The sequence below is a fragment of the Streptomyces sp. NPDC031049 genome (genome assembly GCF_055571015.1).
Window position 1 is genome coordinate 1 of the sequence record NZ_JBVIGC010000026.1, and the last position, 54,225, is coordinate 54,225.

The following is a 54,225-nucleotide window of genomic DNA, read 5'->3' on the forward strand; positions in this document are numbered from 1 at the left end:
AGGGCGCGCTCGCGTTCGACGAGGAGGGGCATCGGGTCGGAGGCGGTGACCAGCTCGCGCAGCGGGTGCCGGGCCAGGACCGCGTCCACCTCGGGCGTCAACGCCGCCGCCAGCCGGGTGGCCACCGGCAGGTCGTCGTCCCGCAACGTCTCGGCCGCCGCCAGCACCACGGCGCGGCCGGCGCCCCGGGGCACGCCGGCCGCCGCGCGCGCGAACAGCTCGGCGCCCTCCTCCAGGACCAGGCCGGTGTCGATGCCGGCCGGGACCTTGATGCGGGCGTGGTGGCGCCAGGTCGCGACGGGATCGCTCCACGCCTCCACGTGGTAGGTCCAGCGGCCCGGGGCGCCGGGGGTCACCTCGGCTCCCCAGCGGTCGGTGCCCGGGGCCAGTTCCCGCATGGGCGTCCACGGACCGGGACGGCCCTCGGGGTCCGTCAGGACGACGTTGGCGGCCACCGCGTCGTGTCCCTCCCGGAACACGGTGGCGGTGACCTCGAACGTCTCTCCGGCAACCGCCTTCGCCGGGCGCCTGCCGCACTCCACCGCCGGGTGGACGTCCCGCACCGGGATACGCCCGATCTCCGCGGTCGTAGTCATCGGTTCTCACCTCCGCCGTGCTCGAAAGCCGGGCTCCGCGAGCCCGGCCGGGTGGTCAAGCCGCACCGGAGGGGCTCTTCCGCACGGCCGGGGGGCGCCGGTCCACCGCCGGCGGGCCCCGCCTTGCCGCCCGGGCCTTCCTCGGCCGCTCGTTCTGCTCCCGCACATAGCTGACCAGGCTCGTCCGCAGATACCGTTCGGCGGCGTCCACGGCCTCCCGCGCGCAGCGCTTCCCCATCAGCACGCAGAGGGTGTAGCCCGAGTCCTCGAACGTGGCCCGCACCGCCCGGTCGGCGGGCGAGGCCAGCATCAGGCGCTCCCAGGAGCGGTAACGACGCAGCTGCCGGGCGACTTCGGTTTTCGCGGGTAGCAGCATGACGACGTCCCCTTCCGGGACTCGATGCGGTCGATCGAGTTCTTCACACATGGTGCACGCGCGGACACACAGCGTCCTGTTGGATCTTCAACTACTTCTCCCGTGCCTCAGGAGCCCCTCGTGTTGCACGAATGGACTACTGCTCCCACTCTGGAGTGACTCAGAAGCGATGCATGCTCACGCTCCGCGAACGGGGCCCGGCCCGCCTGGGCCGAGGGGAGCGAGAGCTTCGCGTGAGGAGCCAACAGCGATGAAGACCGCAGTGCCCTGCTACTACCACCTCGACGTGGAAGTCAGCCCGGAACGGGTCGGGCAGGTCAGGCGCATCCTGGCCGCTCACCTGAGGTTCTGGGACCTGGAGAACCTCGTGGACCCCGTGTGCGGCGGCGCCGAGATGCTGCTGCGGGCGATCGACGAGCACGCGAGCGACAAGAACACCTCCATCGAGATGTGGTGGAACGGCCAGCACCTCATCACCGCCGTGGGCGGCAAGGACCACGCGCTGCGCCCCCACCACGACCTGCGCGGCTGCCTCCAGCACCTGGCGGCGACCAGCGACGGCTGGGGCTGCTGCGCCACCGAGACGGGGGCCAAGGTGATCTGGTTCTCGCAGCGCGCCCGCGCCGGCGAACGCATCCCGCTGGTGCCGACGGCACCGGAGCCCATCACCCAGGAGGGCCTGGAAGTGCCCCGCGAGGTCATGCCGGTGGCCCGTCTCGCCGGTGAGGGCAGCACCACCAACGGCGTCCTGGAGGAGGCCCGGTGACCGCCGCGAGGCCGAACTGGAAGGGGGTGCCCGTCTGGAGCGGGCACCCCTACCCGCTGGGGGCCGCGTACGACGGGCAGGGCACCAACTTCGCCCTGTTCAGCGAGGTCGCCGAACGCGTCGACCTGATCCTCGTCGACGACGACGGCACCCACAGCGGCATCCCGCTGCCCGAGGTCGACGGCTTCGTCTGGCACTGCTACCTGCCCGGCGTCGGCCCCGGACAGCGCTACGGCTACCGGGTGCACGGCCCCTGGGCCCCGGCCGTGGGCCACCGGTGCAACCCGGCGAAACTGCTGCTCGACCCGTACGCCCGGGCGGTGGACGGCCAGGTCGACAACCACCCCTCGCTGCTGGAGCGGACCCCGGGCCGGCCCGACCCGGCCGACAGCGCCGGGCACACCATGCTCGGCGTGGTCACCGACCCGTTCTTCGACTGGGGCGACGACCGTCCGCCCCGGCGGCAGTACGCGGACACCGTCATCTACGAGGCCCACGTACGGGGCATGACCCGCACGCACCCCGACGTGCCACCCGAACTGCGGGGCACCTACGCGGGGCTGGCCCACCCGGCGGTCGTCGGCCACCTCACCTCCCTCGGCGTGACCGCCGTGGAGCTGATGCCCGTGCACCAGTTCGTGCACGACGGAGTGCTCCAGGACCGCGGCCTGTCCAACTACTGGGGCTACAACACCATCGGCTTCTTCGCGCCCCACAACGGCTACGCCGCCCACGGCACCCGCGGGCAGCAGGTCACCGAGTTCAAGTCGATGGTCAAGACCCTGCACGAGGCCGGCCTGGAGGTCATCCTCGACGTCGTCTACAACCACACCGCCGAGGGCAACGAGAAGGGCCCCACCCTCTCCTTCCGCGGCATCGACAACGCCTCGTACTACCGCCTGGTGGACGGCGACTGGCAGCACTACTACGACACCACCGGCACCGGCAACAGCCTGCTGATGCGGCACCCGTACGTGCTCCAGCTGATCATGGACTCACTGCGGTACTGGGTGACCGAGATGCACGTCGACGGCTTCCGCTTCGACCTGGCGGCCACCCTGGCCCGCCAGTTCCACGAGGTGGACCGGCTGTCGGCGTTCTTCGACCTCATCCAGCAGGACCCGGTGATCAGCCGCGTCAAGCTGATCGCGGAACCCTGGGACGTCGGCGAGGGCGGCTACCAGGTCGGCAACTTCCCGCCGCTGTGGTCGGAGTGGAACGGCAAGTACCGGGACGCCGTGCGCGACTTCTGGCGCGGCGAGGAGCACACGCTGGGCGAGTTCGCCTCCCGGCTGACCGGCTCCTCCGACCTGTACCAGCACAGCCGGCGCCGGCCGCGCGCCAGCGTCAACTTCGTCACCGCCCACGACGGGTTCACCCTGCGCGACCTCGTCTCCTACAACGACAAGCACAACGAGGCCAACGGCGAGGACAACCGGGACGGCGAGAGCCACAACCGGTCCTGGAACTGCGGCGCCGAGGGCGAGACCAAGGACCGCGCGGTGCTCAGGCTGCGCGCCCGCCAGCACCGCAACTTCCTGGCCACCCTCCTGCTCTCCCAGGGCATCCCGATGCTCTGCCACGGCGACGAACTGGGCCGCACCCAGCGCGGCAACAACAACGCCTACTGCCAGGACAACGAGATCTCCTGGATCGACTGGCGGCTCACCGGCGAACAGCGCTCCCTGCTGGACTTCACCCGGCAGCTCATCGGGCTGCGCGCCGCCCACCCCGTGCTGCGCCGGCGACGCTACTTCCGCGGGGAGACGGCCACCCACGCCGACCAGCCGCTGCCCGACCTGGTCTGGCTGCGGCCGGACGCGCGGGAGATGACCGACGACGACTGGCAGCGCTCCGACGCCCGCGCCGTCGGCGTCTTCCTCAACGGCGACGCCATCGCCGAACCCGACCCGTGCGGCCGGCCGGTCGTCGACGACTCGTTCCTGCTGCTGCTCAACAGCCACTGGGAGGCCGCCGACTTCCGGCTGCCCCCCGCCGCCTACGGCGAGCGCTGGACCACCCTGATCGACACCGCCGGCCCGGAGGACGCCACGGACGAGGCCGAGCACAAGGCCGGCACGGTGCGCACCGTCGAGCCACGCAGCCTGGTGGTGCTGTCCCGGCCGTCCCGTACCGGCCGGCCGGCGACATGAGGTCAGCGCGGGCGGCGCGCGGTCACCGTGAACTGCGCGCCGTCCCGGTCGCGGAGCACGGCCTCGTCGCCGCCCTTGGTCAGCACGCTGCCGCCGTGCGTCTCCGCGGCCCGCGCGCAGGCCTCGACGTCGTCGGCGTAGAAGTGGACCTGCCAGTGCGGGCGGATGGTGGGGTCCGGAGCCGATTCCAGGGCGCCCGACTCGATCCGCGCGACCACGTCGCCCCGGCTGCGCAGGACGACCTCCTCACCCTCGTAGTCGACCTCGCAGCAGCCGGGGCGGCCGGAGGCCCAGTCGAGGACCTGGCCGTAGAAGATGGCGGCGTCGAAGGCGTCGCGGGTGTGGAGTCTGATGAACGCGGGCTGGGCGTGCCGCCAGGTCTCCCAGTCGGTGAACAGCTCGCCCTCCCAGACCCCGAAGGTCGCCCCGTCCCGGTCGGCCAGCAGCGCCGCCCGTCCCGGCGGCAGCGAGATCGGCCCGACCGCCGCCGTGCCGCCGCGCTCCTGCACCCGGCCGGCGGCCTCGTCCGCGCTGATCACCGCGAAGTACGGCGTCCACGCCACGGCCATCTGCCACATCGAGGCCACCGCGGCGATCCCGGCGACCGGCGCGCCGTCCGCCAGGGCGATGCGGAAGCGGTCGCCCAGCCGGGCGGGCCGCCACCGCCAGCCGAGCACGGCCGAGTAGAACTCCTCGGTGGCCGTGAGGTCACGGCTGGTCAGACTCACCCAGCAGGGAGCCCCGTAGACGGAGTGGGTGGAGAGGACGTTCTTCGTCTTCGCACCGGTGGGGGAGGTCATGTCGTGGTTCATCACTGTCGCGTCCTGGTCTCGTCCACCGGCAGCCACCGGTTCCCCACCAGTGTCCGGCCGGGAGGGCTGGGGGCGCCTGCCGAGTACCCCGACGGCACCAGCGAAACGACGGCACAACGGCCCGTACGGCCCAGTGGACGGTGCGGTGGCAGGAGGCGAGGGAAGTGACGACCATGGATGCGACGGGGCGACACCCGCACGGCACAGGCAGTGGCGGCGCACCGCACCCGGAGGTGACCATGCCCGACGGGGGCTCGAACGAGATCTTCGCGTTGCAGGAACAGGTCCGGCAGCTGAAGGAGGCCGTGGTCTCCCACGCCGTCGTCGACCAGGCCATCGGCATGATCGTCGCACTCGGCCGGGTCGGACCCGACCAGGGGTGGGCCGTCCTCAAGGAGATCTCCCAGCACACCAACGTCAAGCTGCGCAACGTGGCGGAGCTGATCGTCGTCTGGGGCCGTACCGGAGTGCTGCCCAGGGAGATCCGCACGGAGCTGGAGGACGCCCTCGACCGCCACGGCCCCGCACAGGTCCCCGGGGCGCCACCGGACCGGCGCCGCCGCTAGGGGCACCGAGCCGCGGCGCCGCCGGGGACACCGATCACGAGCGCCGCCGACACCGTCGGGGCGTCAGCCGGTCTCCGCGAGGATCTCCTCGCGGAGCCGGGCGAAGCAGCCGCTGAGCAGGCGCGAGACGTGCATCTGCGAGATGCCCAGCTGCTGGGCGATCCGGCTCTGCGTCATGCCCCGGAAGAAGCGCAGGTAGAGAATGGTGCGCTCGCGCTCGGGCAGCGCCTGGAGGCAGGGCCGCACGGCCACCCGGTCCACCACCGTGTCGAAGGCCGGGTCCGGCCCGCCGAGCGCGTCCCCGAGGGCGTAGCCGTCGGTGCCGGGCATCTCGGCCTCCAGGGAGAGGGCGGAGAAGCACTCCAGCGCCTCCATGCCGGTACGGACCTCGACGGACGTGAGGTGGGCGTGCTCGGCGATCTCGTCGACCGTGGGGGCGCGCCCCGGGGTGGTCTGCGCCAGCTCCTTGGCGGCGCGCCGCACCCGGTTGCGCAGGTCCTGGATCCGGCGCGGTACGTGCAGGGTCCACATGTGGTCGCGGAAGTGCCGCTTGATCTCCCCGGTCACGGTCGGTACGGCGTAGGCCTCGAAGGCGTGACCGCGCGCGGGGTCGTAGTGGTCGACGGCCTTGACCAGTCCGAGGGCCGCCACCTGGTACAGGTCCTCCAGGTTCTCGCCGCGCCCCCGGAAGCGGACCGCGATCCGCTCCGCCATGGGCAGCCAGGCCTGGATCAGCTCGTCCCGCAGCGCCTTGCGCTCCGGGCCCTGCGGAAGTCCGGCGAGCCGCCGGAAGGCCGCGGCCGTGTCGGGGGCGTCGTCATGCGGGTGCTGTCTGGTTCCGCCGGCGATACTCGTCATGCGCACCTCCCTCTGCAGGGGTGCCGGATGGCGTGCCCGTGATCCGAAGCACTTCCCTGCCCTTTCCCGGCCCCGCCGTTTTCAAAACAAATACCCATATAGCCGGTTAAATCCGCCCAGATGGCAGACCGGTGTCGCCCAGGCTGTCCGGAGCCGGACGGTCACGGTGGGGAACGTGATGTGCGGCACGCCGTGGGCGGCACCGCCGCGGCCCCCGGAGGGATTCCTGCTGCGCATCGCTTGATCGCCGATCAAACCGGGTGAAGCCGCTGGCCACAGCGCATTCCGCTCATTTGACAGTGCACTGAGCACACAGATAGGAAGCAGCTCTCAGAGGTCGAGAGGTGCAGTGTGTACGAGCCGAACGTGGTCGGGGACTGGCAGGAGTACGACGAACACACCGGTCTGCGGGTCCGCGTCCACAGCGTCGAGCCGGCCGAGCCGCCGCGCGGGCGCGACGACGCCGCCGAGGGGCTCACGTACTTCAGCGTCCGGATCACCGTCGAGAACCGCGGCGAGCGCCGCGCCTGCGTCCACCTGGAGGACGGGCAGATCGACGTGCGGATCGGCCCCGACGGCGAGGCCGCCTTCCTCGACTGGCGCAACTCCCAGTTCGTCGAGGGCTTCGACGTCTACCCGCTGCGGCGCGCCACGGCCGTCGTCTACGCGGCCGGCCCCGAGGGGAGCCTGGGCCAGGTGGACGTCCAGGTGCAGCTGCGCGTCGACGACGAGTGGACCGGCCGGCGGCTGTGGACCGGCGGCATCGGACTGCACGAGCAGTCCCCCGGGATGAGCGCCGGCGGCGGGCGGGACGGCGGGCTGGCCCACCAGGTGAGCACGTTCCTGCGGGACCAGGCGGGCGAGGGCACCGCCTGATCCCGCGTCGTCCCCCGCCGGCTCAGGCGTAGGGGTCGAACGGGAGGCCGGCGGGCTCGGCGGACGCCAGGTGGGAGGCGAAACTCCCGTCCTTGAGGCCGAAATGGGCGCTGCCGAAGTCATGGGCGCTCAGCTTCTCCCGCAGCCCTGCCGGGTAGCCGTCCCAGCCGACCAGCGTCGGATACTGCCAGCTGCCCCGGTGGTTCTCCGGCGGCTCGTCGCCCGCGCCGGCCAGGCGGAAGCAGTGGGTGCCGATGCCGTCCTTGTGGTAGACGACCTTCGGGTGGGTGCCCTCGAAGCGGACCGCCGAGCGCGGGTGCACGGCGAACGAGCCGTGCTCGGAGGTCGAGACGTACTCGACGGTGCCGTCGCGCACCCACACCACCACGTGCTCCCAGTCGTGCCGGTGGCCGCCGAGGCTGCTGCCCGGCAGGGCCTGGTCCTTCTCGAAGTACAGGCCGTACAGATAGGCGCACCAGCCGTTGTTGCACTTGGCGCGCGAGTAGGCGTTGGTGTTCTCCAGGTCGGACGCGTCCCGGCAGTTGCCGTTGAGCGCGCCGGTCGGCTTCAGACCGCCGTTGACCGTGCCGTCGGCGCCGATGGCCGGCGTGGGGTAGCAGCCGTCGGTGTCGTAGTCGAAGGCGGGCTGGTACGCCCGCTCCTGGGCGCCGGCGTTGCCGGGCAGGGCCGGCGGCGGTGCGGCGTAGGCGGCGGTCGCCGTGGCGACGACGATGGCCAGGGCACCGGCCGGCACGGCGAGCAGTCTCCGGCGGCGGCTTCGGGACGTACGTGCGGTCACTGCGTCTCCTCGCATACGGGCGCAGCCCAACGGCTGTGGGGGGCAGGGGAGTTCAGCTTGACCGCCGGTGCCCTCCGGGCCAAGGGGGCGTGGGTGTCCGCGTGGTGAAGGACGGCCCAATACTCGAGGACGCCGCCGGGTCCCGCCCCTTCCGGCCGGGGCCTGCCGCCCGGCGCGCGGAGTGCCGTTGCCGGGCCCGTTCCTGACCGACCGTCACACGAGGTCGTCCGGGATGTCCGCCGCCGACTCCTCGGGCGCCAGGTCCGGGCGCAGCCGCAGCCAGGAGGGCTGGCGCAGCATGCCCTCGCGGGTACGGGTGCTGAAGCGGACCTCGCCGACCAGGCGCGGCACCACCCAGCGCGCCCCCGGCACGGACGGCACGGGGTCGAAGGGGCAGACGTCGGTCGCGGCGGCCCGCAGCAGCGCCGCCAGCTCGGTGCGCTCGGCCGCGCTCCAGCCGGTGCCCACGCCGCCGACGTAGCGCAGCCGGCCAGCGGCGCGCTGCCCGACCAGGACCGCGCCCGGCAGACCGGTCAGCCGCCCCTTGCCGGGCAGCCAGCCGCCGACGACGACGTCCTCGCTGCGCATGTTGCGGATCTTGATCCAGGAACGGGACCGCACCCCCGGCTCGTAGACCGAGTCCAGCCGCTTGCACACCAGGCCCTCCAGGCCGTGCTCGCGGGTGGCCCGCAGCGCCTGCTCGCCGTGGCCGACCAGTGCGGCCGGGGTCGACCAGGAGGGCCCGTGCAGACCGAGGTCCTCCAGGTGGCCGCGCCGGCGGGTGTAGACGAGGGGCACCAGGGAGCGGCCGGACAGGTGCAGGGCGTCGAAGAGCACGAGATGGACGGGGACCCTCGCCGCCCGGCGCGCCGCCATGGCGGGGTCGTGGGCCAGGCCCATCCGGGACTGGAGCAGCTGGAAGTCGGCGCGTCCCTCGGTGTCCAGCGCCAGGATCTCCCCGTCCAGCACGGCCGGCGTGGAGCCGAGCGCGGTGGCCAGCGGGTGCAGTTCCGGGTAGGCGGCCGTGATGTCCTGGCCGGAGCGGGCCCGCAGCCGCACCGTGCCGTCGCCGGGCAGGTAGACGACCACGCGCTGCCCGTCCTGCTTGGTCTCGTACGCCCACCGCGCGTCCTGCGCGGCCGGCGGCAGGGAGCCGGGCGTGGCGAGCATCGGAGGGATCAGCGGCAGCTCCACGCAGGAGGTTTCGACGGCTGCGCACGCTCTCACGCGCCGTGCGTGGCAGGTTCGCCTGAACGGCACGGGGGGGAGGAGGGCGCCGCGCGCGGTGCGGGCCCTTGTTTGACTCACGCAAAGAGCGAGTAAAGTGGCCGCATGTCCACGCCACAGCCGCCCGGGGACGCCGCGTCTCCCGAAGTGACCGAGATCGAGCGCGCGCTCAACCGCATCACGTACCTGAGTACGCGGCACCGGCAGCACGACCGGCTGATGGCCCGGGCGGGCGTGCCGCTGGACCGCGCGGCCGTGGTGCTGCTGCGCCAGGTGGCCGACTGCCACCCGGTCCGCCCGGGCGAGCTGGCCGCACGGCTGGGCGTGGAGGCCTCGCACGTCACGCGCACGGTGCAGCAACTCCAGCGGTCGGGGTACGTCACCCGGGTCCCGGACCCCGACGACCGCCGCGCCCGGCGCATCGAGCCGACCGAGGCCGGCCGGCGCGCCGTCGAGCGGGTACGGGCGGCGAGCGCCCGCGGCATGGAGTCGGCCCTGGCCGACTGGTCGCCCGAGGAGCTGAGGCAGCTCGCCACCCTGTTCCACCGCATGGTCGACGACTTCTTCAGCCACGCGACCGACGAGAACACCGCCCGCCCGCCGGCCGCGTCGGTCTGAGGAAAGGGCCGGTCGGGACCCGGCCGCGGTTGATAGCGGGCCGCAAACGGATAATCCTGGACGAATGGAGCAGGCCTCGGCTGCGGCGATCGTGGACGCCCAGGGCATGGTGACGGGGTGGAGCGCGGGCGCCCGGCAGCTGACCGGCTACCCGGCCGAGGAAGCGGTGGGACGCCCCGCGCGGAACCTGCTGGCCGAGGACGTGCCGCCCGGCGCCCTGACGGCGCTGTCCGGCATCGCCCTGATCCGCCGCCGGGACGGCACCGTCGCCCCCCTCGCCCTGCGGGCCTGCCGGCTGCTCGCCGCCGACGGCACACCCGGCGCGTACGTCGTGACCGCCGAACTCCCCGACACCGGCCTGAGGCCGCTCACGGGCGAGGTCTTCCGGCAGGCCTCGGTGGCGATGTCGGTCTTCGACCTCCGGCAGCACTACCTGGGGGTCAACACCACCGCCTGCCGCATGATGGGCAGGTCCGAGGAGGAACTGCTCGGGCGGTACCTGCCGGACGCGCTGCCCGGCGCGCACGCCGACGGGCCGGGCATCGCACGCCGGCTGCGGACGGTGGCCGAGACCGGCCGCCCCGTCAGCCACGAGCACGTCACCGGCGGCCCCGGTGCCGCGGCCCGCGAGGAGGCCTGGACGATCGAGATGTGGCCGGTGTTCGACGCCGCCGGAGCGGTGTCCGCGGTCGCCGTCGCGGCGTTCGACAGCACCGAGCAGCACTGGGCGCGGCAGCGGCTGGCCGTCCTCAACGAGGCCGCCGCCGCCATCGGCACCACCCTGGACGTGCCGCGCACCGCCGAGGAACTGGTCGAACTGCTCGTGCCGCGGTTCGCCGACTTCGCCAGCGTCGACCTGCTCGACTGGGTGCTCGGCGCCGAGGAGCCCCTCACGGTGCCCGTCGACGCCGTCGAACTGCGCCGCGTGGCCCACGGCTCGTCCAGCGCCGGGGACCCGCGCCCCGCCGTGCACCTCGGCCAGAGCGAGCGCTACCCGCCGTACGCGGCGCCCGCGCGGGCCCTGCGGGAGGGCCGGGCGGTGCTCAGTGCCCCCGGTGACGCGGACTTCGACCGGTGGATGCGGGAACGCAACGCCGAGGCACCGCACAACCGGGCCTTCCGCGCACGGGTCCGCTCCGTCCTGGCCGTTCCGCTGCGCGCCCGCGGCACCACCCTCGGCGTCGCGCTGCTCGCCAGCGCCGCCCCCCAGGACCCGTACGACGCCGACGACCTCGTCCTGGCCGAGGAACTGGCCAGCCGGGCCGCCGTCTGCATCGACAACGCCCGCCGCTTCGCCCGCGAGCGCACCACCGCGCTGGCCCTCCAGCACAGCCTGCTGCCCACGGGCCTGCCCGGACAGGCCGCGGTCGAGGTCGCCCACCGGTACCTGCCCTCCGGGTCGGCGGCCGGCATCGGCGGCGACTGGTTCGACGTGATCCCGCTGTCCGGCAGCCGGGTCGCCCTCGTCGTCGGGGACGTCGTCGGGCACGGCATTCCGTCCTCGGCGACCATGGGCCGGCTGTGCACGGCCGTGCGCACCCTCGCCGACGTGGACCTGCCCCCCGACGAACTGCTCACCCACCTGGACGACCTGGTCACCCACCTGGCGGCCGCGGAGAACGGCGAGGAGGTCGCCGAACTCGGCGCCACCTGCCTGTACGCGGTCTACGACCCCGTCACCCGCGCCCTGACCATGGCCGCCGCCGGGCACCCCGCGCCCGCCCTCGTCCTGCCCGACGGCACCGCGCGGCTGGTCCCGATGAGCGCCGGCCCGCCGCTGGGGGTGGGCGGGCTGCCGTTCGAGGCGACGGAGCTCACGCTGCCCGAGGGCTCCGTCGTCGCCCTCTACACCGACGGCCTCGTCGAGGACCGCGACCGCGACATCGACCACGCCACCCGCGAACTGTGCCGTGCGCTGAGCGCACCGGCGAGCTCCCTCGACGCCCTGTGCGACGGGGTGCTCAAGGCCGTGATGCCGGAGGAACCCGGCGACGACGTGGCCCTGCTGCTGGCCCGCACCCGGGCGCTGGGCGACGGCCAGGTCGCCACCTGGGACGTGCCGCCGGACCCCGCCCAGGTGGCCGCCACCCGCCAGTCCGCCACCGAGCAGCTGATGGCGTGGGGGCTGGCCGAGGCCGCGTTCGTCACCGAACTGGTCGTCAGCGAACTCGTCACCAACGCCATCCGCTACGGCGAACCGCCCATCCAGTTGCGCCTGATCCGCGACCGCAGCCTCATCTGCGAGGTCTCCGACGGCAGCTCCACCTCACCGCACCTGCGCCGGGCCCACGCCTTCGACGAGGGCGGGCGCGGACTGATGCTGGTCGCCCAGCTCACCCAGCGCTGGGGCAGCCGGCAGACCGGCGGTGGCAAGACCATCTGGGCCGAACAGACCCTGCCCCCGCAGTGACGCCCCTCACTCCTTGCTGCCGGCCGACGCCACCTGCGCCAGCGTGCGTCCGGTCCGCGCCGAACGCGCCCGGTGCGGGTCCGGGGTGCCGTGCCCGGTCCCGGCGCCGCCGGCCTTCACCAGCAGCCACGCCTCCTCGCCGTCGCTGCCGCCGTCGCGGAACCGGGTCAGGGCGTACTCGCCGCGCAGCTTCGCCCCGCGCAGCCGGAACGTGGCGTGCCCGCGCTCCAGCGACTCGGCGAAGTCCACCGCCCGGCCCCGCCGGTCGTGGCTGAGCGGCTCATAGGTGCCCTGGTCCCAGACGATCACCGTGCCGCCGCCGTACTCGCCCGCCGGGATCACGCCCTCGAACTGCTCGTACTCCAGCGGGTGGTCCTCGGTGGGCAGGGCCAGCCGCTTGTCGGCGGGGTCGCCGGACGGCCCCTTCGGCACCGACCAGGACTTCAGCACGTCGTCCACCTGCAACCGGAAGTCGAAGTGCAGGGTGCTCGCGTCGTGGATCTGCACCACGAACCGGGGCGCCTCGTCCGGCCCGGGCCGCTCCGGGCGCCCCCGGGGCTCACCGGTGCGGTCGAAGTGCCGCTTGCCGCGGTACTCCCGCAGCCCGTTCCGCTCAGCCACCGTGGGCTCCTTCCGCGACGTTCCCCCGTCGTGCGTGCCGACCGGCCCCGGGTACCCCGGTCAGAACTCCTCGTGCACCTCCGGGTCCCCGCCGAGCCGCTTCGGGTCGCGGTCGGCGACGGCCCGCATCTGGGCGTCGTCCAGCGTGAAGCCGAAGACGTCGAGGTTGGCGCGCTGACGCCCGGGGGCGGCGGACTTCGGGATCGGCACCGCGCCCAGCTGGGTGTGCCAGCGCAGCACCACCTGGGCGGGCGTCACCCCGTGCGCCTCGGCGACGGACGCCACGGCCGGGTCGTCCAGCAGATCGCTGCCGCGGCCCAGCGGGCTCCAGCTCTCGGTGCGCACGCCCTTGCGCTCGTGGAAGGCGCGCAGTTCCTCCTGCGGGAGCAGCGGGTGCAGTTCGATCTGGTTGACGGAGGGCAGCACGCCGGTCTCCTGCTCCAGCCGCTCGATCTGCGCGGCCGTGAAGTTGGAGACGCCGATCGACCGTACGAGGCCCTCCTCGCGCAGCTTGATCATGGCCTTCCAGGAGCCCACGTACTTGTCGACCCGGGGCAGCGGCCAGTGGATCAGGTACAGGTCGACATGGTCCAGGCCGAGCCGGGACCGGGAGTCCTCGAACGAGGCGAGGGTCTCCTCGTAGCCGTGGTGCCGGCCGGGCAGCTTCGTCGTGACCACGATCTCCTCCCGCGGCACGCCGCTGCCGGCCACCCCGCGGCCGACGCCGGTCTCGTTGCGGTAGTTCGCCGCCGTGTCGATGAGCCGGTAACCCGCCTCCAGGGCGCTGCGGACCGCCTGCTCGGCGGCGGTGTCGTCCAGGGGCCACGTCCCCAGCCCCAGGGCCGGGAGCGTCGTGCCGTCGTTGAGCGTGTGCGCCGGGATGCCTGCCACTTCGGGACCTTTCCCTCGACCGATCCGACCGCGTACGGCCGGGTACGGCGCTGTGCCGTCCCTCCAGCGTCAGGGACGGGGCGAGCAGTGATCAAGCGGAGGCCCTGTCGCCACCGCCGTCCGACGCTGCCACGATCTGTGGTGGGCCGACGACGGACGACCGACGGAGTGCGCATGACGACGGACAGGGCCAGGGCGGACGAGGCGTCGCGCGCGGCGGAGCGCGCCGCGGGCCTGACGGTGCGGCCGGCCGCCGGACACATCGGGGCCGAGATCACCGGCGTCGACCTGGCCGGCGGCCTCGACGACGCCCAGGCCGACGCGATCCGGGCCGCGGTGCTGCGCTGGAAGGTGGTGTTCTTCCGGGACCAGCGGCTGGACCACGCCGGCCACGTGGCCTTCGCCCGGCGGTTCGGGGAGCCGGTCGCGCTCGGCCGGCGCGGCGGTGCGTCGCCTCCCGGCGTCCCGGAGATCGAGACCACCGCCGACCGGCTGGAGCTGGGCGGCCGGTTCGGGATGGAGCACGACGAGTGGCTGCGCCGCCGCCGGCACACCCTGCTGCGCGGCTGGCACTGCGACCACGGCGCCCGGATCGACCCGCCGGCCGCGACGATCCTGCGGGCCGAGACCGTACCCCCGTACGGCGGCGACACGACCTGGGCCGACCTGGCGGCGGCGTACGCCGGACTGTCCGCCCCGGTACGGGACTTCGTCGACGGGCTGCGCGCCGAACACCGGCTGGGCGTCGGCTACCAGCCGCGGCCCGGCGACGACGCCTACCTCCGGCACCTGCTGGACCATCAGGTCGCCAGCGTGCACCCGCTGGTGCGGGTGCACCCGCAGACGGGGGAGCGGGTGCTGTTCGTCAACGGCTACTACGTCGAGCAGATCACCGGGCTGTCCCGCCACGAGAGCCGGGCGGTCCTCGACATGCTGCTGGAGCAGGCGACCCGCCCCGAGTACACCGTCCGCTTCCGCTGGGAGCCGGGCAGCGTGGCCTTCTGGGACAACCGGGCCACCATCCACCTCGCCCCGGCGGACACCGCCCACCTGGAGCATCCCCGGATCATGCACCGCGTGATGCTGGCCGGCGAGATCCCGGCCGGTGTCGACGGCAGGCCGTCGGAGCCGGTCGTCGGCACCGCGCCGGGACGCTGGTGACCGGCCGCCGCGCCGTCGCCGCCGTCGGCCCGCTGTCGATTGGCGGCTGCCGGCTGCCGGCTGTCGGTTGCCGGCTGTCGGCTGTCGGTCGTCGGCCGAGGCCGGGCCGCGAGGCCGGGCCCGGAGGCCGGCGTCAGGCCTCGAAGCGCGCCGTGTCGCCCGCCCCCCGGCGGACGATCTCCGCCTCCCCGCCGGAGAAGTCCACGACCGTCGTCGGCTCGGTGCCGCAGTCCCCCGAGTCCACGACCGCGTCCAGCACATGGTCGAGCCGGTCCTTGATCTCCCAGCCCTGGGTCATCGGCTCCTCCTCACCGGGCAGCAGCAGCGTGCTGGACAGCAGCGGCTCACCCAGCTCCGTCAGCAGCGCCTGCGCGACCACATGGTCCGGGATGCGCACACCCACGGTCTTCTTCTTCGGGTGCTGGAGCATCCGCGGCACCTCGCGCGTCGCGGGCAGGATGAAGGTGTACCTGCCGGGCGTCGAGGCCTTGATCGCCCGGAACACGTCGTTGTCGATCCGCACGAACCGGCCGAGCTGCGCGAAGTCCTGGCACACCAGCGTGAAGTGGTGCCGGTCGTCGAGCTGACGGATCGTCCGGATGCGGTCGATGCCGTCACGGCTGCCGAGGCGGCAGCCCAGGGCGTAGCAGGAGTCCGTCGGATACGCGATCAGGGCGTCGGCGCGGACGCCGTCGGCGACCTGGGCGATGCTGCGCGGCTGGGGGTTGTCGGGGTGCACGTCGTAGTACTTCGCCATCCGCCGAGCTTATGCCTCCGGCGGCGCGGCCGGCTCGGCGCGCCGGGAGGGGGGCGGTACGCCGGTACGGGGCCGCAGGCCGGGGCCGCGCCGGCGGGCGGGACGCGGACCATGAGGTAACGTCCCCGGACCGGGCGGAGAGCGAGTACGAGCGAGGAGCGGGCCGACGTGGCGGGCCGAGACGGTGACGGGGGACGACGGGGGGCCGGAGCACGGGGCGGGGCGTGGGCGGCGGAACTGCTCGACCAGCTGCGGCCCTCGGGCCACGACGTCCGCAGGGTCGTCTCCTGGCTGGCCGACGCCGTCCGCGCCGTGGTGACGCTCCAGGACGGCGCCGGGCACCTGCTGGCGGGCACGCCCGCCGCACTGGACGAGAACCTGGTCCGGGAGATCACCGCGGGCCGCATCGCCTCCGCCGCCTGCGAGGACCGGGGCCGCCATCTGCGCCTGGTCCGGGTGGAGCGCCCGCACCCCGCCCCGGCCGCCGTGCTCGCGGTAACCCGGGCCACCCCGTTCGACCGGCCGGCCGCGGAGATCGTCACGCACACCGCCCAGGTCGTCGCCCTGCTGCTGGCCGCCCAGGAGTCGGCCTCGGCCGGGCAGCGGCTCCGACGGGCCGCCTCCGACCTGCGCCTGGCCATCCTGCAACTGCTCATGGTGGAGGACACCGTCTCCGCGCGGCGGGTGGCCGCCGGACTGTGGCCGGGGCTGCTCGACACCGACACCGCCGGCGTCTACGTCGTCGAGTGCGGCCCCCGGGAACGGGACCGGCTCGCCGAGGAGTGCCTCGACGCGACCCGCGAACAGGCCCTCGTCGTGCGCTGCCCGGCCAAGGACGGCCATGTCATCGTCCTGACCCCGCGGGAGGCCACCGGCGACGACCTGCGGGCACTGATCGACCGGCACCCCGGCGCCTACCTCGGCGGCAGCGCCCGGCACGGCCTCGCGCGCACGGCGACCGCCTACGGGCAGGCGGTCAGCGCCCTGGCCGTGGCCCGGTTCCGGCCCGGGCGCACCGCCGTGTACGCCGAGCGCACCCGGCCCGAACGGCTGATGGACCCGGTCGCCCTCCACCACTGGACGGCCCAGGTGCTGCGCCCGCTGGACGCCCTGCCGCACCACACGCGCGCCGAACTGCTCGCCACCACCCGGCTGGGCCTGGAATTCACCGCCGTGAGCACGGCCAAGGTCCTCGGCGTCAGCCGGAACACCGTCCGCGCCCGCATGGACCGGGTCGAGACGCTGCTGCGCACCGACTTCGCCGACCTCACCGCGCGCGCCGCCGTGCACCTGGCGCTCAACGCCCACGCCGCACTGGAACAGAACCCGGACGGCGCCGCCCGGCCGGGCCGCGCGGACGCCGTCCGGCTCGCGGACCTGCTGGCCGGGCCCGCGCTGCGCACCTGGGCGACCGACCTGCTCGGCCGGCTGGAGACCGACACCCGCGACCTGCGGCGCACCCTGCGGGCCTGGCTCGCCGTCGGCGGCAACGCCGAGCGCGCCGCACGGGACCTCGGCGTCCACGCCCAGACGGTGCGCGACCACGTGCGCCGCGCCGAGCCCGTCCTCGAACGCCGGCTGCTCGACCCGGGGAGCGACCTGTACGAGGTGGTCCTCGCGCATCTGGCCGTCGGGGAACTCGACCAGCCCGTCCTGCGCGGTGCGAAGCCGGGCAAACGGGACTCACCTGTGCACGGCTGAGTCGGGGCGGCCCCGCGGCGGGCACCGACGCGGTTCACAAGGGCCGAGCCGTCCACGTACGTTCGAGGCACCGCGGGGGCACGACCGGGACGGGGGACCGGTCGCGCCCCCGCGCGCGTGTCCCGGTGTGCACCGCCCGGGCACGGGTACCCGGCCGGTCCGCGGAAGCGAGACGGAACAACCGACGAACCGACGAACCGAGTACCGCGAAGAGGAGGCCCGCATGACCAGCGGCACGGAGACCGGCGGCCTGACCGGCACGCAGGACAAGGACTACAACCTGATCTGGTACGTCGAGTCCTGCCTCAACAACGCGCTGCGCCTGGAGACCTACATCCAGGACGCCGAGCGCCAGAAGGACACCGAGGTCGCGGAGCTGTTCCGCAAGGCGCAGGCGGACAGCCGCAAGGGCGCCGAACTGGGCAAGGGACTGCTGAAGGCACGGCTCGACGGCGGCTGAGGGCACCGAGGACGCGTGGGCGGGGCCCGGGCGGCGGCGAGCGCCGGTGCCCGGGCCTCACGTATGGACGTGCCCGGCGGGCCCCGGCTGGCGGGGGTGCCGTTCCGGTCCGAGGCTGGGTCCCGGGAGGCGCGCCGGGCCGGCCGGTGAGTGACACCCCGGTACCGGGTACCCGGACCGCCCGCCCGGGCGGCCGGCCGCTGCCCGGGACCCGACCGACGGACGTCACGCCCCGGACGTCACCGCCTGACGCCACGCATCGAAGGAGCCCACGAACCATGACGGACGTATCGAGCCAGGGCCCCGCTCCCGGCGACGACCGCAAGGTGCTCACCAACCGGCAGGGCCATCCGGTCTACGACAACCAGAACCAGCGCACGGTCGGCGCCCGCGGCCCCGCCACGCTGGAGAACTACCAGTTCCTGGAGAAGATCAGCCACTTCGACCGGGAGCGCATCCCGGAACGGGTCGTGCACGCCCGCGGCGTCACCGCGTACGGATACTTCGAGGCGTACGGCAAGTGGGGCGACGAGCCCATCGACCGCTACACCCGGGCCAAGCTGTTCCAGGAGCCCGGCAAGCGCACCGACGTGGCCGTCCGCTTCTCCACCGTCATCGGCGGGCGCGACTCCTCCGAGGCCGCCCGCGACCCCCGCGGCTTCGCCGTGAAGTTCTACACCGAGGACGGCAACTGGGACCTGGTCGGCAACAACCTCGGCGTCTTCTTCATCCGGGACGCGATCAAGTTCCCGGACGTCATCCACGCCCTCAAGCCCGACCCGGTGACCTTCGAGCAGCAGCCCCGGCGCATCTTCGACTTCATGTCGCAGACGCCGGAGTCGATGCACATGCTGGTCAACCTCTTCAGCCCGCGCGGCATCCCCGCGGACTACCGGCACATGCAGGGCTTCGGCGTCAACACCTACAAGTGGGTCAACGCCGAGGGCCGGACCGTCCTGGTCAAGTACCACTGGATGCCCAAGCAGGGCGTGCGCAGCATGACCGAGGAGGACGCGGCCAACGTCCAGGCCGACTCCCTCGGGCACGCCACCAAGGACCTCTACGAGGCCGTGGCGCGCGGCGACCACCCGGAGTGGGAGCTGCTCGTGCAGATGATGGACGACCACGACCACCCGGAGCTGGACTTCGACCCGCTGGACGACACCAAGACCTGGCCCGAGCAGGACTTCCCGCCCAAGGCCGTGGGCCGGATGGTGCTCGACCGGATGCCGGAGAACTTCTTCGCCGAGAACGAGCAGATCTCCTTCGGCACCGGCGTCCTCGTCGACGGCCTCGACTTCTCCGACGACAAGATGCTGGTCGGCCGGACCTTCTCCTACAGCGACACCCAGCGCTACCGGGTCGGGCCGAACTACCTTCAGCTCCCCGTCAACCAGGCCAAGAACGCCGACGTCCGCACCAACCAGCGCGACGGCCTGATGACGTACCACGTGGACGGCGGGGGCGAGAACCCCATCGTCAACTACGAGCCGTCGATCACCGGCGGGCTGCGCGAGGGGGAGTACCCGACCCACGACGAGCAGGGACCGGAGGTCCGCGGCCGGCTGACCCGCAAGCGCATCCCGCGCACCAACGACTACCAGCAGGCCGGCCAGCGGTACCTGCTGATGGAGCAGTGGGAGCGGGACGACCTGGTGAAGAACTTCACCGACCTGCTCTCCCAGTGTCCGAGGCCCATCCAGGAGCGCATGGTCTGGCACTTCCTGCTGGTCGAGAACGACCTCGGCCTGCGGGTGGGCGAGGGCCTCGGCATCAGCCCCGAGGACGTGGCGGGCCTGGAGCCGCTGGCGAGCCAGGACCTGACCGACGAGGACCGCAAGCGGCTGTCCAATCTGGGCAAGAACCCGCCGCGGGACGTCGAGGGCCTCACCATGACCCACTGCGTCCCCGACGAGCGGCACGTGGTGACGCGCTGAGCCTGCCCCGCCGTCCCTGCGGTCAGCCGCGCAGCGCCGCGCGGGCCGCCGCGAGGGCCTGCTCGGCGTAACCGCGGCCGAACAGCACGGCGTGCACCAGCAGCGGAAACAGCTGGTGCACGCCGACGCGGTCGCGCCACCCGTCGGCGAGCGGCGCCGCCTCCCGGTAGCCGTCCATGATCCGCTCCAGGTGGGGGCAGCCGAACAGGTGCAGCATCGCCAGGTCGGTCTCCCGGTGGCCGCCGTGCGCCGCCGGGTCGATCAGCCACACCTCGCCGTCGGCGCCCCACAGCACATTGCCGTTCCACAGGTCCCCGTGCAGGCGGGCGGGCGGCTCCGGCGGCCCCGCCAGCCCGGGCAGCCGCTCGCAGACCCGTTCCACGTCGGCCGCCTCGGCCGGCAGCACGGTCCCGTCGTCCACGGCGCGCCGCAGATACGGCAGCACCCGGTGCTCGGCGTACCAGGCCGGCCAGTCGGTCCCGCGGACGTTGCGCATCGGGGCACGTCCGATCCAGGCGTGGCGCGGGCCGCCGGGCGGGGCGGCACCGAACGCGGGCGCTCCGGCGGCGTGCAGCGCGGCGAGATCCCGCCCGAACCGGAACGCCGCCCCGGCAGTGGGCCTGCCCTGCGCCACCCGGTCCACGACCAGCCGGCGCCCGTCGTCGCCGTGCACCGCGGGCACCCGGACCGCTCCCGCGTCGGCCAGCCAGCGCAGCCCCGCCGCCTCGGCCCTGGCCGCCCCGTCCCCGTCACCGGTCTTGACGATCACCACCCTGCCGTCGTCCAGGGTCACCTCGGCCGGCCCCCCGGACAGCCGCCGCTCCCCGGCGACCGCCCACCCGGTCATCCTGGCCACGGCGGCACCGGGCCCCTCCCGGCCGCCGGGGTGACGCGACGGACCGGACGCGGAGAAGGCGGAGTCGTCGGCACGCACGGGGCCCAGCCTACGATCCCGGCGCGCCGTGAGCCGTGCCTCCGTGCCCGGCGATCCGTGGCCGGCGATGCGTGCCCGGTGACCCGTGCCCGGCGATGCGTGCCCGGTGATCCGTGCCCGGACGACGGTGCGCCGCAGGCCGCCGACCCGGTGAAATTGCCCCGCGGGGCCGGGGGACGAGCGGTGCGACGGGGGACCAGTGAGATCATGACCAGTTCAGCGTTCCACCGCACCATCACCCTCCCGGCCACCGTCGTCGAGCAGGCCTCCCAGCACCTCGAACAGGCGGTGCAGCGGGCCATCGACGGCGCCGCGGCCCCCTGGCGGGCTTTCCGGGGTGTCGACTGCGACGCCCCGACCCTCCCCGTCCCCGTGGTCGAGCAGGCCGCCGGATGCCTGCTGGTGCTGGCCGCCGAGAGCGCCCAGAACCTGCGCCCCTCGGCCCTGCGCGCCCTCATCGGCGTCGCCCTGCACCTGCGGGACGCGGCCGAGGCCGTCCACCGGCCGGCCGTGACGACTCCTGCTTGGTGAGGTACGGCGCGGACGGGGAGCGACGGGGCGCGGGCCGCGGGGTCCGGCGTCTTCGGGGCCTGGGGCCTGCGGGGTCCGGCGGCTGAGGTCTGCGAGGGCCGGGGCCTGCGGGGTCTGGGCCTGCGAGGTTTGGTTCCTCCGACGTCCTGGGCTCCGAGCTCCAGGGCCTGCGAGCTCTGACGGCTCCGGGCGGCGGTGCCCGAGGTGGCGCCCGTGGTGGCGCCCGTGAGGTGTGTCCGAGGCCACGTGCCGAACGAGGCACCGGCCATGTTCCCCGCGGGGGACCGGCGGCTACGGTTTGCGTACCCCTGTCCCAGTTCCCCTCGCAGAGCAGTTCGGACGGTCCCGGCAGTGCACGCAGAACTCTCCCCGGTCATCGCGGCGACCACCCAGTGGCTGACCCGCGCCTACCCGGCGTCGGGCGGCGCGCTGGCCGACGCCCTGTGCGAGGTGCAGGCACGCCAGGCCGTGACGGTCGCCGCCTGGCTGCGCTATCCGACGCCCATGGACGCCGCTCTGGTGGGGGTCGCCGGCCCCGGAGGCTCCGCCCGGCTCGACTGGGTCGCCGGCCCGGACGACGCCGCGGCCGGTGACCCGGCGGACCAGGCCTGGCGTACCTGGGTGGACGAGGTCGTGACCAGCTGGGCGGCCGGGCTGCTGACCGATCCGGAGCTGGCGGGGCTGGCCGTGGCCGCCGTGGTCGAGGACCACCCGGGGAGTGTGACTCCGGCCGGGTTCCGGCGGCTGCTGGAGCCGGACGACCGGGATCGCAGGGCCGCGGCGCTGTTGCGGCATCCTGATCTGCTGGCTCCGGTGGCCGATCTGCACCGCGGTGAGCTGCTCGGGCGTCTGGGGCCCGGCCGCACACTGGCCGCCTGACCGCGGCCCCCACCGGGCTTTTTTCGCCCCCGCCGCCCCTACCCGTCCCGTCCCCGGGGGCTTCGCCCCCGGACCCCCGCTCCTCAAACTCCCCCGGAGGGGGCACCCCCAGAGGGGCTGACTTACCAGCCCGTCCGGCGTTTGAGGACGAGGCCGTTCAGGCCGAAGCGGGGGTCTGGGGGCGGCAGCCCCCAGAAGGATGGGACGGGTAGGGGCGGCGGGGGCGAGGGAAATCCGCTGCCGCCCAGGCGGTCAGGCCGCCGTGCCGAGGGCGGTCCGGTCGGCCAGGTCGCCACCCTCCGTCCGCAGCGCCACCGGCGCAGCCGAACGCCGACCGTGCAGCAGATACCCCGCACCGACCGCCCCGGCGATGACCAGCCCACCCGAGACCAGCGCGCCACGCGGCCCCGCCAGCTCCATCAGCAGACCGATCGCCGGCGGCCCACCGAGACTCCACACCGTTCCGACACTGCCCCACACCCCGAGCACCCGCCCGCGCATATGGGCAGGCGGATCGGTCTGGAGGACCGAAGTCCCCGCCGTGTCCGACACGGACTCCACGACGGCCATCGGCAGCACCAGCACCAGCAGCACCGCGAGCGACGGTGACATCCCCGCCACCACCTGCAACAGCCCACCCACGGCGGCCAGCGTGCCGACCAGCCGCACCGAGGGCCTGCGCAGCCGCCCGCCCAGCACCGCGCCGATGATGCCGCCGACCGCCAGCACCGTCGAGACCGTGCCGAACGACCCGGCACCACCCGCCAGCGGCCCGGTGACGAGGACGGCCAGCGTCAACGCGTAGTTGCGGCCGAAGACCGCGCTCACCCCGGTGACACCGGCCAGCGCGAGCAGCCGGGGCCGGCGGGCGAAGAACGCCAGGCCCTCCCGCACCGTCATGCCGCCGCCCGCGCCGCGCGCCGGCGAGGGACCGTCGGCCCGCACGGCCCCGCGCGCGGGACGCAGGAAGGGGACGACGGAGGCCACGAACAGGAACGACACCCCGTTGGCCGCGTACGCGGCGGCCGTGCCGAGGAAGCCGACCGTCACACCGGCCAGCGCCGCGCCGGTGAGCCGGCCCGCCTGGTGCACCAGCGCGCCCACACCGATGGCGGACGGCACGTCCTCCGGCGGGACCAGGTCGTTGCCCAGCAGGGAGCACGCAGGCCCGTCGACGGTGGCGATGACGCCGGTCACGGCCGCCAGCACCATCAGCGAGGTCATGTCGAGCCGGTCCAGGGCCACCAGGACGGCGGTCGTGAACGCCACGGCGCCCAGCAGGGCCTGGCTGACGGCAGCCGTCAGCTTCCGCGGCCAGCGGTCGACGGCCGCGCCGCCGAACACGCTGATCAGCAGGGCGGGCGCGGCCTGCACGGACATGGACAGACCCGTCGCGGCGGCGGACCCGGTGATCTGGAGGACCAGCAGGTTCTGCACCGTGAGCTGCATCCACGTACCGGCGTTCGACACGAAGTTCGCGACGGACCACCAGCGCATGCTGCGGTACCGCAGGGAGCGCCACGGCGAGCGGGACGCCGCCGGGGATGGCGGGTCGACGGGGACCGGCGCCGGGTCCGGCGCGGGGGCGGGCGGGGTGGAAACAGGGGAGGAAGACACAGTGCGGCACTCGAAGACGAGCCGGGAGGCCCGGAGGGGACGGGGACCGGAGGGAAGTCACCGGCTGCGCTGCACGGTCGTTCCACTGAGCCGGATCACGGCGCGGACCATGGTGGCAGAGGGGAGGGCCGAGTCGGTGCCACCGCATCCCGGCGGGCCGGCCGTACCGGGGCCAAACACCCCCGTGGATAGGGCACTTGGCGGCACGAGTGTGGTTGATCACAGGTGTAGGGGGCCGCCGGGGCCCGGTCCGAGGCCGGTGACGGCGGCCACAGCCTCCCGGGCCGGGGCGGCCGGCTCCGACCGCCGGCCCCCGCGCACGGCGCTGGACGCAGGGGGCACGGCAGGCGTCAAGGTATGAAAGCGACTCGGTGGGGCACTCGGGGACGCGCTCGTCGGCGTCGCGCAGCGGAAGGATGGTGGTCCTCGTGTTGCCGTTGGCGGCATGCACCATGAAGACCGAGCCCACCGCGCCCTGGTCCCGTGCCCTGGTCACCGGAGGGGCGGGATTCCTCGGCTCCCACCTGTGCACCCGGCTGCTCGATTCAGGTGTCGAAGTCGACTGTGTGGACAACCTCGCCACCGGCCGGGCCGAGAAGGTCGCCCACCTGGCGGGCCGGCCCGGCTTCCGCTTCCTCGAACGGGACGTCACCGACCCCGGCTGCCCCGAGGCCCTGACCGGCCCCTACGACCTGGTCCTGCATCTGGCCGGCCCCGCCGTCGCCCCGCCGGACCGGCCCGAGGACGCGCTGGACGCCGCCGGCCTCGGCACCCGTGCGGCGCTGGCCGTGGCCCGCCGCGACGGCGCCCGCTTCCTGCTCGCCTCCTCGCCGCCGCAGGTCCCGGGTCCCGGGGCCGACGACCCCGTCGGCATCGGCGCCGAGGGTCCCCGTGCCGCCGCCGTCCGGTTCGCCGAGGCGCTGGTCGCGGCCCAGGCGGGCGACCCCGACGCCAACGCCGGGATCGTACGGCTGTTCCCGGCCTGCGGGCCCCGGATGCGCACGGACGACGGGAGCGCGCCGGGCCGCTTCATCGAGCAGGCGCTGACCGGGCAGCCGGTCACCGTCGCCGGGGACGGCGGCCGGACCCGCTCCCTGTGCTACGTCGACGACCTGGTCGACGGCGTGCTGCTGGTGGCCGCCGGCCGGTCGGTGCGGCCCGTGGACATCGGCGGGGACGAGACACCGTCGGACGTCGAGGTCGCCCGCCGGGTGATCGAGCTGACCGGTTCGGCGTCACCGCTCACCTTCGTCGACGGGACGGAGGACGCCGAGCCCGCCGCCAGGCCGGTCACCGGCTTCGCCCGGGAGATCTTCGGCTGGATGCCCCGGGTGTGCTGGCAGGACGCGCTGGAACGCACCGTCGCCGCCTTCCGGGACCTGCCCGAACCCGTGTCCGCGATGACGGCCGGGCGCGACGGAGGGGAGTGGTGGGCGTGAAGGCCCTCGTCGCCCACGCCGGCGACTTCGGCGACGTCCTGCTGACCGGACCGGCCGTCCGGGCCGTCGCCAACCGGGCCGGCCGCGTCACGATGCTGTGCGGCACCCGCGGCGCTCCGGCCGCCCGGCTGCTGCCCCACGTGGACGACGTGGTGACCTGGGAGACACCGGGGGACGGCACGGCGCCGGGCGCGCCGCACGGCACCGACACCGACGCGGTGGTCCGGCGGCTGCGCCGGGAGGGGTACGACGTGGCCCTCGTCCTCACCCCGGAGCGGCACGATCCGCTGCCCGTGGCGCGGCTGCTCCGCACCGCCCGGGTGGGCCGCATCGGCGCCCCCGGCGGCACGGCCCGGGACGCCTTCCCCGACGATCCCCTCCACGACGACTCCCTCCTCGACCTCCGGCACCCCTGCCGGCCGGGCCGGCACGAGGCCGAGGCGGCCCTGGACACCGCCCTCGCCATGGGCTTCGGCCTGCGCACCGGGGACGACGGCCGGCTCCGGGTCCGCCCCGCTCCCGACACCGCCTCGCTCACCGGCAACGGCCCCTACGTCGTGGTCCACCCCGGCGCGGGGGATCCGGCCCGCGCCTGGGACGCCGACCGCGCCGCGGCGGCCGTCGCCCTGCTCTGCGACGCCGGCCACCGGGTCGTCGTCACCGGCGGCGCCGACGAGACCGCCCTGACCCACGGGGTCAGCGGGGAGACGGCCGTCGACCTCGGCGGGCGGACCACGGCGCGGGCGCTCGCCGGGGTACTGCGCTCCGCCGACGTGCTGGTCACCGGCTCGGCCGGGCCGGCCCACCTCGCCGCTGCGGTCGGCACCCCCGTCGTCTCCCTGGCCGCCCCGGCACCGTCGGCGGACAGCCGGGCGCCGTACCGGGTGCCCACGGTGTCCGTCGACGGCCGGGGCCCGGCCGTCGACGTGCTGCGCGCGGTACGCCGCCTGCTGGGCACGGGCAGCTGACCGCCCGCACCGCACCCGGGCATCACGCCGCCGTACACGCGCACGGCCGCCGCCATACACCCGTACGGCGCCGTACGCGCGCACGGCCAAGGGCCCGGTGCCGGAGCACCGGGCCCTTGGCCGAGTCGTCCGGACGGACGCGCCCCGCGCCTCAGTCGGCCTTGCCGCGGCCGGACAGCGCGTCCCGCATCCGGTCCACCAGCCCGGCACCGGGCGCCATCAGCTTGTTCATCGGCGGCTTGTCCGGGGCCGACGGATGAGGCCGCGTGGGAGCCGTCTTCTTCGCCTGCCGGACCTTCTCACCCAGTTCGTTCAGCGCGTCCGGCGGACACGCCTCGCGCAGCCGGGGGAAGAGGTTGGCCTCCTCGTCGGCCACGTGCGAGCGGATCTCACTCATCAGCATGCCCACCAGCCGGTCGAACTCGGGGTCGTCGGCGGCGCAGCCCTCCAGGTCCTTCATGATCTGCTCGGCCTCGGCGTGGTCCTCCAGCTCCTTGTCGGCGAGGGCGTCGCCGTTCGCGACGTGCTCACGCACGGCCGGATACAGGTAGGCCTCCTCCGCCACCGAGTGCCGGACCAGCTCGATCGTGGCCTGGTCGGCGTACAGCTTGCGGTCCTTGTGACCCGACGGCAGAGCCTCGATCTTGCCGAAGAGCTCCTCGACCTCCCGGTGATCGGTCGTCAGCTCGTCGATGACGTTTCCTCCGTGTCCCATTTCCTCACCTCCACACAAGTCGCGGCGGCCTCGGGAACGGCCCGCCACGGGCATCGGGTCCCCCCGTCCCCGGTCCGCTAACGCCTGTTCTGCCGGGGTCCCCCGAGGCCAGCCGACCACAGGCGGCACACCGCCGCCCGCCCGGCTACTCCTTCCGGCCCGGCCGGCTCACAGACTGCGGGCGGTGACGTCCCCGTAGGCCGTGGTCGCGTGGATGCTCAGACCCGCGGCGGCGCCGTCGCTGTTGCGCAGCGCGTTGTGGATCCGGCCGTGGGAGGTGCCGGCGTCCAGCATGGCGGAGACCCCCTCGGCGGCGTCGACCGAGATGTCGCCGTGCTCCGTGCGCAGGGTGACGGTGCCGTGCACGGCCTCGGCGATGCGGATGTCGCCCTTCTGGGTGGTGATCTCCGCGGAGCCGCCCAGGCGGCCGACGGAGACGTCACCGGCGAGGAGGGCGAGCCGGGCACTCGCGGTCTCGTCGACCTTGACGGTGCCGCGCGCGGCCTCGAGGACGACGTCGCCGAGCCGTCCGACGCCCCGGAACTCGGCGTCGGCCGCCTTCGCCTCGATACGCGACCCGGCGGGCAGCTGGACCGTCACCTCCAGCGCACCGGTGGGGCCGAGGATCCGCCGGCTCGCCGGCGGGGCCTCGATCCGCAGGACGCCGTCGCGGTAGGCGACCTCGGTCTGCTCCGCGGCCTTCACGTCGCTGCTCTTGGCGGCGTCCGCCGGCCGGACCTCGACCGTGGTGTCGGCCCGGTCGGCGGCGATGAACCGGATCAGCCCCGCGGGGACGTCGACCACGGTGGAGACGGGGGCGGGGGTGTCGAACTTCTGCATCGTGCGCTCCTTCGGTCCGTTCGTTGTTTCTGACATCGGAAACGCTACGTTGCATTTACGGGTCCGGCAACGGCGATACTGCGTGGAATCCCTGTATTGGCAGGTCAGTTGCGGTAATTCATTGCAATGGTGCTGTGGCCTAACGCAATGGAGGGTCTCAGTGCGTTGCAATGAGATGAGGGTGAACGCCATACTGGGGCCGCCACCGACACGGACGGGAGAACGCGATGCCGGGAGGCAGACTCACCCAGCAGGAGCGCCGGCGGATCGCGCTGGGGCTGGCCGACGGTCTCGCCTACGCGGAGATCGCCAGACGCCTGGACCGCCCGACCTCGACCGTCACACGCGAGGTCATGCGCAACGGCGGCCCCACCGCCTACCGCGCCGACCTCGCCCACCGCGCCACCGAGCGCCGCGCACGACGGCGCGGGCAGACGGCCCCCCGGCCCGCACCCGCGCCCGCGCAGCCGCACGGGCGCGACGCCGAAGCGGTACGCGCGTACGAGGAGGCGTTCACCGCCGTCCTCGTGCAGTCGGGCCTGCCCAGGATGACGGCCCGGGTACTGGTGTGCCTGTACACCACCGACGCGGGCAGTGTCACCGCGTCCGAACTCGTCCAGCGCCTCCAGGTCAGCCCGGCGTCGGTCTCCAAGGCGATCGCGTACCTCGAGAGCCAGGGCCTGGTCCGGCGGGAACGCGAGGCGGGCCGCCGTGAGCGCTACATCGCCGACGACGACGTCTGGTACCAGTCGATGATGGCCAGCGCCCGCTCCACCGCCCAGCTGGGGGAGACGGCACGGCAGGGCGTCGGTGTCCTCGGCCGCGGCACTCCCGCCGCCACCCGCCTGGAGAACATCGCACGCTTCGTCGACTTCGTCTCCGAGAGCATCGCCCGCGCCGCGGAACAGGCCCGCGACATCCTCTACACCAGGCCCGGGACGGCACCGGACGGCGCGGCCGGGGAGGCGCCGCCGGCGCGGGAGGGCTGACCGGCGGCGGCCGGCGGTCACGGCCGGGGGAGGGAACCGGCCGGGCCCGGGAGTGCCCGGCCGGGGCGGCGGCTCAGCGGGGCAGCTTGGCCCGCAGCCCGCCCGCCATGGCCGCCGGGCCCGCGGTGGCCCGCATCGAGCGGCGCACCAGGTGGGCGTCGCGCCGCAGGTCGTGCGCGGCGTGCCGGCCGCGCCACAGCAGCGACGGGGCGCTGCCGGTGTCGTCGGCCGCGATCAGCAGACCGCCCAGCATGGACAGGTTCTTGAAGAAGTGGATCTGCTGCTGGGTGCGTTCGGAAGGGTCCTCCGCCTCCCAGAACCGGTGCGCCGCCAGCGTCGTCGGCACCAGGGTCCCGGCGATGGCCAGCGCGGACAGCCGCGGGAAGCGGCCCAGGCCCAGCAGGATCCCGCCCGCCACCTGCACGGCGCCGCTGATCCGCACCAGCTGTTCGGTGCGGTCCGGCAGCGGCGGCACCCTCTCGGTGATCGGCCGGACCACGGGTTCGGCCACGGGGGCCACGGCCTCGGGGTTGCGGACGGAGTTCAGGCCGCCGGTGACGAACATCGAGGCGAGCATGGGGCGGCCGACCAGACGCAGCAGACTCATGGGTCTCTCCAGAGGTGTGTGCTCTGCGGTCTCTTCAGGGGGCGTGTGCTCTGCGGTCTCTTCAGGGGGCGTGTGCTCTGCGGTCTCTTCAGCGAGCACCGGGTGCCCCGGCCGGTCCGCACCATGCGGCGCGCCTCACGGGCGTCGTCTCGCTCCCGGCCCGCCCCGGCGGGTCCTCGCCGGGACCCGAACCCCGTCGGTGTCCCCCGGCAGCCGCGACCGATGCTTGACCGACGGCGGCCCCGTCCTCAGCCGGCGCCGTGCAGCCGGTACACGTTGAACGCCCGGCGGATCACCGGCTGGGCCACGTTGCGCACCCGGACGCCGCCCGCCGTCATGCCGTGCTCGGTGCCCAGGTGGGCGTGCCCGTGCACCGCCAGATCGGCGCCGGCCGTGTCGATCGCCTCCGCCAGCAGATAACTGCCGAGGAACGGATGGATCTCCAGCGGCTCGCCGGCCAGCGTGTCGGCCACGGGGGAGAAGTGGGTCAGCGCCACCCGCACGTCGCAGCCCCGGCCCTCGAGCTCCTTCAGGGCGGAGCGCAGCGCGTCCGCGCTGCGCCGGGTCGTCCGCACGAACTCCTTCATCAGCGGCTCGCCGAACTCCCCGGCGCTGCGGCCGACGAACCCGCCGCAGAAGCCCTTGACGCCGGCCACCCCGACGCGCGCCCCGTCGCAGTCCACCACCGTGCTGTCGCCCTCCAGGACCGTGACCCCGGCGTCCTGGAGGATGGCGGTGACCTTCTCGGGCTGTTCGTCGTGGTGGTCGTGGTTGCCCAGCACGGCGATCACCGGCACCCGCAGACCGCGCACCTCCTGCGCCACCACCCGCATCTCCTCCGGTGTGCCGTGCCGGGTGAGGTCCCCGGCCAGCAGCAGCAGATCGGCGCACTCGGGCAGCGTGTCGAAGGCGGGACGCAGCAGGCCCTGGCTCTCCGGGCCCATGTGGATGTCTCCGACGGCGGCGACACGGACCATCACAGCTCCTCCGCATGATCGGGCCGGGTGGTCTCCGCGACCACGACGTCACTGTGCACGGTCAGCCCGGCCAGCTCCTCGTGGACGACCCGCAGCAGGGTCTCCCGGCACTGCGCCGAGGGCACCGTGCCGGTCACCACGACCGCTCCGGCCCGGATCTCGGACCGCACCCCCAGCTCGCCCAGCTCCTCGGCGGCGAGCCGGTCCTGAAGATGGGCGACGCGGTACTCGACGTTCTCCGCGTGGGGCGGAGCACCTGCCGCGGGGCCCTGGCGGGCGACGGGGTCGCTCATCGGTGGTCCTCCTTCGACGGAATGATCTCCAGCCGCTCCAGGATGAAGAAGAAGGCGGCCGGCATCGGCTCGTCCCCGCACCCCCGGCGCACCGCGTCCCAGTCGATCTTCTCCCGCAGGGTGCGGGCGATCGGGAGCACCGCCCCGAAGTCGCAGTGGTGCTCGGAGAAGGCCGCCAGCAGGCTCGCCATCAGGTCGGTCGGCGAGAGCACGGGCATGAGCACGGAGTCCACCGACAGCTCCTCGGCCCGGCCCAGCAGCTCCGACGACACCGGCTGGTGCGCCATCTCGAAGATCAGGTCGACCTGCTGGCCGAGGCAGGTGGCCTTCAGCAGCCAGTCCTCCGGCGGGGTGTAGACCGTGAGCCCGGCCTCCCGCAGGGCCTCGGCGACGGCCCCGGCGTCCTCGGGGCGGATGCAGAAGTCGACGTCGTGCTGAAGGTTCTGGGTGCCTCCGTGCGCGTACACCGCGACGCTGCCGGCCAGCGCGAACGGCAGCCCGGTCTTCTTCAGCAGCGACCCGACCTGCTTGGCGGCCTGGAGGATCGCCTGGTTGCGGTCGATCGGCAGATCGTCGCCGGGCAGCCCGGCCGGGCCGGTCGTCCGGTGCTCGGGGACCGGCCCGGGGGCCCCCGCCGCCAGTCGGAGTTCGGACACGCCGGCGCGCTGGTCGAGAGCGTTGTCGTCGGCGGGCTGCGTCATCGCTGTCCCCTTTCGGACCGTGTCTTCCGGGCCGTGCCGTCCACCGGCCGCCGGGGAGGACGCCCGTCACCCCACGGCCGTGCCGGTGCCCTTCGGGTACCCGGCGCCCGGGCGTCGACACGATCCGCGCCGGTCGGGGAGCGGTGCTGTCGGCACGCGCGAATCCGGGCACCCGGGGGACATGAACACCAATGACAGGCAGCAGACCGGCGCGGACGAGCGCCGGACCGTCGAGCGGGTGGTGTCGGCCTGGCTGGCGGAGACCGAACGGCACGACGCCGACGCGGCCCGCGAGGCCCGCGCCGGCTGGGAGCGGGGCGACCTCGGTCCCCGGGCCGCCGAGGACCTGGCCACCTGGGTCACCGCCCGCGTCACCGACACCGGCTTCAACGAGGACGAGGGCCCGCAGGTCCGGGGCGCGGTACGGATCACGCCCGCCGACAAGGACACGGTGCACGGCTGGCTACGGGCCCGGGGACACCCGGTGTGATCCGCGCGCCGGCCCGGACGGACCCCCCGCGCGTGCGGCCCCGCGGTTCAGCCGGACGCGGGCCGCCACTCGAACAGCAGCAGCGTCGCGTCGTCCCGCAACCGGTCGGTCTGCGTGTCCAGGATCGAGTGGATCAGCCGGCGCAGCGACTCCGGCGCCAGCTCCCCGCCGGCCGTGGCCCGGATGACGTAGTCGGCGAACCGTTCCAGGCCCATCAGCTTGGCCTCGCGGGTCCGGGCCTCGGTGATCCCGTCCGTGTACATCAGCACCCGGTCGCCGGGTTCCAGGGCCATCTCGTGGGTCTGCCGCGGCCGGGACGTCAGCAGGGACGGCAGGCCGAGGGGCGGGTCCGCCTCGCGCTCCATCGCGTCGATGAGCAGCTCGTCGTCCCGGATGAGCAGGGGGGCGGGGTGACCGCAGTTGCTCCAGCGCAGCATGCCCGTCGCCAGGTCGAGCTGGGCGATGATCCCCGTGCAGAACTTGTCCGGCAGCCACTGGGCCAGCGCGTCGTCGATGCACTCCACCAGCTCGGGCAGATCGGCCCCCGTACGCCGCGCGTTGCGGCAGGCGGCCTGGGAGACCGAGCTGGTGAGCCCCGAGGCCAGGTCGTGCCCCATCGCGTCGAAGACCGAGGCGTGCAGGGACGTCTCGGTGAGCGCGTGGTCGAAGGCGTCGCCGCCGATCTCGTAGGCAGGCTCCAGTACCGCCGTCGACACCACCTGGGCGTTGCCGATCGTGCGGGGCGGCAGGAACGCCCGGAGCATCTCGGAGGGCAGCTGCATCCGTTCGGTGCGGGTGCGCCGGACGAAGGAGTCCTCGAAGGCCCGCTTCGAGGTGATCATCATGGCGAGCAGGGAGGCGAGCGCCCGTCCGCGGGTCAGCGAGGCGGCGGTGAGCGCGGTCTGGTTGACGGCGAGGACGCCGAGCCGCTCCGCGCCGTCCAGCAGCGGGTACCAGGCCGTGACCCCGCCCGTCTCCGCCTCCTGGACCCGCAGCGACTGCGTGCGGTAGGCCCAGCCCGCCAGGGAGCCGTCCACGGGCAGCGCGGAGGCCACGTCGGTCTGCGGGACGAGATGACGCTGCTGGATGTCGACGAGGTAGACCACGGCGTGCTGAAGGTCCAGCGCACGCGCGCAGCGGGCGACGGCGGTCGGCAGGTCCAGCGTCAGATGCTCCGGGTCGGCGAGGAACCGCAGCAGCAGTCCCTCGGTCGCTTCTGCCGTCGACACCTCGTCTCCCCTCGTCGCAGCCCGGCCGGAACGGGACACACTGCCCAGCAGTCTGGCACCGGCCGGCCCGCGCCGCGCGCCGAGCGGACCACTGCGGGCACGCTTCGTCCCGCCGGGCCGGGGCACGCGGTCGGTGCACCCGGACCCGAGCCGAGGAGGGACCCCGCCATGACCGAGTACGAACGCTCCCGCACCATGACCGCCCGGCCCGAGGACGTCTTCGACCGGGCCGCGGACGTCGCCGGACTCGACGCCTGGCTGCCCCGGGACCTGCATGTGCACGCCGAGGAGCCGCCCGCCGTCACCGTCCACGAGGACCGCACCGACCAGGACACCTCCGCGCTGCTGCGCGCCAGGCCCGAGCAGATGCGGCTGGAGTGGGGCACCCGCGACCAGGGCAGCTACGCCGGCTGGCTCCAGGTCGCCGGCATCGGCAGCGGCACCAGCGAGGTGACGGTGCACCTGTCCTTCTTCGACGACGGCCACGACCCCGGCCGCCGGGAGGTCACCGAGGCCCTCGACACCAGCCTGCGCCGGCTGGAGGAGCAGGTACGCGGGGCGCGGGGACCCGGCGCGGGCTGAGCCGCCCGGACGGGCCGCCGCCCGGCGGTGCCGGCCGGGACCGAACCGTTGCGGTGGGGAGGGCAACGTTCGGGGGCGGCGGAGGGTCGTAACGGGTGACGGGACCGGCGAGGACCGGGGGCGCCGACGCGCCCCCTGCCCGCCCGGCCCGCACCGTGACCGACCGACCTGGGGGAGACATGTCCGTCCGTGCCCGAACCACCCGCACCGCCGTCGCCGCGTCGGCCGCCGTGGCCGCGCTCGCCGTGGCCGCCGTCCCGGCCGCCGCGGCCCCGTCCGCCGGCGCCACGCCCCGCTTCCTGGCGCCCGCCGAACTGCCGCCCCACCCGGCCTCCGACTGGTACGCGGGACCGGTCACCGCCGGACAGCCCGACCCGCTGCCCCTCTGCGTGGGCGACGCCCTGCCGTCCACCGCCGTCCACCGCCGGTACTGGACCGAGTACGACACCGGCGCCGTGCAGGTCACGGTGGTCGAGCGCGACCCCCGGCGGGCCACCCGGCTCGCGGCCCTGCTGCGGCAGGACCTCGCCGACTGCGCGCGGACGCTGAGGGAGCAATACCCCGACATCACCGCCGAGCAGAAGTACTACGGCCGGCTCGACGTCCAGGAAGGCGCGCACGTCTATGGCGTGCACACCGGGACGAGCTGGGGGGCCTCCGACATCAACCTGGTCTCGGTGGGCCGGGACGGGCGGACCGTGACCGTCGTCAACTGGGGCCAGATGGGCGACTTCCGGCACGCGCAGGTGGCCGACTTCGAGGCGACCACCGTCCGCGCCGTGGAGAAGCTGTACTGACCGGGAAGCCGCGGCGGGCCCGTACGCGAAGGGGCGGACCGGTCGGACCCGGCCCGCCCCCCGCTTCGCTCCCCGGAGACGCTTTCAGCAGTCCGGAACCCCGGCGATCTTCTCGCCGCCCCGGAGGTAGAGGTTGTTCACCCAGGCGATGTCGCTGCCGGAGAACTCCTGAACGGCCGTCCACCAGCGGTTGCCGCCGACGGCCGGGTCGTGGACGTACTCGCCCTGCTTCTGGCAGACGGCGTCCAGCCAGTACGTCGACCGGACCGCGAGCACCGGGGACTTGGTGGTCGGGTGCTGGCGCAGATTGACGTTCGTGGCCCAGATGTAGACGTCGGTGAGCGTCGGGTCGCCGCCGCTCGGGGCAGCCGGAGCCGCCTGGGCCGTGCCGGCGAGCGCGGCGGCGGTGAGCGCGGCGGCGGCCAGCGCGGTGACGGAGCGGCGCATCGGTCGCTTCATGGAGATCCCCCTGTGGTCCGGTCGGAACGGGTCGGTCGGCGGTGACCGCACGGCGGTCAGCGGGCCGCCGAGGCGGGCAAGGCGGGTGTCCGCTGCTCGCGGCACCTGCCGGGCACTCAGCACGGTAGGGGACGGCGGCCCGCGGGGGTCCCTGAGATGTGTGAGGGCGCGAGTGTCCGCAGGGCCGCCGCGGGCACCCGGCGGCCATGGACACCGACCGCCGCCCCCTGATCGACCGCAGTCCGGCCCTGCTGGCCGAGGGATACGCCTGGCTGCCCAACCGCATGCGGGAGAGCACCGGCCCCGTGGTCCGCACCCGGCTGCTGGGCAAGCCCGCGCTGGCCGTACGGGGCCCGGAAGCGGTGCGGCTGTTCTACGACGAGAGCCGGGTGCGCCGGCACGGCGCCGTCCCCGGACCGGTGTTGGACACCCTGTTCGGCCAGGGCGCGGTGCACACCCTCGACGGCGCCGCCCACCGCGCCCGCAAGGAACTGTTCCTGCCCCTGCTGGCACCGGACGCCGTCGGCGGTGTCACCGACCACGTCACCGCCGCCTGGGACGACGCCGTACGGTCCTTCGGCGATCGGGAGCGCGTCGTGCTGTTCGACGAGGCGGCCGTCGTGCTGACGCGCGGTGTGTGCCGCTGGGCCGGCATCCCCCTGGACGAGGCGGACACGGCGTCCCTGGCCGGGGATCTGGTGGCGATGGTCGACGGGTTCGCCACCGCGGGGCCGCGCCACCTGCGGGCCCGACGGGCGCGCGGCCGGCAGGAGTCCCGGCTCTCCCGCCTGGTCGAGGACGTCCGCTCCGGCGCGGTGGCCGCGCCCGCGGACTCGGTGCTCGACCGGGTGGCCCGGCACCGCGACACCTCCGACGGGCCGCTCCCCGCGCGCACGGCCGCGGTGGAACTGCTGAACGTCATCCGGCCCACGGCCGCGGTGAGCTGGTTCGTCGCCTTCTCCGCGCACGCCCTGCACCGGTGGCCCGAGCACCGCGAACGGCTGCGGTCCGGCGACGGCGCCTTCGCCACCGCCTTCGCCCACGAGGTGCGCCGCTTCTACCCCTTCGCCCCGTTCCTCGGCGGCCTCGCCGTCACCGACCTGACCTGGCACGGGGCTTCTCTGCCGGCCGGCGGACTGCTGCTGCTCGACGTCTACGGCCAGCACCACGACGACGAGCTGTGGGGCGACCCGTACGCCTTCCGCCCGCAGCGGTTCCTGGACCGGCCGATCGGCGCCGGGGAACTGATCCCGCAGGGCGGCGGCGACCCGGCGACCGGCCACCGGTGCCCCGGCGAGCGGATCGCCGTCGGCCTGCTGGAGGCGCTCGCCGTCCGGCTGGCCCGCCTGGAGTACACGGTCCCGGAGCAGGACCTGAGCATCCCGCTGCGGCGCGTCCCGACCCGGCCGCGCAGCGGCGTGGTCCTCACCGGCGTCCGCGCACCGCTCACCTGACCTCCCGGGGCCCCGGCCTCACCGGACGCCCCGGGCCCTCGGGCCCGGGGCGTGCCTCACCCGGCGTCCGGTCCCTCGGGCTCCACCGCGTCCCGCCGCCCGGTGCGCTCCGCCTGGTCCAGGGAGGACGGGGCGGGGTGGTGGAGGTCGAAGGCGGGCGACTCGGAGCGGACGCGCGGCAGCGCGCGGAAGTTGTGCCGGGGCGGGGGACAGGAGGTGGCCCACTCCAGCGAACGCCCGTACCCCCAGGGGTCGTCGACCTCGACCTTCGTCCCGTACCTGGCGGTCTTCCAGACGTTGTACAGGAACGGCAGCGTGGACAGCCCCAGCAGGAAGGCGCCCAGGGAGCTGAGCGTGTTCAGGGCCGTGAAACCGTCGGCGGCCAGGTAGTCGGCGTACCGGCGGGGCATGCCCTCGGCGCCGAGCCAGTGCTGCACCAGGAACGTGGTGTGGAAGCCCGCGAACAGCGTCCAGAAGTGGATCTTCTCCAGGCGGTGGTCGAGCATCCGCCCGGTCATCTTCGGCCACCAGAAGCTGAAGCCGCCGAACATCGCGAACACGATCGTGCCGAAGAGCACGTAGTGGAAGTGCGCGACGACGAAGTACGAGTCGGTGACGTGCCAGTCCAGGGGCGGCGAGCCCAGCACCACCCCGGTCAGCCCGCCGAAGAGGAACGTGACCAGGAAGCCGGCCGCCCACAGCATCGGCGGCTCGAACGAGAGCGAGCCCTTCCACATGGTGCCGATCCAGTTGAAGAACTTCACCCCGGTGGGCACCGCGATGAGATACGTCAGGAACGAGAAGAACGGCAACAGCACGGCACCGGTGGCGAACATGTGGTGCGCCCACACGGTCGCCGACAGCCCCGCGATGGCGATGGTGGCGCCGACCAGGCCCATGTAGCCGAAGATGGGCTTGCGGGCGAAGACCGGGATGATCTCGGTGATCACGCCGAAGAACGGCAGGGCGAGGATGTAGACCTCGGGGTGGCCGAAGAACCAGAACAGGTGCTGCCAGAGGATGGCCCCGCCGAACTGGGGGTCGAACACGTGCGCGCCGAACTTCCGGTCGGCCTCCAGGGCGAGCAGGGCCGCGGCCAGCACCGGGAAGGCCAGCAGCACCAGGACCGAGGTGAGCAGCACGTTCCAGGTGAAGATCGGCATCCGGAAGATGGTCAGTCCGGGGGCGCGCATGCAGATGATCGTGGTGATGAAGTTGACGGCACCGAGGATCGTGCCGAACCCGGACAGCGCCAGCCCCATGATCCACAGGTCGCCGCCGACATAGGGGCTGCGCAGAGGCCCGCTGAGCGGGGTGTAGGCGGTCCAGCCGAAGTCGGCGGCGCCCTGCGGGGTGAGGAAGCTGCCGAGCACGATCAGCCCGCCGAAGAGGAACAGCCAGTACGAGAACATGTTCAGCCGCGGGAAGGCGACATCGGGGGAGCCGATCTGCAACGGCATCACCGCGTTGGCGAACCCGGCGAACGTGGGGGTGGCGAAAAGCAGCAGCATGATCGTGCCGTGCATCGTGAACGCCTGGTTGTACTGCTCGGCGGAGAGGAACTGCATCCCCGGCCGGGCCAGCTCCGCGCGGATCGCCATCGCCAGCGCCCCGGCGATCAGGAAGAACCCGAACGACGTGATCAGGTACAGGTGGCCGATCTTCTTGTGGTCGGTCGTGGTCAGCCAGGAGACGACCACCCGGCCCCGGGTGCGGAGCCGTGCCACCCGGGCCGGAGCGGTCTGTTCGGTCTGCGTCGCCATGAGCTTCCTCGGTCGGTGCGGGGACACACGGACGGGAGCGGCACCAGCGGCGGGCGGGGCCGGGGCGCCGGTGAGCGGTGGCCCGCGCCGCCCCGGGCGTGGCCGTGCTGCCCGGGCCCGGGGCCCGCGCTGCCGGGCGCCCGCGGGGGCTGCCGCTGCCGTGCCTTCCAGCGGAGCCCACCTGCGGCCGCACGGGCGGACGCCACGTCAGATGCCGCCCGAACTGGGGCCGAATGGCTGAGCCTTTCCAGCCGTCCGGGTGCGCCACGGACGCCCTGGTGAGCCGGGCCGTCGTCACCCGAATGGCCCCCGAGCGGTTCAGGTGACCGGACGATCCGGTGTCTCCTGGAGTGTGACAGCGGCGTCCACCCTGGGAGGCCGAAATGTACGAGATGTGCGTGGGCCCGGAAGAGCCGGGCGGAGCCTTGGTGTGGCATGTGATGGCCAAACAGGCCGCGGCCACGCTGTGCGGACAGAAACTGAGCGAACGGAGCGCGGCGACGGACGGCGAGCGGGCACGGCACTGCCCGGACTGCATGGCGTCGTTCGAGAAACTCATGGCCACGACGTCCTGTTGAGGGACCTCGTGCGACCGGGGCCGGCCCACCGCATCCCGCGGCGGGGCGGCCCCGGCCGTGTGACCGGGCCGGAAGTGATAGTCGGCTGGGTGCATGGTCATAGGGCTCGGCTGCCCCGGTGATCTTTCCGCGCGGTGCTTCGCCCCGGCTTCTCCGGGCGGTGCGACGGCCGATTGACTGGCGTGGCGGCCGAGACGGTTCGCCGCTCACCCCTGGTGCGCGCCCCCTGCCGCCCCTCTCCTTCCGCCTGCCCGAAACACCCCCGTCCTCATGAGGAGTTGTACGTGTCGCAGATCACCGACCCGGCCCCCGCTGGCGTCGTCCCGCGTCTGGAATGGGTCGACGACGCGCTGTTCCCCGCCCTGCGGGCGGCCGTCGATGCACTGCCGGCCGCCGAGAGCCTGGTCGCCCGCTACCACCGCGGGTGGTGCGAGGCCGACGGCGCCCCGCGCACGGTGGCGTCCGGCGGCGGCAAGGCGGTCCGCCCGGCACTGACCCTGCTGTCCGCGGTGGCCGTCGGAGGCGACCCGGCGGAGGCGGTGCCCGGTGCCGTGGCGGTGGAACTCGTGCACGACTTCACGCTGCTGCACGACGACGTCATCGACGGCGACGCGCTGCGCCGCCACCGGCCCGCCGCCTGGTCCCTGTTCGGCACCCCGGCCGCCGTGCTCACCGGGGACGCCCTGCTGGTCGCCGCACTGCGGGCCCTGGCCGACGTACCGCAGGCGCGGGCCGCGGCGGCCGTGCGGGAACTGGTCTCCGCGCTGCTCGAACTCGTCGAGGGGCAGAGCCGCGACGTGGCGTTCGAGAAGGCCCAGCGGGTGACGGTGGCGGACTACCTGGACATGGCCGCGGGCAAGACCGGAGCGCTGATGGGATGCGCCTGCGCCCTGGGCGGCGTGCTCGCCGGAGCCGACGCCGAGCGGGTGGACGGACTGCGGGAGTTCGGACGACGGCTGGGCGTGGCCTTCCAGTGCGCCGACGACGTCCTGGGCATCTGGGGCCGTTCGGCGCGCAGCGGCAAACCGGTCGGCGCGGACCTCGCCGCCCGCAAGAAGTCCCTGCCCGTCGCCGCGGCCCTCGGCGCCGCCGGCCCGGCCGCCGAGCGACTGCGCGAGTTGTACCGCGCCCCGCGCCCGCTCGGCGACGACGACATCGCCCTCGCCCGGCACCTGGTGGAGCAGGCGGGCGGACGGCAGGCGGCCGAGGAGGAGGCGCGGCGCCAACTGGCCGCCGCACTGCGCGCCCTGTCACAGGCCCGGCCGACCGCGGACGCCTACCGCCAACTGCACGACATCGCCTGGGCGATGACCAGGCGCGAGGCCTGAGCCCCCCACCCGCGAGCGGCCTCCGGGTGACGGCGCCGTGGTCCGCGTGACCTCGTCCCCGGGCGGGCGTTGTCCCAGCCGAGGCCGCCCTTCCTTCGCCCCGGCCGTGCCGTGGCCGCGCCGGAGCGGTCCGACCCAGACGAGAACAGTGGAGCCGTGCACCACACCGAGCACAGCGCAGCACCCCCGGACGACCTGCCGGCCGTGGCCGCCTACGGGCTGCACGTGACCCGCGGCACTCATCCGGTGCTGCAGAACGTCAGTTTCACCATCCCGCGCGGCTGCATCGTCGGCCTGCTGGGGCCGAGCGGCTGCGGGAAGACGACGCTGCTGCGCTGTGTGGTCGGCGTGCAGCAGCCCACGTCCGGCCATGTGCAGGTCCTCGGCCACGCCGCCGGCGCCTGGCCGCTGCGCACCCGGGTCGGCTACGTCACCCAGGCCCCGTCCGTCTACGCGGACCTGACGGTGCTGGAGAACCTGCGCTACTTCGCCGCCGCCCTCGGTATGCGGGGCTGGCGGCGCGAGGACGCCGTCGTCCGGGTGGTGAAGGAGGTGGACCTGGCGGCGTACGCGGACAAGCCCGTCGCCCGGCTCTCGGGCGGCCAGTACTCGCGGGTGTCCCTGGCCGTGGCACTGCTCAACCGGCCCGACCTGCTGGTCATGGACGAACCCACGGTCGGCCTCGACCCGATGGTGCGCCGGGAGCTGTGGCTGGTCTTCCGGCGACTGGCCCAGGAGGGCACCACGCTGCTGGTCTCCAGCCACGTCATGGACGAGGCCGACCGCTGCGACCGGCTGCTGCTCATGCGCGCGGGCCGTCTGCTGGCCAGCGCCGACCGGGAGAGCGTGCTGGAGCACACCGGCTGCGCCGAGGTGGAGGAGGCCTTCCTGCATCTCGTCCGGGCCGCGGCGGCGGCCGAGGCGCGCGCCCGTCGGCGCGATCTCGCCGACGGCCCCGTGCCCCATCTCCTCGACCAGGCCGGCGCACCCGACGCCGAGCGCACCTTCTTCGCCGCGGACACCCTCACATGACTGCCACGCCCCTGACCGACCGGCTGCCGTTCTCGCCCACCACCACCGCCGCCACGGCGGTCCGGGTGTTGCAGCAGATCTCCCGCGACAAGGGCAGCACCGCCCTGCTGCTGGGCATCCCCTGCATGCTCATGGTGCTGCTGAAGCTGATGTTCCACGACGCCGAGGCCACCTTCGAACGGGTGGGGCCCCAGGTCTTCGGCATCTTCCCGGTCATCGTCATGTACCTGGTGGCGTCGGTCTCGACGCTGCGGGAGCGCACCTCCGGCACCGCGGAACGGCTGCTGACCATGCCGGTACGGCGCCTGGACATCGTCCTCGGCTACAGCCTCGCGTTCGCGTTCCTGGCCCTGCTCCAGGCGGTACTGTCCACGCTGCTGGCCGTCGGGCCCCTGGGGCTGGACATCAAGGGGCCGGCCTATCTGCTCATGGTCATCGCCATGCTCGGCGCCCTGCTGGGCCTGGCGCTCGGCCTGCTGGTGAGCGCCTTCGCCCGCAACGAGTTCCAGGCGGTGCAGTTCCTGCCCGCCGGGGTCCTGCCGCAGTTCCTGGTGTGCGGACTGTTCGTGCCCCGGGACGACATGCACGGCGCGCTGGCGGCCCTGGCCAAGGCGATGCCCATGACGTACGCGGTGCAGGCGGCGGGCGAGGCCGCCGAACACTCCGGTGTCACCGGGCTGTTCGTCAGGGACTCCCTGCTCATCCTCGCGTGCGTGGTCCTCGTGCTGGTGGCCAGCGCGGCCACCCTCAAACGCCGGTGAGGGCCGTCGAGACCGACGGCCCTCACGCGTGCGTCACCGACCGCTCCCTAGCGGTGCAGGCCCCAGGAGAAGCCCCCGGAGACGCTGCCGAACTTCGGGATCTCGAACGGGCCGAAGTGCATCGGCGGCTCGTGACCCCCGTGCCCGCCGTGACCGCCCGGGCCGGGGTTGACGACGGCCGCGGACGGCTGCGGGGCGGCGGTGGCGGCCGGCACGGCGGCGACGGCGGTCACGGCGACCGCCGCCAGGGCGACGACGGCGGCACGGCGCAGCAACGACATGGAAAACCTCCGGAAGAAAGAGAAAAGGGGAAGTGGGCGATTCCCACCCTATCGAGTCCGGGTCGCCGGGGAGTATCCGAAAAGGGCGTGTTCCCCCGAACGAAGTGACATGCCGGCAGCGAATACACGAGCCGAAAAACACCTCCCCATACAAATTCGCATCCGGCTGGAAAGCGGCTCGGAAGCGGGGAGAAGCCGGAACGGCAAGAAATCGGCCCGGTAATGAGGGCCGGGGTGAACAGAAGGGTGAAATCGAGAATGTCCCGGACGTGGAGGACGGCGGTCGCCTGCGGCACGGCACTCGCGGCGCTGTGGCAGGTCCCCGCCGCACCGGCCTGGGCGGGACCCCCGCCCGTGCCGTCGCCGCCCGCACCCTACCGGGCGCCGCTGTGGCCGCTGCCCGAGCCGGGGGGCCGGCCCGGTCCCGCCGCCCCCTCGGCCTCGTTCGCACCCGCCCCCTCGGCCTCGTACGCGCCCGCGGAGGGGACGGCCGGGCAGGCCGCACCGGAGCACCGCGAGCCCGGTGTCGGTGGCCGGGAGGACGGCCTGGTCGACGCCGTCAACCAGCACCGCCGGGCGGCCGGCTGCGGCCCGGTACGGGCACACGCGGCGCTGCACCGGGCGGCGCGGGCGCACAGCGGTCACATGGCCCGCAGCCACCGCCTCACGCACACCGGTGCCGGCGGCAGCAGTCCCGCCGACCGGATGCGGGACGCGGGTTTCCCCGTCGGGTCCGCGGGCGAGGCGGTGACCGCCGGCCCCGCCACCGCCCGGGCCGCCGTGCAGGTGTGGATGCGCAGCCCGGCCCACCGCACCATCCTGCTCACCTGCCGCTACACCCATGTCGGCGTCGGTGTCGCGGAGGGGACCGGCGGCCCGTGGTGGACCCTGGACCTGGCCTCGCGCCGGTGACGGCCGGCCCGTCCGGGACCGGCCCCGGTCAGCCGAGGTCCGGGTCCCACCACCAGGCGATGCCGGGGGCGCCCTCCACCGGCCCCGGGCGGGTGTCGGCCGGCGCGTCGGCCCAGGCCGGCAGCGTGTCGTCCATCGCGTCGGGCCAGTGTCCGGCGCTGAGGTAGCGCGGTACCCGCAGCCCCCACTCGTTGTTGCCCCGGATTCCGTACCTGAGGCCCTGGAGATACGTGGCCAGCGCGCCGCCGGCCGACGGGCGGACGCGGTCGTGGAGTTGCAGGAACCGCAGCAGGACCCGGTCGCGCAGGCCGGTGGCCGACTCCACGGCCTCCGGCAGCGAGCAGGACCGCTCCTGCATCAGCACCGTGTAGACGTTCTGGTCGGCCTCCCCGCCGGACAGCTCCTTGAGCAGCGAGTGCCGGTCGTTGTCGAGGGCGGCCACCATGATGGCCATCTCCGTCAGCGCGCGGACCGCCGGCCGGTGCATCTCGCGGTCCGGGACCTCCTCGCCCGTGGCCAGTTCCAGCAGGGCGTAGGTGGGCCAGCCGCCCGAGGACAGCAGCCGCAGGCAGAGGAAGTCGTCGAGGTTCGGCATCCGGCCGGTCGCCTGGTTGCCGATCTGCCAGGCCACCCCGGTCAGCCACGCGCGGTGGGCGTGGGCGAACCGGCTGACCTGGGTGGGCGGCGAGAAGCCCCGGAAGCGGCGCACGATGTCCCGCAGGGCGGGGACGAACCGGTCCGTGTCCGCGGCCCCGTCCGTCTCGCACGCCCGCTGGACGCGCCCCGCCAGCGCGTTGAACTGCGCGGGCCGGGTGCTCAGGGGGCCGCTGTCGCAGCGCGCGTCGTCGAAGGCGAAGCCCCAGTACACCCACAGGGCCGTCGCCAGCAGCCGGTCGTCCTCGGCGACCGGGGCGAACCGGGCCATGAAGTCGGTGCTGTGCGTCGCCACGACCCAGGCCTTCTCCCGCTCCGTGGCGCACATTCCGCTGGCGCCGATCCATTCCACGGCGCGTTTCTCCACCTGTCGGGCGCGCGGATGAATCGCCGACTCGAGCGGGCAGTAGATGGGCGGCAATTCCACGCCGGACACGTGGGGCGTACGAGAACCCATGGCGAACGGGCACCTTCCGGTAGGGAAACGGGAATGTGCCGACGATCATGCGGAAATGCCGGAGCGGATGCGGGCAGGCCAGCCCACCGGGAGGTCCGTGTCAACCGAAAGGGATCTCGGTACGTCGCCGTTGACGCCGAATGCCGACGGGAACCGGCGGACGGGGCAGGATCGGGCGGGAGGGCGTGGGGCGGGCGCCGGGCAACGGTGTTCCGCAACGACCGTGACCATCACCCGCATGACGCAGTATCACCGCGGCGGGCCGGGGAACCCGCGGGGCGTACCCGGGTGTGACGTCCTCCCGCGCCCGGGGCGGCAGGGTGCGCTGCGGCCGGTATCCCCGAGTCGGCCGCGGCGCACCCGTGCGCCGGACGACGACACCCGCCGGCCCGCCTGCCCGCTTGCCCGTCGGTCCACCGGCCCGCTTGCCCGTCGGTCCACCGGCCCGCAGGCCCACCGGTCCGCCTGCCCGCCGGTCCACCGGCCCGCCGGTCCCACCCGGGTCGATGGGTGTCGGCCACCCGTGGGCCGGGGTTCCGGCTCGGGCGGACCTCGGGCGGCCCACGGCTGCCCGGCCGGCGGCGTCGGCGCGGACGCGGTCCCGTCCTCCGTACCGGCGGAAGCCGAGCGCTGACGCTCCATCCGCGCCGTTCTCGCCATTTCGTCCCGGGCAAGTCCGGAACGGGCGGCTTCCCGTTCCGGCGCCGGTTCGGCGATGGGACAATCCGGGGGGGGCGTCGGCGACGCCGTGGTCGATGCCGCCCGGAGCGGAAGGAGCGGTCAGCATGGTCCATTGGGTGCCCCTGGGCAGCGGGGCGAGGCCCGTTCCCCGGCCGGTGGCGGCTCCGCTGGTGTGGGCGGCGGCGTTCGGGGGCGCGCTGACCCTGGTGGCCCTGCTGAACAGCACCGTGGGCATCGGCCGGACGGGGCTGGCCCTGTCCGCGCTCTCGCTGCTGGCGGGTGGGCTGGGGCTGTGCGCGCGGTTCACCGCCGCGCCCGGCACGGCCGTGCTGTGCTGGCTGTCGTTGAACGGCTTCGCGATCCCGCCCGCCGGCACCCTGAGCTGGACGGGGCACCGGGACACGGTCTGGCTCGCCTGCCTGTTCACCGCGACGCTGGTCGGCACGGCGCTGGCCCGCGTGGCGAACGCCCGCGCCGCCTACCGCCGGCTGACGGCGGGTGGCGGACCCGACACACCGGACCCGGGATTCGGCCCCCTCACGCGCTGAGGGTACGGCCCGGCCCGGCCCGGCGGCCGGCCGGGAGTGCGTCCCCGGCCGGCCGCCGGGCGGTCGTCAGGCCGTGTGGAGGGTCAGGCCGTAACGGGACAGGATCTCGTTCACCGGCTGGAACCAGGTCTCGCCGCCGCCGGAGCAGTTGCCCCAGCCGCCGGAGGTGACGCCCTGGGCCTGGTCGCCGCTGATGAAGGAGCCGCCCGAGTCGCCGCCCTCGGCGCACACGCTGGTCTTCGTCATCTGGTGCACCGCACCCTGGCTGTAGTTGACGGTCTCGTTCTTGGCCAGCACCGTGCCGCAGTGCCAGCGGGTGGTGGAACCGGAGCGGCAGATCGAGGCGCCCACCGGGGCCTCGGCCGATCCGCGTACCAGCCGGTCGGGGACCGTGCCCCACCCGAGCACCACCGGCACGGTCCACCAGCCGCTGCCCACGCTGACCCAGGCGTAGTCGTCACCCGGGAAGGACGAGCCCTGGAACGTGCCGATGTACGAGCCGTCCCAGCCGCTCACCCCGGCGCCGGCCCGCCCGCAGTGGCCCGCGGTGACGAACCCGCCGTGCACCGAGAAGCCGATGGAGCAGCGGACGTTGCCCGTGTAGTACGGGTCGCCGCCGACCGTGCCCGCCGCGAAGGTGCTCGGCGCCGACGGCACCGTCCGCACGGAGACCGGACCGGCCTCGCGGGCCTCCCGCAGGAAGCGCCGGACATCGTTGTCGGACCGCTCCGGGGCGACGACGTCGACGACCACCGTGTTGGCGGCCGGATCGACGTGCCAGCTGCTGACGCCCGCGGGGGCGTCGAGCCGGTCGAGGCGGGCCTTCACCGCGTCGAGCCGTCGGGCGCTGTGCTCGACGGTGCGCACGTCGGCGCCGGTGGCCCGCACCGCCCGTACCGTCGCGGGGGCCGCGTCCGAGGTGACGGCCACGGTCAGCCGGCCGCGGTCGGCGTCGAACCACGAGCCGCCGTAGGCGTCCCCGGCGGCCCGGCGGGCGGCCGGTTCCACGTCGGTGGCCTCGCGTTCGGCCGCCAGCCGCGCTTCGGCCTGCTCCCGGGTCAGCCCGAGGTCCTGCTGCATCGCCGACAGGAGACCGGCGGAGGCGGGCCGGGCGGCGGGGGAGTCGTCGGCCGTGGCGGGCGCGTTGCCGGCCGCGGTCCAGCCGCCGAGCACCAGGAGGACGGCGAGCCCGGCGTGCTTGAGTCTGCTGCGTCTCACGGGAGTTGCCCTTCGTCGTTCCAGCAAGGTGGGGGTGGAACAATCACGGTCTGAGAGCGCTCTCACGGGTTGCGCAGAGCTTAGCCAGCCAACGACGTCAGGTCCATGCCAATCACGGACACGTTCTCGGACACGCGCCGGCCGCTCCTTCGCCCCGTGGGGCGGCGAAGGAGCGGCCGGGTCCGGCCGTCAGTACCAGCCGGTCGCGGCGAGGACGTGTCCGTCGCAGGCGAGCAGGGCCCGGGAGACCCGGCCGTGCAGGTTGTTGCCGATCATCGTGTAGGCGTAGTCGATGCCCTGGTCGACGGTCTCGGAGACCCATCCGTCGGCCCGCCCGACGCCGGAGTTCGAACGCTCCAGGACGGCGGCGCAGTTGGTCCGGGACTTCTCGATGCGGGCGAACGAGCCGCACTTGTCGGAGTAGAAGTACTTCAGCGCCATGCCCTCGGCGTACCGGGTGGCGCCGACCTGCCGGAAGGTGCCGGCGCACCCGGAGACGGTGGGGTACTGGCCCTCCATGCCGTAGGCGCCGTAGTTGCCGCCCGAGTGCGGGGCGGCCTGGGCGGAGACCGGGGTGAGCGCCAGCATCGCGGCGGCGCCGGACGCGGCCAGCAGAGTCGTGAGCGAACGACGGCCCATGAGCCCTCATTTCCAAGTCGGCGGTGTGCGGAGGGGGCGGACGCGACCGGCCGTCGGCGGAACCGGTCCCTGCCCCCGCGCCGACGTTAGGCAGCGGTGGGCGCGGCCGGTACCTCGTACTTCTCAGGGCCGTGCGCGCCCTGCGGGCTACCGGCGCCGATTGGCCGGCTCCGGGAGGGGCACTCAGTGCGAGTGGCCCCGTCAGGGGGCGCTCGGTGCGAGAGCCCGCCCGTCGCGGCTCGTGGTGGAGGAGGAGTGGTGGCCGTACGTCATCGACTGATCAAGGCGAGTCCGCGGCAGGTGTGGGACGTCCTCGCGGACAGCGGCCGGTACGCGGAGTGGGTGGTGGGGACGGACTCGTCCGAGCCCTGCCGGGGTCGGTGGCCGCAGGTGGGCGCCGCCCTCACCTACCAGGTCCGCCTCGGCCCCGCCCTGCTCACCAACGAGACGGTCGTCCGGCGGTGCGAGGAGGGCACGCTGCTGGAACTGGAGGCCGTCGCGGGACCGCTCGGGACGGCGCGGATCTCGATCGAGGTGCGCCCCTGGGGCGAGCACTGCCTGGTGGTCGTCGACGAACACCCCCTCCAGGGCACGGGCGGCGTCCTGCACAACGTGGCCGTCGAAGGGCTGATCCAGCTGCGTCACCGGGCCATGCTGGCCCGCCTGGCCCGGCTCTGCCAGGCCGAGGCCGACGGCGACACCGGCGGCGACCGGCGCAAGCGGACGGCCGGGTCCGCGAGGCCCGGGCACGGAGCCGGCCGTGCCTGACGCCGTGGTCGTCGGGGCCGGGCCCAACGGGCTGGTGGCCGCCAACCTCCTCGCCGACGCCGGGTGGAGCGTCGCGGTCCTGGAGGAGCAGCCCGAGCCGGGCGGGGCGGTGCGCCACGACGGCGACGTCGCCCCCGGGTTCGTGCACGACCTGTTCAGCTCCTTCTACCCGCTGGCCGCCGCCTCGCCGGTGCTGGCGGGCCTGCGGCTGGAGGACCACGGCCTGCGCTGGAGCCACGCGCCGCACGTGCTCGCCCACCCGCTGACCGCCGGCGGATGCGCGGTCCTCGACCGCGGCCTCGAGACCACCGCCGCGTCCCTCGACGCCTTCCACGCGGGGGACGGCGCCGCCTGGCGCCGCCTGCACGGGCTGTGGGAGCGCTACCGGTCCGACATCCTGGACGCCCTGTTCACCCCCTTCCCGCCCGTCCGGGCCGCCGGCCGGCTCGCCGTCCGGCTGCGCGGCGGGGGCGGGCTGCGGCTCGCCCGCACCCTCGTACTGCCGGTGCGCCGCATGGGGGACGAGGAGTTCCGGGGCGAGGGCGGCCGGCTGCTCCTGGCCGGCAACGCGCTCCACGCCGACCTGGCGCCGGAAGCCGCCGGCAGCGGGGGCTTCGGCTGGCTGATGTCCATGCTCGGGCAGACCTACGGCTTCCCGGTGCCCGTCGGCGGCTCCGGCGCCCTCACCGCCGCCCTCACCCACCGGCTGCGCTCCCGGGGCGGCACCCTGCGCTGCGGCAGCCGCGTCGGCCGTGTGCTGGTGCGCGACGGACGGGCCGCCGGCGTGCGCACCGCCGACGGCGAGACGGTCGCCGCCCGGCACGCCGTGCTCGCCGACGTCTCCGCACCCGCCCTGTACGGCGAACTCCTCGACCCCGCGGACGTGCCCGAGCAGGTCCTCGCCGACCTGCGGCGCTTCGAGTGGGACTTCGCCACCTTCAAGGTCGACTGGGCGCTCGACGGCCCGGTGCCCTGGCGGGCCGAGCAGGCCCACCTGGCCGGCACCGTCCACCTGGCCGACGGCCTGGACGAGCTGACCCGGTTCGCCGCCCAGATCGCCATGCGGCAGGTGCCCGACCGCCCCTTCGCGGTGTTCGGCCAGATGACCACCGCCGACGCCACCCGCTCCCCGCGCGGCACCGAGTCCGCCTGGGCCTACACCCACGTCCCGCACGACATCCGCGGCGACGCCGGTGACGAGGGGCTCACGGGGAGCTGGAGCGAGCGGGAGCAGCAGATCATGGCCGACCGCGTCGAGCGGCAGGTGGAGCGCTTCGCACCCGGCTTCCGCGCCCTGATCCGCGCCCGGCGCGTCCTCGCCCCGCCGACGCTCCAGGCCCTGGACGCGAACCTGCGCGGCGGCGCCATCAACGGCGGCACCACGGCCGTGCACCAGCAGCTGTTCTTCCGGCCCGTGCCCGGCACCGGCCGCCCGGAGACCCCGGTGACGGGCCTCTACCTCGCCTCGGCCGCCGCCCACCCCGGCGGCGGCGTGCACGGCGCCCCCGGCGCCAACGCCGCCCGTGCCGCGCTGCGCGCCCGCCGGTACGCCCCGCTCGCCCGCCTCCAGCGGACGCTCACCGGCCGCGACCGCGCCGGCGACAGACGCCGCACCCACCGATGACGGACGAGGTGGCGCCGTGACCGACAGGACCGACAGGACCGACAGCCCCCTGCGCGGCCGTACCGTCGTGGTGACCGGAGCCGCGCGCGGCATCGGCGCCGCGCTGGCCCACGCCTGCGCCCGGCGCGGAGCCCGGCTCGCGCTGGTCGGGCTGGAGCGGGCCGGGCTGGACGCGGTCGCGGCCGCCCTGCCGGGCCCGGCACTGGCCGTCGAGGCCGACGTCACCGACCCCGCCGCCCTGGACGCGGCCGCCGACACCGTGCGCCGGCGGCTCGGCCGTCCGTCGGTCGTCGTCGCCAACGCCGGGATCGCCGCGGCCGGGCCGTTCGCCGGGTCCGACCCGGCCGCCTGGAGCCGGGTGATCGACGTCAACCTCACCGGCAGCGCACACACCGCCCGGGCCTTCCTGCCCGACCTGCTGGAGACGGCCGGGTACCACCTCCAGGTCGCCTCGACGGCGGCGTTCGGCGCCGCCCCCATGATGACCGCCTACTGCGCCTCCAAGTCGGGCGTGGAGGCCTTCGCCCACGCCCTGCGCGCCGAGGTGGCCCACCGCGGTGTCGCCGTGGGCATCGCCTACCTCAACTGGATCGACACCGACATGATCCGCGACGGCGACCGGCACGCGGTCCTGCGCGAACTGCGCACCCGCATGCCCTACCCGGCCCACCGCGTCCACCCGGTCGACATGGTCGCCGCCCGGCTGGTGAGGGCCGTGGAGCGGCGCCGTACGGCGGTCTACGCGCCGGCCTGGCTGCGCCTGGCACAGCTGGTGCGCCCGGCCCTGCCCTCCGTCGTCCTGCGTGCCGCCCGGCGGGACCTGCCCCGGCTTCAGGCGCGGGGCGCCTTGGCACCGACCGGCCCGCTCGGCGCCGGCGGCCGTGCCGACCGCGCCGCCCGCGACCGGCACCGCACCTGAACCGTGTCCTCCCCGAACCGTGTCCGCGACGCACCACCCCGGCCGTGTCCCGTCCTCCGGCGCGCGGGGCGCCCGCCGATGCCCGGGGCGCCCGCCGAGGCCGGCCCGTCCGGGTCCGCTCCCTCCGCCCGCGTCGCAACGGCAGCGGCATTCGCCCGGTCGCGGCCCGCTCCCCGGACGGCACCGAAAGGACCCCCGGATGCAGACGTTTCTCCCCGACCCCGATTTCCGTGCCTCGGCGCTGGCGCTGGACCGGCGGCGGCTGGGCAAGCAGCGCGTGGAGGCCCTCCAGGTGCTGCGCGGCCTCACCGTGCCGGGATACGGCTGGCGGCGGCACCCCGCGGTCCGGATGTGGGCCGGCTACGAGGAGGCGCTCGTCCGCTACGGCCTGGAGGTCTGCCGGGTCTGGCGGGAGCAGGGGCACCAGGACAGCTGTGCCGCCTCGCTCGTCGCCCAACTCGCCGCCGTCCGCCCCGGCGCACCCGTCCGCGACCAGCAGGCACTCGCCGCGGCCGGGGAACTGCCGCCGTGGCTCGGCGACGAGGCCTTCCACGTCAGCCACCGCTCGGCGCTGGTGCGCAAGGACCGCGCCGCCTACGCCCCGCTCTTCCCGGGCGTCCCCGACGACCTGCCCTACGTCTGGCCTGCCTCCGACCGCGCGGGAGGTGTTCCGCCGCGCGGGGCGCACACTTGAGGCAGGAGGCGAGGTGGCGACCGTGCTGTCCGGGACGCGCGAACGGCTGGGCCGGGCCCTGTTCCTCAGGGTCGCGGGCCCTGACGGGCCGGCCAACCGCGCCCGGATCCACGACACCCCCGGCCCGCGCTGGTTCGGCCCGGAGCGCCCGATCCGGGTGGTGCACGGGGACGCCTCGATGTTCGTCGGCGGGCTGCGCGCGCTGCTGCTCCAGTCGCTGCACCCGCTGGCCATGGCCGCCGTGGCCGCGCACTCCGGCTTCCGCGGCGATCCGTGGGGACGGCTCCAGCGCACCAGCACCTTCCTCGCGGTGACGACCTACGGCACCGCCGCCGACGCCCAGGAAGCCGTCGACCGGGTCCGCGCCATCCACGAACGCGTCCGGGGCACGACCGCGGCGGGCGAGCCCTACCACGCCGCCGACCCGCGCCTGCTCACCTGGGTGCACATCGCCGAGACCGACAGCTTCCTGTGCGCCCACGAACGCTACGGCGCCCACCCCCTGGACCCGGCGGGCCAGGACGCCTACGTCGCCGACACCGCCCGCGTCGCCGAGGCCCTGGGCGTGCCCGACCCGCCGCGCACCCGGCAGGAGCTCACGGACCGGCTGGCCGCCTACCGGCCCGAGCTGCGGGCGACGCCCGAGGCCCGTTCGGCCGCGCGCTTCCTGCTGTTCCGCCCGCCGCTGCCGCCCGCCGCGCGCCCCTTCTACGGCGTGCTGGCGGCCGGCGCGGTGGCGAGCCTGCCGCCCTGGGCGCGCGACCTGCTGTGGCTGCCCCGCGTCCCGGTCGTCGAGGACCTCACGGTCGTCCCGGCGGGGGCGGTCCTGACCCGCACCATCCGGTGGGCCCTGACCCCGCCGCCCCGCGACCCCGGCTGAGGACGGTGCGCGACGGCCGGTCCGGCGACGGTTTCCGGCCACCGAGCCACCACCACGCGCGGGGCCCTGCTCGCCGCCCTCGCCTGCGTCCTCGTCGGAGGGTCCTTCACCGCCAACAGCGTCCTCGGCGACTACCCGTACGCCGGCGGCCAGTTCCTGCGCTACGCCCTGGCCTTCCTGCTGCTCGTGCCCCTGGCCGGCCGGGGCGCTCGGCACCGGCTGCGCCGGCTCGGGCCCGGCGGGTGGGGGCGCCTCGGGCTGCTCGCGGCCGTCGGCATGGTCGGCTTCAACCTGGCCGTCCTCGCCGCCGAACGCACGGCGGAACCGGCGGTCCCCGGCGTCTTCGTGGGCTGCGCCCCCGTCGTGGTCGCCGTGCTCGTCCCGCTGCTGGACCGGCGCCGTCCGCAGCGGGTGGTGGTGCACGGCGCGCTGCTCGTGGCCGTCGGCGCGTTCACGGTGCAGGGCTGGGGCCGCACCGACGCGGCGGGCATCGCCTTCTCCGTCTGCGCGCTGGCCGGCGAGGTCGGGTTCGCCGTCCTGGCCGTGCCCGTGCTCCGGCCGCTGGGGCCGCGGCTGCTGTCGGCCGTCGTGTGCGGCGTCGCGGCGGCCGAGTCGGCGGTGGCCGGGATCCTCGCCGACGGCGCCGGCTGGCTGCGGCGGCCGGACGGGGTGGAGACGGCCGCGCTGCTGTGGCAGGCGGTGGTGGTCACCGTCGTCGGATTCGTGTGCTGGTACGCCGGGATGCAGCGGATCGGCGCCGAACGCGCCACCCTGTTCTCGGGTCTCATCCCCGTCGCCGCCGCCTGCACCGCGCCGCTGGTGGGGACCGGTTCCTACGGCCCCGCCCAGGCCTTGGGCAGCGCCCTGGTGTGCGCCGGGGTGGCCGTGGGCTCCGGTGCGGTCCTGCGGCGACGCGGCGGTGGCCCCGACGGCGAGGCCGCCCCGGCGGGCGGCCGGCCACGAACCGGCCGGCTTTCGGAAGCCGTTGACCGGAACCGGACGCTCCCGGCCGCGAACCGCCACGGAACAGGCACACATTCCTGAGTGCGTTTCGCGTGAACGGGGGTACGCGCACTGGCGTCGGCCCGTCCCGGGCCGGCGGGCGCAACCGGCGACGCGGGAGGACCCACATGACGACGGCGGCAACGACCCGGACGGCCGGGCCCGGCACGGACGACGCGCGGCTGCCCGTGGTCGAGGACCCCTCCAAGGTCGCCCCGAAGGACGCCCGTGAGCTGTCGCGGCTGTTCTTCGAGCAGTTGACGGTGCTGGAGGAGGGCACGCCCGAGTACCAGTACGCGCGCAACACCCTGATCGAGATGAACATGTCCCTCGTGCGGTACGCGGCCTCCCGGTTCCGCAGCCGCGGCCCCGAGGAGCGGGAGGACATCGTCCAGGTCGGCATGATCGGGCTGATCAAGGCGATCGACCGGTTCGAGCTGAGCCGGGAGGTGGAGTTCACCTCCTTCTCCGTGCCGTACATCGTCGGCGAGATCAAGCGCTTCTTCCGCGACACCTCCTGGGCGGTGCACGTGCCGCGCCGGCTCCAGGAGGCGCGCGTGGAGCTGGCCAAGGCCACGGACGAACTGCGCAGCCGGCTGGGCCGTACGCCCACGGTCAAGGAGCTGGCCGAGCTGATGAGCCTGACGGAGGAGGAGGTCATCGAGGCCCGGGTGGCCGCCAACGGCTACAACTCCGCCTCCCTGGACGCCGCGATGGGCGGCGGCGACGACGGCGAGACGGTCCTCGCGGACTTCATCGGCGCCGAGGACACGGCGCTGGAACTGGTGGAGGACTTCCACGCGCTCGCCCCGCTGATCGCCGAGCTCGGTGAGCGCGACCGGCAGATCATCCACATGCGGTTCGTGGAGGAGCTGACCCAGGCGCAGATCGGCGAACGCCTGGGCGTCTCCCAGATGCACGTCTCCCGGCTGCTGTCCCGCACGCTGGCCCGGCTGCGCGAGGGCATGCTCACCACGGGCTGAGACGGGTGGCGGGCCCTCGCGGCGGCCGGGTGCGGTCACGGCCGGAGGGGCATGCTCCGGCAGTCGGAGCCGGCCGGTTTCCCGGCCAGCCGGTCGGCGAGCCAGGAGATGGCCTTGCCCTGGTCGGCGAGGAGCGGCGCGACGTGGTTGAGCAGGTCGTTGCCGACGCCGGGCAGCAGCACCGCGTCGTAGGTGACCTTCGCGCCCTTGCGGCACCAGTCGACGGCCAGTTGGCGGGACTGGGCGTGCGGGACGAGGCTGTCGGCGACGCCGGTCGCCACCCGCACCGGGCTCTCGGGCCGGTGTCTGCCGATGCGCTGCTCGGCCAGGAAGGACCGCAGCGCCGGTTCCGACCGGATGATCTCGCTCACCGACTGGCCGGTGGTCGTCCACGCAGTGGTGCGCGCCCCGTTGTAG

General features: G+C 74.5%; 57 protein-coding genes (1 of these 57 only partly in view). 32 read left to right on the plus strand and 25 right to left on the minus strand.

The genetic code is table 11. From position 1 onward, the window contains the following. Together ACZ45Q_RS31385 and ACZ45Q_RS31390 are read right to left on the minus strand one after the other, a co-directional pair. Window positions 1-596 (minus strand): maltotransferase domain-containing protein (locus tag ACZ45Q_RS31385; protein WP_468267586.1); only part of this gene is annotated, 596 nt, incomplete at its 3' end. A 55-nt stretch (window positions 597-651) separates the two neighbouring features. Continuing rightward, on the minus strand, window positions 652-972 hold the full coding sequence (locus tag ACZ45Q_RS31390; RefSeq protein ID WP_468267588.1) for a DUF5133 domain-containing protein: 321 nt from the start codon (window positions 970-972) through the stop codon (window positions 652-654). 250 nt (window positions 973-1,222) lie between these two features. Between ACZ45Q_RS31390 and ACZ45Q_RS31395 the strand changes: the two genes are divergently transcribed. Both ACZ45Q_RS31395 and glgX read left to right on the plus strand, forming a co-directional pair. Further along, window positions 1,223-1,738 carry a pep a2 gene (locus ACZ45Q_RS31395; RefSeq protein WP_468267590.1) on the plus strand — a complete coding sequence of 172 codons (516 nt, stop codon included), beginning with the start codon at window positions 1,223-1,225 and terminating at the stop codon, window positions 1,736-1,738. Continuing rightward, window positions 1,735-3,891 (plus strand): glycogen debranching protein GlgX, encoded by a 2,157-nt coding sequence (gene glgX / locus ACZ45Q_RS31400; RefSeq protein ID WP_468267592.1) that lies wholly within the window; start codon window positions 1,735-1,737, stop codon window positions 3,889-3,891. The genes ACZ45Q_RS31395 and glgX overlap by 4 nt, the downstream gene beginning before the upstream one ends. A gap of 2 nt (window positions 3,892-3,893) precedes the next feature. On the opposite strand, the gene ACZ45Q_RS31405 is transcribed toward glgX, so the two are convergent. Next, window positions 3,894-4,703 (minus strand): VOC family protein, encoded by an 810-nt coding sequence (locus ACZ45Q_RS31405; RefSeq protein WP_468267594.1) that lies wholly within the window; start codon window positions 4,701-4,703, stop codon window positions 3,894-3,896. A gap of 239 nt (window positions 4,704-4,942) precedes the next feature. Between ACZ45Q_RS31405 and ACZ45Q_RS31410 the strand changes: the two genes are divergently transcribed. Next, window positions 4,943-5,269, plus strand: coding sequence for an ANTAR domain-containing protein (locus tag ACZ45Q_RS31410; RefSeq protein WP_468267596.1), 327 nt, complete (start codon window positions 4,943-4,945; stop codon window positions 5,267-5,269). 63 nt (window positions 5,270-5,332) lie between these two features. Here the strand turns inward: ACZ45Q_RS31410 and ACZ45Q_RS31415 are convergent, their stop codons facing one another. Then, window positions 5,333-6,127 (minus strand): RNA polymerase sigma factor SigF, encoded by a 795-nt coding sequence (locus ACZ45Q_RS31415; RefSeq protein WP_468267598.1) that lies wholly within the window; start codon window positions 6,125-6,127, stop codon window positions 5,333-5,335. Window positions 6,128-6,478: 351 nt separating this feature from the next. On the opposite strand from ACZ45Q_RS31415, the gene ACZ45Q_RS31420 reads away from it, so the two are divergent. Further along, window positions 6,479-7,003: a hypothetical protein gene (locus ACZ45Q_RS31420; RefSeq protein ID WP_468267600.1), complete on the plus strand. Its 525-nt coding sequence runs from the start codon at window positions 6,479-6,481 to the stop codon at window positions 7,001-7,003. Window positions 7,004-7,025: 22 nt separating this feature from the next. Here the strand turns inward: ACZ45Q_RS31420 and ACZ45Q_RS31425 are convergent, their stop codons facing one another. Both ACZ45Q_RS31425 and ligD read right to left on the minus strand, forming a co-directional pair. Beyond that, on the minus strand, window positions 7,026-7,817 hold the full coding sequence (locus tag ACZ45Q_RS31425; RefSeq protein ID WP_468267602.1) for an NPP1 family protein: 792 nt from the start codon (window positions 7,815-7,817) through the stop codon (window positions 7,026-7,028). A 198-nt stretch (window positions 7,818-8,015) separates the two neighbouring features. Further along, a complete protein-coding gene (ligD, locus tag ACZ45Q_RS31430) occupies window positions 8,016-8,996 on the minus strand; it encodes a non-homologous end-joining DNA ligase (protein WP_468267802.1) in 981 nt (326 codons plus the stop codon). Window positions 8,997-9,134: 138 nt separating this feature from the next. Here ligD and ACZ45Q_RS31435 point away from each other — a divergent pair, with 138 nt between their 5' ends. Together ACZ45Q_RS31435 and ACZ45Q_RS31440 are read left to right on the plus strand one after the other, a co-directional pair. After that, complete coding sequence (locus tag ACZ45Q_RS31435; RefSeq protein ID WP_468267605.1) at window positions 9,135-9,647, plus strand: MarR family winged helix-turn-helix transcriptional regulator; 513 nt, start codon at window positions 9,135-9,137, stop codon at window positions 9,645-9,647. Between the two features lie 64 nt (window positions 9,648-9,711). Continuing rightward, the gene (locus tag ACZ45Q_RS31440; protein WP_468267608.1) at window positions 9,712-12,057 is read left to right on the plus strand and encodes a SpoIIE family protein phosphatase; all 2,346 of its coding nucleotides are present in this window, start codon (window positions 9,712-9,714) and stop codon (window positions 12,055-12,057) included. Window positions 12,058-12,063: 6 nt separating this feature from the next. On the opposite strand, the gene ACZ45Q_RS31445 is transcribed toward ACZ45Q_RS31440, so the two are convergent. Further along, window positions 12,064-12,678, minus strand: coding sequence for a DNA polymerase ligase N-terminal domain-containing protein (locus tag ACZ45Q_RS31445; RefSeq protein WP_468267611.1), 615 nt, complete (start codon window positions 12,676-12,678; stop codon window positions 12,064-12,066). A 60-nt stretch (window positions 12,679-12,738) separates the two neighbouring features. Next, window positions 12,739-13,569 (minus strand): aldo/keto reductase, encoded by an 831-nt coding sequence (locus tag ACZ45Q_RS31450; RefSeq protein ID WP_468267614.1) that lies wholly within the window; start codon window positions 13,567-13,569, stop codon window positions 12,739-12,741. Between the two features lie 174 nt (window positions 13,570-13,743). On the opposite strand from ACZ45Q_RS31450, the gene ACZ45Q_RS31455 reads away from it, so the two are divergent. Continuing rightward, entirely contained in the window at window positions 13,744-14,730 is a 987-nt protein-coding gene (locus ACZ45Q_RS31455; RefSeq protein ID WP_468267617.1) for a TauD/TfdA dioxygenase family protein, read from the plus strand. A gap of 133 nt (window positions 14,731-14,863) precedes the next feature. Here ACZ45Q_RS31455 and ACZ45Q_RS31460 read toward each other — a convergent pair whose 3' ends face one another. Continuing rightward, complete coding sequence (locus ACZ45Q_RS31460; protein ID WP_468267620.1) at window positions 14,864-15,487, minus strand: L-threonylcarbamoyladenylate synthase; 624 nt, start codon at window positions 15,485-15,487, stop codon at window positions 14,864-14,866. 168 nt (window positions 15,488-15,655) lie between these two features. On the opposite strand from ACZ45Q_RS31460, the gene ACZ45Q_RS31465 reads away from it, so the two are divergent. From ACZ45Q_RS31465 to ACZ45Q_RS31475, 3 genes are all read left to right on the plus strand, one after another. Further along, a complete protein-coding gene (locus ACZ45Q_RS31465) occupies window positions 15,656-17,188 on the plus strand; it encodes a helix-turn-helix domain-containing protein (protein ID WP_468267623.1) in 1,533 nt (510 codons plus the stop codon). Window positions 17,189-17,411: 223 nt separating this feature from the next. Then, window positions 17,412-17,648 (plus strand): hypothetical protein, encoded by a 237-nt coding sequence (locus ACZ45Q_RS31470; protein ID WP_468267626.1) that lies wholly within the window; start codon window positions 17,412-17,414, stop codon window positions 17,646-17,648. A 278-nt stretch (window positions 17,649-17,926) separates the two neighbouring features. Then, a complete protein-coding gene (locus tag ACZ45Q_RS31475) occupies window positions 17,927-19,585 on the plus strand; it encodes a catalase (protein ID WP_468267629.1) in 1,659 nt (552 codons plus the stop codon). Between the two features lie 22 nt (window positions 19,586-19,607). On the opposite strand, the gene ACZ45Q_RS31480 is transcribed toward ACZ45Q_RS31475, so the two are convergent. Next, window positions 19,608-20,432, minus strand: coding sequence for a fructosamine kinase family protein (locus ACZ45Q_RS31480; RefSeq protein ID WP_468267805.1), 825 nt, complete (start codon window positions 20,430-20,432; stop codon window positions 19,608-19,610). 294 nt (window positions 20,433-20,726) lie between these two features. On the opposite strand from ACZ45Q_RS31480, the gene ACZ45Q_RS31485 reads away from it, so the two are divergent. Together ACZ45Q_RS31485 and ACZ45Q_RS31490 are read left to right on the plus strand one after the other, a co-directional pair. Then, on the plus strand, window positions 20,727-21,050 hold the full coding sequence (locus tag ACZ45Q_RS31485; protein ID WP_468267632.1) for a hypothetical protein: 324 nt from the start codon (window positions 20,727-20,729) through the stop codon (window positions 21,048-21,050). Window positions 21,051-21,401: 351 nt separating this feature from the next. After that, the gene (locus ACZ45Q_RS31490) at window positions 21,402-21,929 is read left to right on the plus strand and encodes a hypothetical protein (protein WP_468267635.1); all 528 of its coding nucleotides are present in this window, start codon (window positions 21,402-21,404) and stop codon (window positions 21,927-21,929) included. 252 nt (window positions 21,930-22,181) lie between these two features. Here the strand turns inward: ACZ45Q_RS31490 and ACZ45Q_RS31495 are convergent, their stop codons facing one another. Next, window positions 22,182-23,546, minus strand: coding sequence for an MFS transporter (locus tag ACZ45Q_RS31495; protein WP_468267638.1), 1,365 nt, complete (start codon window positions 23,544-23,546; stop codon window positions 22,182-22,184). A 452-nt stretch (window positions 23,547-23,998) separates the two neighbouring features. On the opposite strand from ACZ45Q_RS31495, the gene ACZ45Q_RS31500 reads away from it, so the two are divergent. Beyond that, window positions 23,999-24,985, plus strand: coding sequence for an NAD-dependent epimerase/dehydratase family protein (locus tag ACZ45Q_RS31500; RefSeq protein ID WP_468267641.1), 987 nt, complete (start codon window positions 23,999-24,001; stop codon window positions 24,983-24,985). Beyond that, window positions 24,982-25,953 carry a glycosyltransferase family 9 protein gene (locus tag ACZ45Q_RS31505; RefSeq protein ID WP_468267644.1) on the plus strand — a complete coding sequence of 324 codons (972 nt, stop codon included), beginning with the start codon at window positions 24,982-24,984 and terminating at the stop codon, window positions 25,951-25,953. Before ACZ45Q_RS31500 ends, ACZ45Q_RS31505 begins: the two co-directional genes overlap by 4 nt. 151 nt (window positions 25,954-26,104) lie before the next feature. Here the strand turns inward: ACZ45Q_RS31505 and ACZ45Q_RS31510 are convergent, their stop codons facing one another. Both ACZ45Q_RS31510 and ACZ45Q_RS31515 read right to left on the minus strand, forming a co-directional pair. Beyond that, window positions 26,105-26,668, minus strand: coding sequence for a hemerythrin domain-containing protein (locus tag ACZ45Q_RS31510; protein WP_468267647.1), 564 nt, complete (start codon window positions 26,666-26,668; stop codon window positions 26,105-26,107). 168 nt (window positions 26,669-26,836) lie between these two features. Further along, window positions 26,837-27,508: a DUF4097 family beta strand repeat-containing protein gene (locus ACZ45Q_RS31515; RefSeq protein WP_468267650.1), complete on the minus strand. Its 672-nt coding sequence runs from the start codon at window positions 27,506-27,508 to the stop codon at window positions 26,837-26,839. Between the two features lie 227 nt (window positions 27,509-27,735). Here ACZ45Q_RS31515 and ACZ45Q_RS31520 point away from each other — a divergent pair, with 227 nt between their 5' ends. Further along, the gene (locus ACZ45Q_RS31520; protein WP_468267653.1) at window positions 27,736-28,497 is read left to right on the plus strand and encodes a GbsR/MarR family transcriptional regulator; all 762 of its coding nucleotides are present in this window, start codon (window positions 27,736-27,738) and stop codon (window positions 28,495-28,497) included. Window positions 28,498-28,570: 73 nt separating this feature from the next. Here ACZ45Q_RS31520 and ACZ45Q_RS31525 read toward each other — a convergent pair whose 3' ends face one another. From ACZ45Q_RS31525 to ACZ45Q_RS31540, 4 genes are all read right to left on the minus strand, one after another. Further along, window positions 28,571-29,104, minus strand: coding sequence for a DoxX family protein (locus tag ACZ45Q_RS31525; protein WP_468267656.1), 534 nt, complete (start codon window positions 29,102-29,104; stop codon window positions 28,571-28,573). A 248-nt stretch (window positions 29,105-29,352) separates the two neighbouring features. Continuing rightward, window positions 29,353-30,081 carry a metallophosphoesterase family protein gene (locus ACZ45Q_RS31530; protein ID WP_468267659.1) on the minus strand — a complete coding sequence of 243 codons (729 nt, stop codon included), beginning with the start codon at window positions 30,079-30,081 and terminating at the stop codon, window positions 29,353-29,355. After that, the gene (locus ACZ45Q_RS31535) at window positions 30,081-30,374 is read right to left on the minus strand and encodes a hypothetical protein (RefSeq protein WP_468267662.1); all 294 of its coding nucleotides are present in this window, start codon (window positions 30,372-30,374) and stop codon (window positions 30,081-30,083) included. The genes ACZ45Q_RS31530 and ACZ45Q_RS31535 overlap by 1 nt, the downstream gene beginning before the upstream one ends. Next, a complete protein-coding gene (locus ACZ45Q_RS31540) occupies window positions 30,371-31,075 on the minus strand; it encodes a nucleotidyltransferase family protein (protein ID WP_468267665.1) in 705 nt (234 codons plus the stop codon). Before ACZ45Q_RS31540 ends, ACZ45Q_RS31535 begins: the two co-directional genes overlap by 4 nt. A 181-nt stretch (window positions 31,076-31,256) precedes the next feature. Here ACZ45Q_RS31540 and ACZ45Q_RS31545 point away from each other — a divergent pair, with 181 nt between their 5' ends. Then, window positions 31,257-31,565 carry a hypothetical protein gene (locus tag ACZ45Q_RS31545; RefSeq protein ID WP_468267668.1) on the plus strand — a complete coding sequence of 103 codons (309 nt, stop codon included), beginning with the start codon at window positions 31,257-31,259 and terminating at the stop codon, window positions 31,563-31,565. A gap of 47 nt (window positions 31,566-31,612) precedes the next feature. Here the strand turns inward: ACZ45Q_RS31545 and ACZ45Q_RS31550 are convergent, their stop codons facing one another. Next, the gene (locus ACZ45Q_RS31550) at window positions 31,613-32,794 is read right to left on the minus strand and encodes a PP2C family protein-serine/threonine phosphatase (RefSeq protein WP_468267671.1); all 1,182 of its coding nucleotides are present in this window, start codon (window positions 32,792-32,794) and stop codon (window positions 31,613-31,615) included. Window positions 32,795-32,962: 168 nt separating this feature from the next. On the opposite strand from ACZ45Q_RS31550, the gene ACZ45Q_RS31555 reads away from it, so the two are divergent. Together ACZ45Q_RS31555 and ACZ45Q_RS31560 are read left to right on the plus strand one after the other, a co-directional pair. Beyond that, complete coding sequence (locus ACZ45Q_RS31555) at window positions 32,963-33,376, plus strand: SRPBCC family protein (protein WP_468267674.1); 414 nt, start codon at window positions 32,963-32,965, stop codon at window positions 33,374-33,376. A gap of 179 nt (window positions 33,377-33,555) precedes the next feature. Continuing rightward, window positions 33,556-34,173: a hypothetical protein gene (locus ACZ45Q_RS31560; protein WP_468267677.1), complete on the plus strand. Its 618-nt coding sequence runs from the start codon at window positions 33,556-33,558 to the stop codon at window positions 34,171-34,173. An 84-nt stretch (window positions 34,174-34,257) separates the two neighbouring features. On the opposite strand, the gene ACZ45Q_RS31565 is transcribed toward ACZ45Q_RS31560, so the two are convergent. Beyond that, window positions 34,258-34,632 carry a peptidase M23 gene (locus tag ACZ45Q_RS31565; RefSeq protein WP_468267680.1) on the minus strand — a complete coding sequence of 125 codons (375 nt, stop codon included), beginning with the start codon at window positions 34,630-34,632 and terminating at the stop codon, window positions 34,258-34,260. A 206-nt stretch (window positions 34,633-34,838) separates the two neighbouring features. Here ACZ45Q_RS31565 and ACZ45Q_RS31570 point away from each other — a divergent pair, with 206 nt between their 5' ends. Continuing rightward, window positions 34,839-36,086, plus strand: a complete 1,248-nt coding sequence (locus ACZ45Q_RS31570; RefSeq protein ID WP_468267683.1) for a cytochrome P450 — start codon at window positions 34,839-34,841, stop codon at window positions 36,084-36,086. Between the two features lie 56 nt (window positions 36,087-36,142). On the opposite strand, the gene ctaD is transcribed toward ACZ45Q_RS31570, so the two are convergent. Further along, the gene (ctaD, locus tag ACZ45Q_RS31575) at window positions 36,143-37,849 is read right to left on the minus strand and encodes an aa3-type cytochrome oxidase subunit I (RefSeq protein WP_468267686.1); all 1,707 of its coding nucleotides are present in this window, start codon (window positions 37,847-37,849) and stop codon (window positions 36,143-36,145) included. A gap of 383 nt (window positions 37,850-38,232) precedes the next feature. Between ctaD and ACZ45Q_RS31580 the strand changes: the two genes are divergently transcribed. The 4 genes from ACZ45Q_RS31580 to ACZ45Q_RS31595 all read left to right on the plus strand — a co-directional run bounded on the left by ACZ45Q_RS31580 (window position 38,233) and on the right by ACZ45Q_RS31595 (window position 41,548). After that, window positions 38,233-38,427, plus strand: coding sequence for a hypothetical protein (locus tag ACZ45Q_RS31580; RefSeq protein WP_468267689.1), 195 nt, complete (start codon window positions 38,233-38,235; stop codon window positions 38,425-38,427). Between the two features lie 284 nt (window positions 38,428-38,711). Continuing rightward, window positions 38,712-39,755: a polyprenyl synthetase family protein gene (locus ACZ45Q_RS31585; RefSeq protein ID WP_468267692.1), complete on the plus strand. Its 1,044-nt coding sequence runs from the start codon at window positions 38,712-38,714 to the stop codon at window positions 39,753-39,755. Window positions 39,756-39,911: 156 nt separating this feature from the next. After that, window positions 39,912-40,787, plus strand: coding sequence for an ABC transporter ATP-binding protein (locus ACZ45Q_RS31590; RefSeq protein WP_468267695.1), 876 nt, complete (start codon window positions 39,912-39,914; stop codon window positions 40,785-40,787). Further along, window positions 40,784-41,548 carry an ABC transporter permease gene (locus ACZ45Q_RS31595; protein WP_468267698.1) on the plus strand — a complete coding sequence of 255 codons (765 nt, stop codon included), beginning with the start codon at window positions 40,784-40,786 and terminating at the stop codon, window positions 41,546-41,548. Before ACZ45Q_RS31590 ends, ACZ45Q_RS31595 begins: the two co-directional genes overlap by 4 nt. A 47-nt stretch (window positions 41,549-41,595) precedes the next feature. On the opposite strand, the gene ACZ45Q_RS31600 is transcribed toward ACZ45Q_RS31595, so the two are convergent. After that, entirely contained in the window at window positions 41,596-41,829 is a 234-nt protein-coding gene (locus ACZ45Q_RS31600) for a hypothetical protein (protein ID WP_468267701.1), read from the minus strand. Window positions 41,830-42,087: 258 nt separating this feature from the next. On the opposite strand from ACZ45Q_RS31600, the gene ACZ45Q_RS31605 reads away from it, so the two are divergent. Beyond that, a complete protein-coding gene (locus tag ACZ45Q_RS31605) occupies window positions 42,088-42,741 on the plus strand; it encodes a CAP domain-containing protein (protein WP_468267704.1) in 654 nt (217 codons plus the stop codon). Window positions 42,742-42,769: 28 nt separating this feature from the next. Here ACZ45Q_RS31605 and ACZ45Q_RS31610 read toward each other — a convergent pair whose 3' ends face one another. Further along, window positions 42,770-43,852 (minus strand): terpene synthase family protein, encoded by a 1,083-nt coding sequence (locus tag ACZ45Q_RS31610; RefSeq protein WP_468267707.1) that lies wholly within the window; start codon window positions 43,850-43,852, stop codon window positions 42,770-42,772. A gap of 785 nt (window positions 43,853-44,637) precedes the next feature. Between ACZ45Q_RS31610 and ACZ45Q_RS31615 the strand changes: the two genes are divergently transcribed. Continuing rightward, window positions 44,638-45,081, plus strand: a complete 444-nt coding sequence (locus tag ACZ45Q_RS31615) for a hypothetical protein (RefSeq protein WP_468267710.1) — start codon at window positions 44,638-44,640, stop codon at window positions 45,079-45,081. A 66-nt stretch (window positions 45,082-45,147) separates the two neighbouring features. Here the strand turns inward: ACZ45Q_RS31615 and ACZ45Q_RS31620 are convergent, their stop codons facing one another. Continuing rightward, window positions 45,148-46,299, minus strand: coding sequence for a S1 family peptidase (locus tag ACZ45Q_RS31620; RefSeq protein WP_468267713.1), 1,152 nt, complete (start codon window positions 46,297-46,299; stop codon window positions 45,148-45,150). Window positions 46,300-46,488: 189 nt separating this feature from the next. Further along, a complete protein-coding gene (locus tag ACZ45Q_RS31625; RefSeq protein ID WP_468267716.1) occupies window positions 46,489-46,938 on the minus strand; it encodes a hypothetical protein in 450 nt (149 codons plus the stop codon). A gap of 258 nt (window positions 46,939-47,196) precedes the next feature. Between ACZ45Q_RS31625 and ACZ45Q_RS31630 the strand changes: the two genes are divergently transcribed. From ACZ45Q_RS31630 to ACZ45Q_RS31660, 7 genes are all read left to right on the plus strand, one after another. Continuing rightward, window positions 47,197-47,706: an SRPBCC family protein gene (locus tag ACZ45Q_RS31630; RefSeq protein WP_468267719.1), complete on the plus strand. Its 510-nt coding sequence runs from the start codon at window positions 47,197-47,199 to the stop codon at window positions 47,704-47,706. After that, window positions 47,699-49,330 (plus strand): phytoene desaturase family protein, encoded by a 1,632-nt coding sequence (locus ACZ45Q_RS31635; protein ID WP_468267722.1) that lies wholly within the window; start codon window positions 47,699-47,701, stop codon window positions 49,328-49,330. Before ACZ45Q_RS31630 ends, ACZ45Q_RS31635 begins: the two co-directional genes overlap by 8 nt. A 16-nt stretch (window positions 49,331-49,346) precedes the next feature. Further along, the gene (locus ACZ45Q_RS31640) at window positions 49,347-50,249 is read left to right on the plus strand and encodes an SDR family oxidoreductase (protein ID WP_468267725.1); all 903 of its coding nucleotides are present in this window, start codon (window positions 49,347-49,349) and stop codon (window positions 50,247-50,249) included. Window positions 50,250-50,448: 199 nt separating this feature from the next. Then, window positions 50,449-50,943, plus strand: a complete 495-nt coding sequence (locus ACZ45Q_RS31645) for an MSMEG_6728 family protein (RefSeq protein ID WP_468267728.1) — start codon at window positions 50,449-50,451, stop codon at window positions 50,941-50,943. A gap of 22 nt (window positions 50,944-50,965) precedes the next feature. After that, entirely contained in the window at window positions 50,966-51,823 is an 858-nt protein-coding gene (locus tag ACZ45Q_RS31650; RefSeq protein WP_468267808.1) for an oxygenase MpaB family protein, read from the plus strand. Between the two features lie 66 nt (window positions 51,824-51,889). Then, the gene (locus ACZ45Q_RS31655; RefSeq protein ID WP_468267811.1) at window positions 51,890-52,867 is read left to right on the plus strand and encodes a DMT family transporter; all 978 of its coding nucleotides are present in this window, start codon (window positions 51,890-51,892) and stop codon (window positions 52,865-52,867) included. Window positions 52,868-52,953: 86 nt separating this feature from the next. Continuing rightward, entirely contained in the window at window positions 52,954-53,808 is an 855-nt protein-coding gene (locus ACZ45Q_RS31660) for an RNA polymerase sigma factor SigF (RefSeq protein WP_468267731.1), read from the plus strand. A gap of 35 nt (window positions 53,809-53,843) precedes the next feature. Here ACZ45Q_RS31660 and ACZ45Q_RS31665 read toward each other — a convergent pair whose 3' ends face one another. After that, window positions 53,844-54,225 carry the end of an alpha/beta fold hydrolase gene (locus ACZ45Q_RS31665; RefSeq protein WP_468267734.1) on the minus strand. Its footprint extends 941 nt past the window's final position, so the window shows 382 of its 1,323 coding nt (coding positions 942-1,323); the start codon falls outside the window, past its right edge — the gene reads right to left on this strand; its stop codon occupies window positions 53,844-53,846.

Excerpts from the sequence above, each read along its gene's own strand:
- ACZ45Q_RS31455 (WP_468267617.1), top strand. The coding sequence starts at position 13,744 with ATGACGACGGACAGGGCCAGGGCGGACGAGGCGTCGCGCGCGGCGGAG.
- ACZ45Q_RS31645 (WP_468267728.1), top strand. The coding sequence starts at position 50,449 with ATGCAGACGTTTCTCCCCGACCCCGATTTCCGTGCCTCGGCGCTGGCG.
- ACZ45Q_RS31405 (WP_468267594.1), bottom strand. The coding sequence starts at position 4,703 with ATGAACCACGACATGACCTCCCCCACCGGTGCGAAGACGAAGAACGTC.
- ACZ45Q_RS31560 (WP_468267677.1), top strand. The coding sequence starts at position 33,556 with ATGTCCGTCCGTGCCCGAACCACCCGCACCGCCGTCGCCGCGTCGGCC.
- ACZ45Q_RS31530 (WP_468267659.1), bottom strand. The coding sequence starts at position 30,081 with ATGGTCCGTGTCGCCGCCGTCGGAGACATCCACATGGGCCCGGAGAGC.
- ACZ45Q_RS31535 (WP_468267662.1), bottom strand. The coding sequence starts at position 30,374 with ATGAGCGACCCCGTCGCCCGCCAGGGCCCCGCGGCAGGTGCTCCGCCC.
- ACZ45Q_RS31410 (WP_468267596.1), top strand. The coding sequence starts at position 4,943 with ATGCCCGACGGGGGCTCGAACGAGATCTTCGCGTTGCAGGAACAGGTC.
- ACZ45Q_RS31520 (WP_468267653.1), top strand. The coding sequence starts at position 27,736 with ATGCCGGGAGGCAGACTCACCCAGCAGGAGCGCCGGCGGATCGCGCTG.
- ACZ45Q_RS31485 (WP_468267632.1), top strand. The coding sequence starts at position 20,727 with ATGACCAGTTCAGCGTTCCACCGCACCATCACCCTCCCGGCCACCGTC.
- ACZ45Q_RS31460 (WP_468267620.1), bottom strand. The coding sequence starts at position 15,487 with ATGGCGAAGTACTACGACGTGCACCCCGACAACCCCCAGCCGCGCAGC.
- ACZ45Q_RS31555 (WP_468267674.1), top strand. The coding sequence starts at position 32,963 with ATGACCGAGTACGAACGCTCCCGCACCATGACCGCCCGGCCCGAGGAC.
- ACZ45Q_RS31415 (WP_468267598.1), bottom strand. The coding sequence starts at position 6,127 with ATGACGAGTATCGCCGGCGGAACCAGACAGCACCCGCATGACGACGCC.
- ACZ45Q_RS31565 (WP_468267680.1), bottom strand. The coding sequence starts at position 34,632 with ATGAAGCGACCGATGCGCCGCTCCGTCACCGCGCTGGCCGCCGCCGCG.
- ACZ45Q_RS31480 (WP_468267805.1), bottom strand. The coding sequence starts at position 20,432 with ATGACCGGGTGGGCGGTCGCCGGGGAGCGGCGGCTGTCCGGGGGGCCG.
- ACZ45Q_RS31580 (WP_468267689.1), top strand. The coding sequence starts at position 38,233 with ATGTACGAGATGTGCGTGGGCCCGGAAGAGCCGGGCGGAGCCTTGGTG.
- ACZ45Q_RS31570 (WP_468267683.1), top strand. The coding sequence starts at position 34,839 with ATGGACACCGACCGCCGCCCCCTGATCGACCGCAGTCCGGCCCTGCTG.
- ACZ45Q_RS31600 (WP_468267701.1), bottom strand. The coding sequence starts at position 41,829 with ATGTCGTTGCTGCGCCGTGCCGCCGTCGTCGCCCTGGCGGCGGTCGCC.
- ACZ45Q_RS31440 (WP_468267608.1), top strand. The coding sequence starts at position 9,712 with ATGGAGCAGGCCTCGGCTGCGGCGATCGTGGACGCCCAGGGCATGGTG.
- ACZ45Q_RS31470 (WP_468267626.1), top strand. The coding sequence starts at position 17,412 with ATGACCAGCGGCACGGAGACCGGCGGCCTGACCGGCACGCAGGACAAG.
- ACZ45Q_RS31610 (WP_468267707.1), bottom strand. The coding sequence starts at position 43,852 with ATGGGTTCTCGTACGCCCCACGTGTCCGGCGTGGAATTGCCGCCCATC.
- ACZ45Q_RS31615 (WP_468267710.1), top strand. The coding sequence starts at position 44,638 with ATGGTCCATTGGGTGCCCCTGGGCAGCGGGGCGAGGCCCGTTCCCCGG.
- ctaD (WP_468267686.1), bottom strand. The coding sequence starts at position 37,849 with ATGGCGACGCAGACCGAACAGACCGCTCCGGCCCGGGTGGCACGGCTC.
- ACZ45Q_RS31515 (WP_468267650.1), bottom strand. The coding sequence starts at position 27,508 with ATGCAGAAGTTCGACACCCCCGCCCCCGTCTCCACCGTGGTCGACGTC.
- ACZ45Q_RS31425 (WP_468267602.1), bottom strand. The coding sequence starts at position 7,817 with ATGCGAGGAGACGCAGTGACCGCACGTACGTCCCGAAGCCGCCGCCGG.
- ACZ45Q_RS31395 (WP_468267590.1), top strand. The coding sequence starts at position 1,223 with ATGAAGACCGCAGTGCCCTGCTACTACCACCTCGACGTGGAAGTCAGC.
- ACZ45Q_RS31545 (WP_468267668.1), top strand. The coding sequence starts at position 31,257 with ATGAACACCAATGACAGGCAGCAGACCGGCGCGGACGAGCGCCGGACC.
- ACZ45Q_RS31660 (WP_468267731.1), top strand. The coding sequence starts at position 52,954 with ATGACGACGGCGGCAACGACCCGGACGGCCGGGCCCGGCACGGACGAC.
- ACZ45Q_RS31390 (WP_468267588.1), bottom strand. The coding sequence starts at position 972 with ATGCTGCTACCCGCGAAAACCGAAGTCGCCCGGCAGCTGCGTCGTTAC.
- ACZ45Q_RS31500 (WP_468267641.1), top strand. The coding sequence starts at position 23,999 with ATGAAGACCGAGCCCACCGCGCCCTGGTCCCGTGCCCTGGTCACCGGA.
- ACZ45Q_RS31525 (WP_468267656.1), bottom strand. The coding sequence starts at position 29,104 with ATGAGTCTGCTGCGTCTGGTCGGCCGCCCCATGCTCGCCTCGATGTTC.
- ACZ45Q_RS31625 (WP_468267716.1), bottom strand. The coding sequence starts at position 46,938 with ATGGGCCGTCGTTCGCTCACGACTCTGCTGGCCGCGTCCGGCGCCGCC.
- ACZ45Q_RS31605 (WP_468267704.1), top strand. The coding sequence starts at position 42,088 with ATGTCCCGGACGTGGAGGACGGCGGTCGCCTGCGGCACGGCACTCGCG.
- ACZ45Q_RS31510 (WP_468267647.1), bottom strand. The coding sequence starts at position 26,668 with ATGGGACACGGAGGAAACGTCATCGACGAGCTGACGACCGATCACCGG.
- ACZ45Q_RS31540 (WP_468267665.1), bottom strand. The coding sequence starts at position 31,075 with ATGACGCAGCCCGCCGACGACAACGCTCTCGACCAGCGCGCCGGCGTG.
- ACZ45Q_RS31435 (WP_468267605.1), top strand. The coding sequence starts at position 9,135 with ATGTCCACGCCACAGCCGCCCGGGGACGCCGCGTCTCCCGAAGTGACC.
- ACZ45Q_RS31595 (WP_468267698.1), top strand. The coding sequence starts at position 40,784 with ATGACTGCCACGCCCCTGACCGACCGGCTGCCGTTCTCGCCCACCACC.
- ACZ45Q_RS31475 (WP_468267629.1), top strand. The coding sequence starts at position 17,927 with ATGACGGACGTATCGAGCCAGGGCCCCGCTCCCGGCGACGACCGCAAG.